This is a genomic window from Escherichia sp. R1 (assembly GCF_003000935.1).
GTDB classification, from domain to species: Bacteria; Pseudomonadota; Gammaproteobacteria; order Enterobacterales; family Enterobacteriaceae; genus Escherichia; species Escherichia coli.
In genome coordinates this window covers 1-47,695 of record NZ_PSRU01000024.1, presented here as the reverse complement: position 1 = coordinate 47,695, position 47,695 = coordinate 1, and the positions used below count along the sequence as shown (strand labels likewise).

Here is a 47,695-nt window from a genome sequence, read left to right as displayed (position 1 = left end):
CTAAATACTGCTCGTAGCCTCGCTAAATTGCTCACTTGTCGCCTCCTTTACGAATCTGTTCCGCCCACTCCTCAAGAGATTTCTCCGCATATTCACCGGACAGGCCATCAATCGGGTGCGGTTCATTAGCCAACTCTTCTTTCGCTGACAAAATCATGCGTGTAACGTCGAAAACTTCACGCAAAGACTTATTGATAAATCCGTGATTGAACGCAGCAGCAAGACGGCTTGCGGTGTAGTTAATCCCCTCGTTGCGTGCCTCCGCACGTATTTCAGCCAGGAAAGCATCGGTGGCTGGAATGGGCTTTTGTGGTGATATAGCAATGCGAATTGTCTCAAGGTCTGGAGCTGTTTCCGCTGTTGGCACCTTGATATAACCCGTCTGCACCCCATTCATGATGAACCTGCGACGGTCATCACATATCGCCTTAAGCCCTGCATTCTCCGCCGCCAGCGCCGCACGACTGGCCTCCAGTTCAGCAATGCGTTTGCTTTGTGCTTCCCGTTCATTCAGCAACGCCTGCACTACTTCTGGGTTGAAAGCTGCGATATAACGAGCGTTGTTCTCTGCGTTTTTCTGTCCGTCAAAGCCGGTCCATTTGATAACGTCTTCACATCGTTTATCACCGGGTGTATGCACCGCATATGTACCAGTACCCGACGAAATAAATGCGACCCATTCGCCCTGTGTTGCCTGTTTTGCTATCTCACGTAGTGCCTGATAGTTAATTGCTGTGCTGTTAGTCATTCCAGGCCTCCAGCTCGTTCTGAATCTCCTCGTCAACCTCGTCATTGGTGGCGTCTTCGTTCAGATGGTCGCGCGCCTCTTTGAGATACTGTTCACGGCGTTCGTGGTACCAGGCTGAGAACTCCGGCGACCATCCTCGATTAGCCCCCTGAAAATCTACCATCGCATTATCCTCGGCCATACGCTCGACCATGCAATCCGCGGTGTTCAGTGCAACCTCACGGATGTACCCCCGCAGGTCGCGCTTACGCCAATACGGGCTATATTTTGAGTCGCAGCGGCCTTTAAATTCGACGGTCCAGCGACGGATGCAGCGTGCGTTAAGTGATTTGCTCATAGTTATGCTTCCTTAATACGCTTAAACTCAATTACCCATACCCACGGGTTAGATAGCCAGTTCTCTTGCCCGTAAATACCGCGCCAGATATCACCAAAGCCAACGCGATAAACAGCTTCCGGCGGTGTAATCTTGTACGTCACCGGAGATGCGCCTTCTGCTTTAGCATCTGCCTCGCTCATGTCATGTAGCCGTTCCACACGCACGTCGGTTATTTCCAACAGAATACGGCTGGCCCAACGTGGCATGTGAATTGATGGGGTCCAACCCTCAGCTGGCTTGCTACTATCTGAGTAATCAGCCTTGTAATCACACAGTTCAGAAGCCAGAGAGACACCATCTTTGATTTCCTGAATGACATCGTTATCCAGCCAAAAAGCGTTGAATGTTTCACGTACCCATATGCGATCACCAACGTTACCGAACGGGCATAAACCATGTTCCGGTGCATCCATAACGTGGGTATAGACACCATTGCGTTTCTTTGTCGGTTTACGGATAACCAGGCAGTTATCGGCCCTGACATTTTTTACAGGTCGGCGAGTCTGCGTCTTCCTTCCTTCGAGGATGGCCCTAACCATATCGTCATTAAAAACAACACCACGTTCTTTCATTTAGAAGCCACCTTGTTCAATTTCCGGCGACAAGACACGCAATCATCAGGACTCTCAAAAGTGTCTGGCTCACGGTAATCACCAAAATACATCCAACGGCCGCAAATGCTGGTTACTTCACCTTCATTAAAATAATGATGTTTATTCGCCTTCATTGGCCTGACCCATCCGGCATTTTTCTTGCTCACTTCAACTCCTCCCGACGACGTTCCTGAAGCTCTAGCATTGCGGCTCGGAAATCCTGCCACCATTCCTCATCGGCTACTGGGGTGTTCCGCTCCAGCACCTTGTCCGCATCGGCGATCAGGTTTGCCAGACTCTTGTCTGAAATCTTCGTTACCGGAGTCGTTGGTTGCTCAACCTGCCCGATAGGTTTTATCGTGCTCAAAAGGAGGCGACGGCGGGAAAGTGGTGCCCCACAACGACGGCCATCTTCCTTGCGATATGTTTCTTTCGGACCAACACACCAGGTTGTCGGCGTCTCGCGCAACTTCACTTTTTTCTCACCATCATTGGTAATGATTATTCCGGTATGGGTTTTGATGCTCATGCCACAGCCCCTCTCAACGGCTTAACTTTGGCTAATAAGGTGTTAAACAACATGGAGTTAGGATTCATGCCAAATGGCAATTCCGGTTTAGCGGAGTAGTACAGGCAACCATTTATTTTCCTGGTTGTTATCTGTCCTTCGGCAACCATGCTTCTCAGTCTGCAACGCATAGAGTTCTGCGACACACCAATGTGCTCCGCGATTACGTCCACTTTTGAACATGGGTGATCGGTCAGGAAATTAATCACATCTTGGGGGTTAATAATTTTGCGTTTCATTGTCGAGGCGTCCTTATACATTTATATAAATATATAATTCTATATACGGCGGGAGACGTCCCGCCGTAGGCTTACTGTCAGGCTTTCAATAGCGATTCTTTTAGATATCGGGCATCAGCCAGGGCGTTTGGAGTAATCTTGCGAACCCATGCATTACGGGTTGGACTCCACTTAAAGGCGCGTGATTTAAGCAGCGAACGAATGTTTGCCTCTGGTTTGCCAGGGAAATAAAACAGGATGCGGTTATCCTCTGGATCTATCTCCATAGAAAAGCCGTCGTATTCTTCGCGCTGTGCTCCTGTTACAGACTTGACCGATTCAAGCTCCTTAATACGGCTCTGTAGTCGTTTGATTTCGGCGTTATTGTTGCTCAGTGCGTATGAAGGGAATCCGATGCGCCCACAGAAATCTCCGGCCAGTAACTCTTTGGCTTCGCTTTCTGTAAACCTGAGATCGATTAATGCAGAAAGCTGCTGTATTTGGTCTTTTTTGTATTTGCGAATGGCCTTATTTGCGGCCTTCATTTTGACGTGTGACTTCATGCAGCCTTGCAGCTTACGAAGCAACTTAAATAGCGCATCAGGATCATCAGACGAAATTCCATTACGACCAACACCTGCGGCTTTGCTCTCGTAGTGTGATGCTTTACTTTCGCATTCAACAAACGCTTTTCTGAATAACGCATCAGCTTTAGACAAACGGCGGCGATGGCCTTTCGCGCTATAATGGTCAACTAAAATCGGCTGGCCTAACGGGATCACATCCAACAGGTCATGCGCTCGCTTATGCGCTACCGCACCTTCTTTTCTGGCTTTTTCTGCACGAGCAATATATCGGGCAAGACGCGCGTTCTGGCGTTCCTGATAGGTGTTTACGTAATCATCTCCGCGCTGCTGCTGTTCAAGCCATGCTTTGCGCAGATCTTCTGTTACGTCCACCAGCTCCGCAGGGATACAACCAGTTTGGGCTTCATAAGAGTAACCATCCTCATAGATACGCCCATCGTCTTCAACAAAGAAAAAGGTTTCGTGCTCATCGCTTTTGACCATACGACCATTAACATGGCGTAATAGGTAGCCAGTATCAGTGCTTAACAGGCTGTTAGGGTTGTTGATCCAGTCAGAAATAATTACTTGTTTATTCATCAGATTTCTCCGGTTTAACCAGGGCGGGTATCGCTCGGTTTCGGGTATAACCATAGGAAATTTTTTCCCACCTGTAAAGCACTTTTTATATAAATCTATAATTATATATTTATAGATTTTCGATGTTCCCGATGTCTACACACCATCAAAACAGCTCAAAATGACACTTTTACTCTCTTCGCTTTTTCAAATAGTCGACAACATACGCCCTGGCTTTTGCCAGCTTCCGGCGATACTGTCTGAGGCTAAGAGAAAGGGCGTGGGCTTTATCAATATGCGGTGCATTTATGTCGAGGCCCCGAATCTCCCACGCCCCGTATTCAATTCGGACAACCAGCGCCGCAGTCTCATCAACTACCGTGAGGGCCGTCACCGCTCCCTCTATACTGGTTTCCAGTGAGTCATTTGGTGCGCCGCCCCCTCCGGTAAACTGGCAGCGCGTAACCATCATCATTTCTAACATCGACGCGAAACCGCTACGGGCGTTGCAGCCATTGCGCACCCACAGCGCCCATAGCTCAAACAAGCTATCCAGATCGCGTCTCACTGTTCAGATCTCCCGTATCGTGACGGGATAAAGCGCCTCTACCTGCTTTTTCTTCATGATGTAGACGTCTGTTCGCACACCTTTAGTGTCGACACAATCAATCGTCCCATCGTCATAAAACACCATGAAATCAAGTTTATAAACGACACCACCTGGCAGATGAAAAGGCACCTGCATAAGAAACGTCACAACGCGGCCAGCTTTTCTCAGTAGCTTCAGTTCGCAGTAGTAATCAGCCTCTTTTTTGCTATCAAAAGCGATATCATCGACAACCGTTTTTTTATTGCCGTATTTGCTTTTCCTTGTCGCTGGTTTGCGAAAGCCGGTATATCTCATTTGGTATCCCCTGGTACTTCACCAAGACTAAGATCAAACCCAATTTCGTCTTTAACTGACTGCGGCAACAGCTCCCACGTCTGCGCACACAAAAATTCATCTGTGCCATAACGCTCAACAAAGCGAGCACAATTACTCAGGGGAGGGTGACGAACGGCAATATGCGGAGGCACACGCCCACCACCAGGCACAACACCGCGATGATGTGGTGCGCACAACCCAAAGCTATGGAAGTGGCAATTCTCATCAACGCTGCCGTAATCAGGATCGTGATGTAGCTCCGTCCACAGCTCTGGATTCTCAATTTCACGGCCATCAATAATGCAAGCTATGCAACCCACGTGAGTGAGCACCGCTTGTATATAAAGTTTCTCTTTCTTCGTTGGTGTACGTCCGTTCATCAGCGCCCCTTACCATTGATAAAGAGGTTGAACTCGTTGATTAACTGGACATACATGCTTCTGGCCGCGTAGTTCTTTGCCAGCTCTTTACGGGATGAGATCCCGCAAAACTCACGCAGAATCACAGAGGCCTCAGAACTGTTTGAAACGTTCTTCCCTGTTTTACTGGTCAGAAAGCGCCAGAATTGGGGATTCTGGCAATGCATCGCAGCACCGCGAACATAACTACTCATTGATGGCCCCCGTCATTTCTGGTGCTTTTCACCGTGCGGCTTCTTAAAAACCTGCCATCACGAACAACAGACACTTCTCGTTTACCCAACCTCATTTCACGGCGGTAACATTCAGAAAATGCCTCGTCCGGCATCATATAAATGCGACGCTTCGCCTCCGTATCCAGAAGGGAACGGCTTGGGGTTACATATAAGAACGACTCATCAATAGGGACAAAACCACGAGCAAGAATTGCTGGCAGAATACCAGGAAGAACGCAGAAAACAGCTCCACGATGCAGCAACATCTGGTACTCCATGACCTCCGTAATCCCCGTAACGACTGTTACGGTGTCACGTCTGTTACGGCTGGCAACCAGTCGCTGCACACCTCCAATTTTCTGCTCTACAGATAGACGTTTGCTATCGTTATCAATATGATCGATAACAAATCCTTTAATCGTTTGATCAAGGTAGTGCACCACCTGCGATTGAATCTGGTGATTATCACCAAAGAAGGCCAGAATCATCATTCCTCAAGCCTCCCAAGTGCTGAACGCCGGGCGTTGCTAATCTCCTTATGAATCAGCTCGATATCGCTGGAATCTTTATTCTTAAGCTCCAGTACGGTAATCGCATCACGAACCTCTGAAACGGTTACGTGTGAGTGTTTCCAGCGAGCAATGAATCGCGGACCGCGTAGATTGCAACGCTCCGCAGGCATCCCCAGCTCAGAGAAAACCGCTTTCAGCCTTGATAAGCAGTTAACAGGGAGATTCCCTTTGATCTTGTTCTGCCGAACCGATGTGCCATCGCTACGCTGGCGCTGACGTTCGGCAAAATCTGCCGCCCATTGCTGGACGTTAATCCGGCCTTCCGAATACGCCACCAGCAGCGTCAGGTTATCCGCACGAGGGAATCTCTCGAAGCGATACCAGGCACCAATCAGTGATGACGTAAAGCCAAACTTTCTGGCAACACCAATTTGGCCTCCATTTTCGTCAACCCACTCCTGAAAGGTCATTTAACGAACTCCAGTTAAAACCACGATACGTGGTATTAAAACCACATATCGTGAGTTTTTTCAATGAGCGAAACAAAAAATAACCTTCTATTTGTGGTCCACCTCTCGTCTTACCATGTGAAAACCACTAAATGTGGTAATGTATAAATAACCCACCATTCACGATTGATGAGACATGAAAAGCAACGACGAGAACATCAAGAAAGAAATAGGTCTGCGCATTCAGACTCTACGGAAACAATCCGGCATGACTGCCGGAGATCTCCAGCAAGTCACTGGAATAGGCTTAAGCACCTTGCAGAACTATGAGGCCGGATTAAGACAACCATCTATACCTGCCATCAAGAAAATCGCGCACGCCCTGAAAGCATCAGCGCCTTATATCGCGTGCTTAACAGATAACCCGTTCCCACCCCAGAATACTAACGCTCCTGTTATTCCTGGGCTTGTAGCTATAAAAAATGACATAGCATCGCACGCCGGAGAAAAGCCAGTGCTGGCGATAGAACAGGAGATTCTACGAAGCAAGAACATCAACCCATCGTCTCTGTCAGTTCTCCAGAGCAACGATGAGTTAATGTCACCAACAATATCCCCAGGCTCCCAAGTCCTGATTAATACAGACGATACAGAGATTCATGAGGGGATCTATGCCCTTGAAGACAGAAATGGCCTGGTTGTTTTGAGGCACTGTAGAGTCATACCGGGTGACAATGCTGTTATGCTGTCAACCGAAAGGGATGCTGAAATGAACACTAAGCATCTGAATAACGAGGAATTTAAGCGTTATAAAGTTCTTGGCCGCGTAGTTAGTGTTGTCAACTGGTTATGATACACAGCACGGCGAAAGCCGTGCATTTCTACGCTCAAAAAAACCACATTTTGTGGTTTTGACAACATGTAAAAGTATAAAAGAGGCTACGCATGGAATTACATACAGCCAATAAAAACGAAACTCTGATCACTGCTGGAATCGAAATCCAAGCGTTGAACATAGCGATTGAGTGTATGTTATGCCAAATCATTGATAATGAGAAAGATATCGACTGGATAGAATCTATCCTTCATCTGGCATCAGAACAAAAAGTCTGCCTCAAAACGGCCTTACAATACGATGTGCCAGCGGTATCGAAGCTGTGCCAGCCATTGATGGCATATAACAGGGCTATTATTTCTGTATGCCTCATGATTCTTGATGAAACCCCCCCTCTTAGCGACCGCTCAGAAGCTGCTCTAACCCTCTCACGTAAACAGCGACAGCTAGCAAATCAACTGATATCAACGATAGCTGACCTCTGACTGCAAGCGGGCTAACGCCCGCTTATATGATTATAGATTTATATAATTATATAAAAAGCTTTTCATCAGCCAAAAAGTTGGTTATGCTTACCTCGTTCTATAAATATAGATTTATAGAATTATATAACCAAACACATGGAGTCTCGACAAATGACTATCTCTGTAGGTATTTTCAACGGAAAAGGCGGCGTAACCAAATCAACAATTGCCCGTGCTTTAGCAGTTGCTTATGCAAAGGCTGGCTGGAATGTATGCCTGATCGATATGGATGTGCTTAACGGAACGGTAACGCGTTGGGTACAACGCAGAATGGCCAACAATATCGAACCAGCAATCGCGGCGCAGCCGTGCGGCACACCATCACAAGTCCAGAAAATCATCGAATCAGAAGTATACGACCTGGTTATCGTCGATGGCGGTGCCTACGCATCTGAATCAGTACCGAAGCTATCTGAATTTCTGGATATGGTTATTTTGCCAACCCGATTCTCTACCGATGACCTGGAAACCACCGTTAACACTGCTCACGGCATCGTTAAAAAGGGTGTACCAATCAAGAAAATTTGCATGGTGTTTTCCGGCGCGGCTGAAAACGAAGCTGACTATATTGAAGCCCAAGAGTACCTGGCTAATACGCCATACTTTGTTGTCGATAAGTACATTCCCCACAAGCCAGCTCTGAGCAAAGCTCAGGATAAGGGCTTAAGCCTCATTGAGTGCTCATACGTTGCGCCACGCAAAAAGGCAGACGACGTTATTCAGGGGATTATCAACCAGCTTGAGGCTCTGACTACTGCCGCATAATATATAATTATAGTTTTATAGATTTATATAAGAGGGGATACACATGGCCGCACCATCAAAACCACCAAAGAAGAACAGCAAAGGCGTACCGCCATCGATCGAACAACCGCAGGTTTTCGACCCGACTGAAACGCCAACCAGAACCAAATCAGGTGGGGCACAAATGGCGTTTAACGTCGACCCTGAATTTAAACGCGAGTACAAAACGTTCGCCAGCTCAATGGATATGTCATTGAAAGAAGTGCTGACAAAGTCTTTTGAGTTACTCAAGGCTCAATACAACCAGAAGTAAGAGAAGGTGACGGCCTCCAGCGCCAACTGTTGGCCGTCGCGACACAACAAGGGGAATTTGTTATGTCCGAGCAACAATATACACGGTTACTGAAAACTCGTCTAACCGACCTCAAACGGCTGCAAGCTGGCTGCTTATTTGCCCTGCTATCCACCAGGCCAGAATGGGTACGTGAAGCAGTTCTGAAAGGCTTAATGCGCTCCAGCGTTTAAATTCAGCCATAAAAAAAGGCCCCCGAAGGGGCCTAATCGCTACTTGCTGCTAATGTTTATCGTCACATTCAGAGCGTTATCAGTAATCTTCCAACCCTCCCCATGTGGCGTAAACAAAGCCCCAGTAACAACGATAAAAATACACATACAGTATTTTTTCATTGTATGGCCCTTACAGGCCGTTTCACGGCATCCCCACCGACGAAAACAACGCGAGAGCAAGCACGGCTGCTTGTGCTTGCATGTACGGCAACGGAGAATCCTCCCCTAAAGTCGGTGCCCGGGTGCGAATCGGCGGGAAGGTCCACAGGTATTTTACGATTATTTTAAGATTAGTAATAGGAAAGAAATTAAACGAAAAAACTCGTTTATTTTCACAAAATCAGTAACCTACCCACAATCTGTGAGTTTGCAGGCACAACAAGAACCACAATTTTTTGAAGCATAATAGTGGACTATTATTACCTTTTGGGTAAAATTAACTTGCTGCTTGTGCTTGCGTGGTTGTTTATACAACAACGTAATGCTGAAAGGACCGCGAATCCGATCAGCACGAAAGAACCGTCCTCAATAGGGCGGTTTTTTTGTTTCTGCCTACCAATAAACCCACGCTATGTGGTTGTCTCTGTTAAAATCCCGCCGTATTGACATGAATGCGCCATTGGTGGACACTTTCCGAGCCGTAGCAAAATCTACGGTCGGGATTGGAACCCCGTGGACACAATGGCGCATACCGCGTTAGCGGTTTTTTTATGCGTAAAGCACTGCTACACCCAAATTATGGTGGGGCGTGCGGGGGAGTCGTAAGACTCGCCGGTTCGTCATTGTGTCCGGTAGTTCCAACCCTGCACGTCTCACCACCCAATGATTGGAACCTGACGGTGGTGAGTATCCTTAACCTTTAAGGGAATCATCACAATGACAAACCTACCCCATGACTATTACGTCAACCTCGTAAAGATCCTTCTCAAGAAAGCCTCATACGCCGATAAATTCCGCCTGGCTGAAATCATCGAGCGCGAAGCTATGCGCATCGCCAGCAACGATAACGCTGTTTCTGACGCAAAAATCTCCCTCGTAACCAAAGTAGTTATGGGAGGTGCAAAATGAAAACGCTTCCGACCGTTAACACCCTACAGCCTATCCTGCATAACCAGATCCCCGTTATCACTAGTGAACTTCTGGCGCAGTTATACGGAACAAAAATCAAAAACATTTCTGATAACTTTCTGAACAACACGACGCGATTCGTAGCCGGAAAGCATTACTTTAAAATTGAAAAAAACGAATTACGCGAGTTCAAGAACAGACCCGAAACAATCGGGTTAGTTGGTAAAAATGCCCGCTCCCTAATTCTCTGGACCGAACGCGGGGCTGCACGTCACGCTAAAATGCTCGAAACCGATCAGGCGTGGGATGTATTCGAACGGCTGGAAGACTGCTACTTCAACCAGAACGCGCAAACGGCCGCGACCGTAACCGTCTCGCCAAACAATGCTCGTGAGGTTGTCGATACGCTCAACGCCAAACCGATGTTTTACATTAAGGTGTGCAATAACGAGCCACTCACAACCTCAGCCGATGTTGCCCAAGCATTCAGCACCACAAACAATTCCATCGTTATGGCCATCGATGCGTTACGCATTCCTCGCACAGCTGCGGCGCGTCATTTCTTTAAAGAGCAACGACCGTTGGAAGGAAGCGACCGCGAAATAACAATCTATCGCATGACAAAAGACGGATTTACCTTGCTCATGGAGAGTATCGACGGTCCAGGCGTGAAAGATATCAAGCTGGCCTACATTGAAGCCTTTAACGCTATCAGCAGCGTGTTAAAAACACAGTACGAGCGTGATCTGGCTAAACGACTGTACCAGGAAAAAACGATTATCCGCGCGGCAACAGAGCATAATCGGCTATTAACGGAACCGAACTACAGGAAGGAACTAATAAAGGAGTTTGACAAGGCAACAGGGAAAACCAAAGCGGCGCTAAATCTGCCAGCAATGACTCAGGAAAATGTGATATCAGCCTTACTTCTTGATCTGCTCAGAAACGCCAGAGCACTTATCAGCTTTGACGAAAATCTGAACCCTCAGCTCAAACTACTACCACCGACAGGCAAAGTAGTCGACCAAGCTGATCACAACAGCATACTCAGCGTACTGGATGCAAACCTGCCAGCCAGGACACTACAGGAACTGATAAAAATATCTGCGGATAAACTGGCCGCAGGTGCAAAACCATAAAACAAAGCGCCCGATTTGGGCGCTTCTTCAATTCTTAATATTTCGGTGTAATCAGTAGCGATACATGCCCTGATTTGTCACGAGAAACGTAATACTCGCCTCTCTTAGTCTTGAACTCAGCTTTCTGCATATCAGATTTAACAATCTGCTCTAACTGCGCAATCACGGTGTCTCTTTCACTTGACGCATCCAAGACTTCAACTGCTACGGCCATAGAAAGCAAGGAATCAGAGTTAGGCTTGGATACTCGCCATAATAACTCAGAAATCTTTCCATCCTTATCAACTCTAGCCCGACCGTTAACAGATGAGTTGATGGCAAATTCAACGGTGTTGTTACCTTGTTTAACAGACTTAATTCTTATAGTGGAGGTGGCTTTTCCTGATGTAGCGATGCCTTCAAGGTCATCATTATATAACTGCTTAAACTTATCTACGGTCACACCATCAAAAGCAGCTCCGGTGGTAGCCGTAGTGCTGGAGTCTTCTGGGATCAAGGTCACAGCCGCAAGAGTATTAACAACTACAAAAGTAGCAATCCCGAGAAAGCCACTCACTAAAACAGCTTTGAACCTACTACCAGAAGACGAGGCACATTGTTTCCGATATGCGCCACGAACTACGAAGAAACACAAAATCAGGCTAATAATAAACGCCACCAGCATCCCCATAGAAATCTCCTTTTAGATATAAGGGTAAAGCAATATCGTATTAGATCTTCCTTTAGACACAACCCCCCCTCCCCCCATACAGGGTGCCCTTTACCGGAGTTCCGGCCCCTTCTCAAAAGCATCAAAAAAAGCTCGAGATCGAGTACCGGAACTCATGCCACCAGATAGCTCCACATCGTTTCCAATGCTTCGCCGCCGTGTGCGCCCTGTGGCCCACAATCATGCCATTGGTCGTCTGATATACCTTCTTCTGCTCATAGAGCACAGGCGAGTTGTCGCACTCCTGCCTTTCTCAGACTCGACTTAGTTTAGATCGCTGTTCCTGGCTTGCGTCAGCACACTTTCCCCTTGTACGCATACCCGCGCGCCACTTCGCCCAAAAACACCGAACCCAACGAAGTGGCAAAGACAACGACGCGAGCGTGAGTCTGAAATGGGCACCAGTAAAAAAGGGGTTGCAGGCGCAAAAAGATTTGATTATCTTTAGACGCAAGAAAGCCGCCCCAATCAAGAGGTGTCTTTTTAAATCCAGCCTACCAAGCAAGATTTAAATTTCAGACTGAAAACCGCCCGGCAAGGCGGTTTTTGTCTTTCTGGCGCTTACATTACACCACCATAAAACGATCCGTAAAGGATCATTTGATCCCTTGTTCCAATTATGACGACACTTTAACCTTTTCCCATACAAGGGTTTGCAGCCTTAACAGAATCGCATCTTTATCAAGGTGTGAAAGATCTTTAACCATATCGTCAAACGACAGAACGCGAATGGCCATCTCCATGCCCCTCGGCGGCTCCCCCTTCTCATATCGCTTATATGTAGCCAACGATATCCCAAATTCTTCGGCGGCTCGCTCCTGCGTCCAGTTCATCCCTCGACGCCATAATTTCAATTCATAACCCGTCATAGCATCCTCCGCGCACAATATTAACACTCGCAAAGTGTCAAAATGACACTTTGCGCACATCGTGTTTACTTAACGAGGAATAAAAATGGTTTATTGTTCGGCGGTGTAATCGGGGCTGGCTCGCTTTTGCTCATGCGATCAGTGTACCAGGCCAGCTCCTTGTCAAAGTAAGCCTGATTAAAATAGGCAATGAATGTAGTTTCAAATCCATAACGACCGCTAATACGCAGCATCTGGTTGCCGTTCTCTGTTTCCAGATATACCTGGGCACGTTCCTGATTCTCCTTCAGCCAGGTTAAAGCCTCATCGCACGAGGACACACGATACTCATCATCGTAGCCGTCATCGATGCGGCTTGAAGAAGAACGGCAAATCACGCCAACAGAACCAGCCAGGATAGTTTGAATTTTAAGGAAAGCGTTTTTACGGATTTTAATCATGCTCATCGGGTTATCTCCGGTTTAACCAGGGCGGGTATCGCTCGGTTTCGGGTATAACCATAGGAAATTTTTTCCCACCTGTAAAGCGCTTTTTATATAAATCTATAATTATATAATTCTATGAACACAAAAAAGCCCCTTTGCAACAGGGGCTTATCATTCGTTCTGGTCAGATGTTAAACGCTATTCGTTTTCCTGTGGGAAGCTCAACATCCAGGCTTAATTTGCCTCCCATAGCTTCAACGTAACGCTTTAATGTCGCCAGCTTTAAATCATTTCCGCGCTGCTCCAGCTTTGTTACTGCTGGCTGGCTTATACCCATCGCCTCAGCAACCTGTTTTTGTGATAACTGGAGTTCTTCACGCATCATCTGCAAGCCGACCTCAAGAATCATCTCATCTGCCATTTCTTTAATTCGCGCCTGGCTTTCAGGTGAACGGCTGGCAATCACCTCATCTAATGTTCTCATTACTTGCTCTCCAGTGTGTTCAGATGTGCTGCAAACTCATCCTCAGCTATACGCACCAGTTTTTTATAAAACCGCTTATCGTTACTTTTGTCTCCTGCACAAAGAACGATAGCCCGGCGAATCGGATCGAACGCATAAAAGGCTCTTATCGGACGGCCAGAAAACTGAACGCGAAGCTCTTTCATATTTTTGTACCGAGAACCTTTTACGGTATCGGCATATGGCCTGGGTAACTCAGGTCCGTAAACCTGTAGATTTTTCAAATCAGCCAAAACCTTTTCCTGAAGAGCGTCTTCTTGCTCATTTAGCCAGTCGTCAAATCGCTGGCTAAAAAGTACCGTCCACATGATCGATCCTATAACCTGTAGTTTATATCGCTAACTATATAACCCGTAGGTTATAATTTCAAGAAAAACGGGGCTATTTAACATAATGGACGTTATCGGCACCACCGGATCACCGTTCATTGTCGGATCTAAAAAATCCGCTCAAAAGATCATGTTTTCCTGGGCGTTTTCCACCGTTTTTTATGTTGCTTATTTGTTAATGAAATCTCGTTTTCAGTTTCGCCTCATTTTCGACGCGAAAGCCCTATTTTTGTGACTTTACTCCTGGCATATGGACTTCCCAGCGGCGAATCCCCATAGCTGCGCAAAAATCAGCCACATAATTCAATCCCGCCCATTCGCGGATACCACCACGGGCTTTTTCAATGAAAACGGCAATCCCTTTTTTATTGAGAGCAAAAAGCCGCCAGCTTTTTGTCACTTCGTCCTGGGTAGCCACAACACAAGTGAAAGCTCCCATGCGATACAGGTCCAAGAACTCTTTGCGTGTTTTGCGTACAAGTTCCATAACAAACCTCATATTTGCATGTTTCAAACATCTGTTTTGTTATCAATGAAGATTAACCCTAACCCAGCGAAGTAACACAGCAGCGCCCAGGCTGCATACGGAATGCTGGATCTGGATGTGGACTCCTTTAACATCTGCCAGTTGCGAACATTGCGACTATCTTTTAAGCCTAGTTTTTTGGCCAACTGCGAGCCACTCATTCCGGTCAGGCCAATGACTGCCCGAACTTCTCCACATGTAGGAGATTCCCATTCATCCGCTTTTTTTAAACAAGCCGGATTCAACATTTTTAAAACAGTATCTTTATCCATAACCATCTCCATTTATTATATCTACGATGGTAGGAAATCTTTTCCTATGTGGCAATAAAAATTTACTACATTGCGTATAAGACAAGTTTTCTATGTCTAATAGGAAATGATGTTTCTTACGTTTTATCGCGTTCTGATGGCTACAGTATGCGTATTTATCGACGTTTATTGATAAGGCTTGCCCCTTCTTCCTGCAAAGCCCGGCCGTAGGCCTTATTTCGGGCTTATATAAATTGATTTTGTATAGTTCGAAACGCGCCGTTTCGAAAAGGATGATCAGGCTGCTCCATGCCTCCGGCAAGTGCCGGAGGAGGTATATTTGAGCGTAGCGACTCGAACCGGCGCGAGCTTTAGCTCGCTGCAAGGGCGAACATATTCACAGGCAAAGCCTGCGTAAGTTAAATAAAGAAAGTTTTAATAAAAGAAAGTGATTTTGCATTTATTTGTTTAGTGCATCTATTATAAAAAACCATTTGCACATACATATCAAAACTGTGGATAATTTTATTAGCCGATGCCTGTAAAGGCGATATTTTTGCTGTGTTCAGGTTTAGAGAAAATTAATTTAGATTGTTTTTTGAACAGATATTTTATTGCGACGTCGATAATCCTCCGGTAAAACCGGATTCATCATTCAGGTGGGTTAATGTTGGAGTGATTTCCAGGTCTTTCTTAACCTGTTATAACGCTGCTCAACGAGGGATCGTAAATATGCAAGGTCAGCTCCAGGATACATGCCATCAGCAAATTCCTGGCTAACCTCTCTAGTGATTTGATGACGAAGTTCGGCCTCTCCCTTTTCCCGAACAAGACGCGCAGCTCTCTCCGCTGCTTTCTGTTTTGCCTTTATCTCTCTGGCCGTCTTCCTCTGACGCCATACATTCTCCATCTGCTCCTGAATAACAATACGCTTATAATCAGCCTCCGTTATCGCTTTTTTAAGCCGTTCGCTATTCTTCGCATTGAAGTAATTAAGTTTCTGGCTAACCGCACGTCTCCATGCTTGTTCAGTAATACCAACGGTTTCCAGCAGTTGATCACGAATCTCTATTTTCGCTGGCCAATACTGTTTATTCACCCGATCCCAGCGACGTTCATAATCAATAAACCCTAACGCTTTCAGTTGCGACAACGCCCTTGTACAGCGCGTTATAGACTTGTTCCCAGCTTCGGATACGGTAGACAGGCCGCAAAAATCAGCCAACGCCTCAGCACTAGCCAGAACCCGCTTAGAAATGATGTTTACATGGTGCAAAATCGCAGCGATCACAGCATTAATCGCCCGACGACGATGCTCGTTTATCCGGCGCTTCCGCTCTGACGGTTGATTAACGTAGAACGCAACCTCACACGTAAGATCACGCCCATTAATGCGCTGTAAAGCATCAGATAACACCAGCGGCAGCTTGTGCGTATGGTGCTTTGGAGGCTGGAACTCCGGCGACAAATTACAAACGTAAGCTGAACGTAGAGACGGCATTGGTCTATCCATATGTTCGCTCTTGCGTCCACGGAAAACCAACGTATAATGGGAGTTGTCGAGGCGCCCATGGTTAGTTGTTGGTTTTCCGTGGATGTCGCAAGAAGCCCGCAGATTTATCTGCGGGCTTTTTGTTTCCATATCTGGTCACTTTCCAACCAGACACCCACAATCATAACCACGTTACGTGGTTTTAAGAGAACTCTACCACAACACTTTCGGTCATGCACGAAGTCTCTCACTGATCGAACGATAATCCACCAGTAAAAGGATCTAAATTGGATCTCGTTTTGCGAGCATCATACTACTGGCCTAACTCCAGTCAATGATTCCCAGCCAGAAACCTGCGGTAAACTCATCGTTCAGCAATATGCTGTCCGGCTTCAAAGATAAGGTGACATCATCCCTTAACAGCGCGGCCAGTTCAGTTAAAGGGCTGTTCTGATTTAATGCTGGCCACTCATACCTGGTAATAAGTGGTCAGTCTTAACACTCACCATTTGATTGCACCCGTGTTGACGATTTGTTACTGGATATCAGACACGCTGGATAGCCAGTAGAAACATACCATTAAAATTATTACAATAATTGGTCACATGATTATCTTATGCTGAATAATAAAGATATGAATATTAATGAACTTAAAGACTGTATTCACTATGAAGTAATCGGTAGCGAGCGTCCTTTCTCCTGGCGAAAGGCAATTGTTCGCGCAATAAAACATAGAAGGGTTCGTTATTTATTTTGGTGGCGCATAGCCAAATACCTTTTTGATAAAGGCGGATACTGTCGGAAGATTGCGGGAAAAATAGAACGTTTCATTCTTGATAAATATAATGTAACAGTCCCTTTAACTGTAAATATAGGGAAAGGCTTTGATATTTCTTATCTCAACAGTGTTGTTATCGGTCACAAAGTAACAATCGGTGAAAATTGTTCAATTAAGCCCGGAGTAACTATTGGACTTCGCGGGGAATTTAATGATATGGATATTGTTATAGGGCATAATGTGACCATTGGTTGTAATGCCACCATTCTTGGTGGCAAAGTGCGTATAGGAAACAATGTCACAATAGGTGCTCATGCATTGGTATTGCATGATATTCCTGATGATTCAACATTCATCACTAAATTTCAGTCTGAAGTTATCTGCTCGTCCTCCCGAACATAACCCTGATTCATCAGCTCTGGCCATACGATATCCGGAGCTGTACTGGTGTCAATTCTACTCACTAATACTCTGTATTTTCTCCAGGAATCCAGTTGTGAATTTTCCTCGTTTGTTGCTATTTCAAGATTAACTGCATCCTGCAGAATTGCGATGTTATCTGTTGCTTCCTGGATCAACCTTGCCTTTTTCTCTTCCGCTTCCCGTATCCGAAACAGTTTTTCTGCTTCCTCATCATTCACCCAGGATACGCCGTCCCACTTCTGATACTCCCCTGCTGGCGACAACCAGGTGACATTCTCTGGTAGCGGTCCGAGTTCAGAAATAAACAATGCGTCCCCCGACGCCACGTCATAGACCGTTTTACCACGATGGTCTTCAACAATATTCCACGATTCATTTTCACTGTTAAAAACTGCCACAAAGCCAGCAGGAATTTCCGGTGGGGCGATATCTGTAGAATTAGCTGGCAGCCCTGTATGAGGTGGAATATATGCGTCACCTTCACCAATAAACTCATTAGTTCCGGCCAGCAGGTTATAAATTTTTACGGTACGTGATTGTTCACTCATTCTGAATGCCATTATGCAAGCCTCACAATATAATTAAATGCGATGTTTTTAACGGTGTTTTCCGCGTTACCAGCAGCGTTAACGGTGATGGTGTGTCCATGTGAACCAATCTTAACAGAGTGCGTATGAGCGCCAATACCAACAGTGTGTGCATGTGCCCCAGCACTTGTAGCGGTACCTGATACTGAGTGGGTATGTGCGCCAGAAGAAGGCACAGTTCCATTCCCCACCACCGTGCCACTTGATGAACCATCCAGCCAGTCGAAATTCATACCGCCACTGTTTGGTCTCCTTAATGGAACGGTATGAGTATGTGCGCCAGCACTATTTGCAGTACCAGATACATTGTGGGTATGTGCACCTGTGTTATTCGTTGATTTAGTACCGTAATCAAACGACGATGTGGTTTTCGTACCCAAATCCGTACTGGATGCGCTGGCACTGTGGGTGTGCGATTTAATGCCATCCTGTTCCTGAGACAATACGGCCCGACCACTGGCGGGTTTGCCCTTGATTGTCCAGCCGCGCATATCTGGAATAACACCAGAAGGATAGGCAATAGCCAGTTTCGGATATGCTGCCTTATCAAACGTCTGCCCCTGCATGATTGCATAACCTGCAGGTGGCGTATCTGATGGCCACGGCAGCGGAACACCTGGCGGAAACGCTTCAATATTTGCCGAGCCGTCAAATTTTACGCCGTTAATTGTCCTTGCCGTTTTCAGCTTTGTTGCTGTAGCAGCATTGCCGGATAGTTCGCCTGAAAGACCACCGCTGAATGTCTGTTTCGCCATCCATGTCTGAGCTTCGTCGATAATTGGCACACGTCTTGTCGTGATCGTGCGGCTTCCCGGATTTCCTGAAATGCGAACCATAAAAAAGCGGTAGTTGGCTTTACTTACAGTGCTGCGCCATACATGCATTGAGCGTCCCGAACCAGAATCATCACTCGGACCGACTGAGATGTTTATCAGGTTGCCATCAATGACGCCCCAGTCCATACCGTTGGGAATATTGGTCATGTTATCAAGCCGAACGGTTATCAGACTGCCCGGCACAAAATCGTAGGTCTGCCAGTCCAGGCTGGTGAGCTTTGCCACAGCACCGCCGATACCCAGATTCAGGGGAAGTGAATACGAGGTGTAGACTTCCCGCCATTCGCTCCATGAGCTGGCGGTAAAGACGCGCTCAAAGGTGCGGCCTTTAAGGGTTGTACCTGTTCCGGCAGTTGTATAACGCTGCCATACATTAACACCATCAAACCGCCTCAACACTTCCAGAATGCCGAGTACAGTCACGCCGTTTCCGTCCAGTACTGGACCGTTGGTCGCTTTACCTGTAACGCTGTAAATACCTGGTGAGGTTACATCATTCAAATCACCTTCGTAATAACGACTCTCTGACTGATGACCGACTCTTAACCACGGTTCCCACTGCGGATTTGATGCATCCCAGCTTGCCGCAAGACAGCGGACATACATATTTCCACGGCGAGTGGTATAACGTTGCGTTCTTCCATAATTTCCGCCTTCGAGGATCTCAAGCATCCCCTGAGCAAAGCCGCCTTCCTCTGGATAATTGCGTTCATATGAAGCTATAGCTGAGCTACTGTTACGCCATAAACCAAGATGCTCGGCGGCTCCAAGCGTATTCAGGTCTATAGTCGTACTCAAAGGGCGGGTAGCAGATTGAGTGTGACGCCATACGCCCCACGGACCATCAGTGCCATTCCACTTATTGGCGAGTTTACGCATGTATACATTGCCGTCTCTCGTGGTAAAGCGTTGCGTACCTGCAAAATGGCCGGCAGCAAAAACCTCAAGCACACCGACAGCATTATCTTCCGGGAAATTTTTCTCCAGTGTTGCGTTGGTGGATGTTGCTTTAGACCAGATACCTGAATAAGCCTTAACAGGACCAAACGTATTCAGATCAGCATCAAGCGGCATTTCGCCATTGTTTTTCATAAACGTCAGGCTGGTAACGCCAACATTGTCCAGAAAAGCTGATTTATCCTGGATATCTGCACCGTTCTGATTTTTCGCCAGACGTGAATTTGCGTTGTCATTTGCTGCCTTGACCGCTTTTGGCGTTGCCGCCTGCGTTTCAGACGTACTGTTAGTGGCACTACTGAGCTGAACTATCCCTTTTTGTGCCGTGGTGGCATTCTGGGCGGTATATTTTCCGTCAGCCAGGTCATATGCAGCCTTAACAGCCTTAGGCGTCGCTGCGAGCTTTTCAGACGTGCTATTGGTGGCATTACTGAGTTGAACAATGCCTTTTGATGTTAAAGTTGCATCAGGATGATTACGTGATTGCTCATGTTTTACAATAGCTTGCTTAAGCCGCTTTGCTGAAACAGCCAGGGAATCATCTGTACCTGCATCAATTTCTTGTTCATTAGCAAATCTTGCTACTCCAACAACAGTTTCGGTTGCGGGAGGGTTAATAAACTCAACATCACCAAATGTAATGTTTTTAGTATCAAGATTTTTAATTGCTATATCACTTGATATTAAAGCAATTGTAGAAGATGCTTTATTTATTATTACTTGTTCTTGCGAGTATACAGCAAACAATGTTCCTTTATTTGTATACAAACCTATTGTATGGACAACATACTCATCTTTACTATCATCCTTCGCAGTTACATGAATGGTATCAGGAGAAACGACTTTGCCTCCTATTGTGGTAAGTCGCTTTATTTCATCTGTTATTTTTGTTTGTGTGGTTGATGTGGCATAATATCTACTACCTAAACCAACAGAAACGATCTCAACTTTATTTGTTCCAGTCTTGTTGGCATTAACCAGCGCCTTACGCCCGGCGTCAGTCATCGTAAATAATAATTTACTCACGCTTAATTCCTTGGATTAACAAATCGCAAATTAGCACTCACCAATTAATCGTACATAAGACACAGGCTGGAAAGCACCGACAATACCAACACCACCTGAAACATTGGTTGCTTGCGAAAATGTAAATAGTGTTCTTGCCGACTTTGCACTCTTGATACTTCTTAACGTATCCTCCAACATCTCTTTCGAAGGAACAGCACCATCAAAAGAGTTAATCGAAGCAACAATTGAGGCTGTATATGGTTCGCCAGGTGGTGATGTTTCAAACCATTCTGTTATGTTTACCTCTCCACCCAAGCTATTTACTACATCTTCAACCGCTGCCCTTGTACCCTTTATTCGCTTTGTTCGTATTATTGATTTAAAAACAGAACGCTTTAACAATACAGGCCAACTATCCCTCCATGTATCAGCATTCCATTGCCAAGCTAAATGATCGAGAACAACTGAGTCCAGGTTATCAACAACGCTATATATTTCTGTCTTATATATTAAATTGTTAATTGCTTGTAGTTCATCATCAATAGCTTTCGACATAGCTATCACGTTGGGATCGCTAGCTAAGTTAGGAGGTAAAACATCCAACAAGCTAACATTAAAGATATCAGCCATCCTCTAACCCCGCATACTGGCAATTTATATTTCTCTCTCTGGCGACCTGTGTCTCTCCAATCACAGTAAAAACAGGACTTGATATTTCTAATCTTTTAGCCCCAGCATTTTTTAAACGTTGAATAATTTCATCTGGATTTATATCTCTTCCCATAACCGAACGTTGCCATTGTTTATACTCATCAATAGCTTTCTCAACCTCACTTTGAATTAAAGTTGTTCTGTTTTTGTCCGATGAGTTAATCCAGTATTTAATTATTATATCGTATTCAATGCTCTCTGGTTTCTTAACAAGAACTTTATCTGTGAATGGTCGAATATTAGTTGCAGAGAGAACGCTATTTATCTGCTCTAATAGTTCATTAGAAGGTATATCTCCGTTCTCTAACAAAGAACGGATTTCTACAATTCCGGGCGATGGTGTATATACATTCACATCTTTTATATTCTGATTGGCTGTTCTTGTCCAATATTTATAAGAATCCTCCGGCCCTGCTGTAGACAGTTTTTCCGGCGACAGTTTTATTCTTTCAGCATAATTATCATCTGACTCCGTATCAGCACCAGAATTAGATGTTGTTACATTCCTTACGCTGGAAACATACGGCAACGGAGTCACCAACTCATTTATTTGCCCTGGTAAAAAGCCATTCCCAGATAAACCAGGTATAACAGCATATCCTGAGACTGTACCAACTGTTTTCCCAGCAGGTATTTCCAACAAAATATCTGTTTGGAAAATAACACCATTTCCAGTTGAAACTTGAGTGCCAGCAGGTATTGTATATATCCCCGATAATTTTGTTGACAGATTAAACTCAAATGTAGTCAAGGCAGATTGAGCTTCCAGCCTAGGCGTATCCGTCAGATAGCCTATATGGTCGAGATATTCACCTTCACCATATGTAAGAAGGTTTTGTTTTGCAGAAAAATCGATAGCTTTTCTTTGCTGTATAATAATCTCACACAATGATAAGATGAATAATCTACGTGGATCAGCAGGTGCTAATGTTTCACCTGTTATACTCTCAAAAGCCCTGATTGAACGAGTTGTTATATCAGTCGGGTTAGAATCTGCGAAAGTAATATCTGGCAAACCACCACGCGGCAACGTCATTCTCTAACTCCTATCACAAGTTTTGGCCTAATAAAACCATCAGAAACGTCCGTTCTTTCAAAAGTAACAGAATGGATAATCGCTCTAGGCTCAAACTCACTAATTTTTTGAATTATTTCTCGTGTTGCTGTAGCAATAAAAATTGGACTAGGGCTATCAACAAGACTTGAATTAATTCCTAATTTTCTGGCATATGGTACAGTGCCAATTTGAGTATTAATAATAGTAGAGACATTTTGCAAAACTTCTTCTACAACTGTTTTGGGCGACCAATCAATCGAGTAAGAAGGTGATGATATGGTAAACGTATTATTCATAATAATTTACCTAACGCACTTCTAGTTTTTGACTCTATATTGCCAGCAATATCAACTAATGCTTCTTTCAGAGAGGTCTGTCCGACTTCCTGTAATTTAATGCCGACGATAATCACTCGTGGATTCCCAGTTGGACCGAAATAAGTCCATGATTCCTCTATATCTGTAATTATAAAATTACCAAAATACTGAATACCAATTACAACAGGATTTACTTCCTGAATTGATTGCATTGTCCTAAGTAATGAAAGCGCAGCCAATGGAACAATGCCAAGTGTTGTATCCAACCGCATATTAAAACTAACTTCATCCAGATCTGGACCTATATCCTCCAGAACAGGTTTAAGCCCAATAACATCATGGCGCGCTACACGACGCTTTGACGTCCTTTTAAAATTGTTGAACGTATTCACCACTATTGATGAGGCAACAAAAGGCATTGTACCAAGCATACCCACAATCATGCCTGAGCCTCCGTTGTCGGAGCGTATTCCCCCTGAGCTGTGTGATGGTGGCCTTTAGATTTAATCCCATCAACATCTATATCACCACCAACAACCTTAACATTCCCAGAAATTGTAGCTGCAACACCTCCAGCAGAAGATCCTTTCATTCCACCTTTGAAGGTTAGTAATCCTTCAACTGTAGCATTTCCGGTAATGATGGTTTCTGGAGCATCAATAGTTACGGTTCCTGTAGCCTTAATGGTTACATCTCCGACAGCATCAACAAGGAGTAAATTAGATTCTCTGTCTATCTCAATACGAGTTCCGTTATTAAATCTAATGACGCGTTTATTAACAGTATTAGATGGCGGCTTCTGTGTTTCATCATAAAAACTACCAAGAATAAAACCTTGTTGCGGCCCCGCGGGATGAAAGATACACAAAACTTGCTCACCAATATCTGGCATCCAGTAATCAGCATTCTTATCTGTATTTTTCACAATAACTGATAACTTTGCCGAAGTGACGTTATCCTGATCATCGAAAGTAACTCTTGCTGTAACATCACCATCATCAATATCAGAAACAACGCCAACTCTTATAGTCTGACGTAATAATGTTTCTAAATCATTCATAATTAATACCCATTAATTACTCTTCGGACATCAATCGAGGTGGTATAACCACTAGTCCCAATTGAATGCACAGCTTTCGATATAAGATATTTTCCAGAAAATGAACCGAATCCCTCCAGATTTATAGTTACACCAGCTACCAATCTGGTGTCTCCAACCAATACTAAAGATCCGGTATTTTGATATCTATTTTTAAGCCGCAAAGCAGCCTTTGCCTTACGTTTTGCTTCATCTAAATTAGCTACCAGTTTTCTTATCTTAAGATTCGACCCTTCTTCTACGGATGGATCTACCCAAGTATACGAAAGCGACTTTCTTTTTTTAGGTACGCGATATTTGCACGTGCAACTTTTATACAAATCTGTAGATTGTGTGCTAAAGCTATATCTGATTATCTCATCAATACCTAACGTAAGCGTAGCGATAGGATCTTTTTGCTCAAACATCTCTTGAGCAAATATTATTAATTGGCTATCAGTGACCTTTAACGACAACCCTTCATCCTGGCAAAGTCGATGGAGAAATTTTAAATCGCTTTCCTCCATTTGATCTTCACGCGCATAATATGGATTACTATCACCATCAATAAGAAACAACAGTTCAAGGTTAGCTAATTTAGCTATAGAAGTTGCTATATCTTTAAGAGTTGTTTTTTCCCATGCATTACTTTTTAAATCACGTCTAATGCCTGATGAAACAGGAACAGAAACAGCAGTTACCTCAACCACAGAAGGTGGTCCAGAGCAAGTTATGCCATCTACCTGGAATTTCCCGCACTCAAGGACGATTTGATTTATAGGCTTAAAGCTCAAATCAATAAAATCACCCTTTTTAGGTGTCCAGTCTCCAGACCATTTCCCATCATCATTTTTTAATATAATAGAAATATCATCGACCTGACCATCTTCATTATCTGTATAAGACATTGACAAAACATCAGGTGACATATGAGCGGTAATATTTACATTCTGATATATAACATCAAAAAGCGTTTTACGTAACACTATTGCGTCTCCACGGAGGAAAATTGTTTACTGATATTGGCATAACCGGAGCATCAGGAACTTTAAGAATAATTCCCGCAGAAAAAAGCACCGTAAAGCGGTGCTCAGTATTAGCATCAATAAGAAGATAAGACAGGTACTCATTACCATACAACTTTAAAGCGATACTATCCCATGAGTCCCCTTGAACCGTTCTATAATCATCCAAAACTTAATCTCCGTTGTTGGAACATATGAGCACTCAATTTCTTCTCAAAATCAGAATATCCCGCATCTAATGCTCTTTTAGCTGCCGCCTCAGTTTCCTTTGGTGAACCAGCCGGAAGATTGATTACAGGTGAATAGGTTATTCCACCAGTCACAGCGTTAACGTTCTGGCGAGGTCCAGAAGTCCCGGCGGCAGATATCCCGTGAGGTGATAAATTTGATTGCCCGAACTTGCTTGCTATTGCATTCTGTAAGCTGTTATTCCTGCTAACACCTGATGCCAGAGTAGTCATTATTGCACCACCTGACTTTGTTAGCTGTGAGAATGGACCTTTTTTCGCGTCAGAGAACGGTAAATACTCACGTACAGAAGAAAAAACGCCTTTCACTTCATTAATTAAAGCATTTGCTTTTGATTTTATCCCAGTGATTAACGTCTCAATTATTTTTGCGCCTGACTCACTCCAGTTTATTCCAGATAAATAAGTCGTTACAGATTGGAATGCTCTTATAAAGAGTCCAACTGGTGAAAAACGCATAAAAACAGATACCAGTGTATCTATGATTTTCTTTCCTGTTTCGCTCCAGTTAATGCCAGAAAGGTAATTTGTTGTAATTTTAAATGCTTTAATTAAGAACGGAAGCGGAGACATCCATTTAAAAGCACTAATTAATGTACTGTAAATTCTTACACCTGCCGAACTCCAGTTTATGTTGGAAAGATAATCCCATGCTTTACCAAACATAGATATAATCCATCCATTGAGGTCAAAGTTTAAGATAAAGTTTTTTATAGCCTCAAATGATTTAACTGTATATTCCTTAACAGAAGGCCAAACTCTGACAGCATAATCTCTGATCTTATCCCAATTCTGATAGAGCAATATTCCTGCGGCAACCAGCGCAGATATAGCCATCTGAATCCACCCGAAGGGTGTTAGCTTTGTCGCTACAGATAAAGCCAGCATAGCTACCCTACACGCTATAACCACACTTTTCATGGTTAGAAACGCACCTGCCGCCATCACTATCTGAGACACAAAATTGGGGTTGTTAGCTACAAATTCACTAATTTTTGTAATCAGCGGAACCAAAACACTAAGCGCGGCATTCAAAGCAGGTTGCAAGGCCTGACCAAAACTTAATGATGCATTGCTAGCCTGAATACGTAATTGTTTCAATCGCTCCGCATTATCTTTCGTTATGTTGGCAAAATCGCGGTCAATAACAGCACTTCCAGCTCCAAGAGATGTTGCTTTGATTCTCTGGTATTCCTTCCAGTTTTGAATCATCGGACGAACAAAGTTCTGAACCTGCATATCGCCAAATAGTTCACCAAGTAACTTCTGATCTCCGTTCTTAGTCATTTTCATGACAGAATGCATTGCAGCTTCGAATGGATTCTTCCCTTTTTTCTGCGCTGTTGTAACAATTTTATATAAATCTACACCGAAATTTTTCTTTGCTTTTTTTAGTGTTTCAGGGGAAAGTATTTTTGCCAAAAAGTTGTTCATATTATTAGCAGCCTCATCCGAAGTTGCAGCCCCCTTGCGAGCTATCTGCAAAGCTGCACCCATCGTCGCGGCTGCTTCTTTACCTCCCATTTTTAATGCCTGGAACTGAGCACCAAGCACAGGAAGATTTTTGGCCATATCTTTAAATTCAAAGTTCCCCTCTTTCCCTGCCTGAACCAGAATCCCCATTGCAGACTTCATTTGAGATGGATCAATCTTCAATGAGTCACTTAATGTAAATGATGCTTTCGAGACATCGAGGATATCAGAGCCAGTAGCTGTAGCTGTTCGCCCAATAGTTAGTAGATTCGCCTGAGCCTCTTTATAATCCTGCCCAGCAGCGACGAGAAAACCCTGAGCGGCCTGAATATCAGATGCAAACTGGTTGGTAGCCGTTCCGGTAACAAGCATCGCCTGCCCCATCGCCTGAACTTCTTCCGGCTTCATATCTGCCGTAAGACCAATCATTTTGTTTTCACGATTGAAATTTGCTGCATTGTTAGCAGCAGCAAATGCACCAGCCGCTACAGCACCAGTTTGTAATCCTGACCTTACAAGTTGACTCTTTGCCTCACCAAGATGCTCTCGCTTCAATTCACGCTGCCTTTCCAACGCGCGGTTTAACTCCTCCTGAGCACGTTTTACTGCAAGAACATTTTTCCGTGCTTCAGCCAACGCATTTTTATAGCTGTTAATTTTATCAATACGTTGTTTTTCTAATGCCCGGTTAAGTTCCTCCTGCTGTTTTTTCACTTGCTGAACATTTGCTCTGGCTAAAGCCAAAGCCGTTCTGTAGCGGTTAACCTGCTCAACGCTACGGGCCTGAGCCTCACGATTACGATCAATGCTGGCTTTAAGCTCTTTCTCTCTTGAGGCCAAAGCTCTGGCAGATGTATCAGCTCCCTGATAGGCAGACTTTAAAGCGGCCAGTTCTTCACGCTGAGAACGTAGTGATGCTCGTAAATTCGATGAATGTGTTTTTGCCTTCTCAAAGTCACGAAGCATCGCTCTGGTTGGATTGGCCGTGTTTTTTATTTGCTTCTGTAACTCTTCAACGCGAGCGGCAGCTTTATGATATTCGAGGGCAGTCTGTCCAACCTTTACTTTTACAGATTGTAGCTTTTGAATTTCCCCATGTTCTTTCGTTAATCCAGCAAGCTCGGCATTTAATTTAGCAACAGCCTGATTAGCTGTAGTAAAACTTTTGGGGAGAGAGGCGGCAACTTTGCCGCCAATTTCAAAAGCCAGCTTAAAGTTCTTATTGCTGGCCATTAGTATTAATCCTCATTAAACACGTCAATCCATGCGACGATTCGCCTCAACCGAAGCGAAAGCCAGTAGGATATAGGTGTTGATTGAGATGATTGAGATAGAGAACTCGCGGCCCTCATTATTTGCTTATCAATAGGTTTTTGCTCATCAAAACCTACGAGAGCAAAAAATTCTGTACCTTTTGACAAACTTTAACAAAGTCTTTCGCTGGTAATCCATTCAGATACTCTATTGGACGACCAATACAGCGAGCAGCCAAGGCTGCATGGACTTTATTATCAAGTGATGTTTGAACTGAAACATGCCCTTGAGATTGCAGTAAGTCCGATACCTCTAAAATATCACTGCCTTTTAGGTTGTCTAAATCAAGGTTGAGTTCAGTCACTGGCTCAAAGTCTTCAAAACGATATTCTTTACTTAATTTAACGGTTTCCATTTTTTCACCTTATAAACCTAAATCATCACGAACAGTTTTTAATATATCTTCGCCATCAAAGATACAAATAAAGTTCAACTTATCAATTTCTAAGACTTCTTTCCCATCAATAAATAATTTGATATAGAGAACTTCGAATTCATTTTCTGAATCAGTGGCCTTTGCTACCTGTAGCGAACCTAAATCCAGTTTTTTAGGGTTTAGCTTCATTGAAGCCCGAATAGGAACCGTTTTATATTTTCCTGTTCCTGCATCATAAACCTGCTGGCTACCGCGAAAATCTACCTGATGCGATGAGGATAGAAATAATTTTGTACCAGCAGAGGTCAGAGTTCGCCATTTAAGAGAGACAGTCATTGGTTTGAAATGCCCCAGCGTTCCGCTCTCAAGCTCTCCAGCGATACCTGCACCACTAACAGTTTCTGTCATCATCTCAATTGATGGCAGCTTTGCGTCAGCAACACCGATAATACGGTTTCCTTCACCGTATACTGTAAAGTTAATAAGTCTCTCAGGAATTTGATTGCTCAAAGCAACCTCCTATTATTTATTCAGAAAACAAGTTCAGCAGATAATCAGGATTATATTCCATGACGAACTCTATATCTCTGGCAGGTGAGAATGGTGTCATTTTCACATGGAATTTAACAATCCCGTCCATCAATGACGTAATCGTGTTTTCAGACTGATCAAAGGTAACAACACCACCTGCAATATCCTGATTACCAGTGAGGCCGTTAAGCCAAATATTCGCACTAGTAACAATCGATTCAATTAATCGACGGTTTGCAGGATTGTCTATTTTTGACCAATGCGAAAGAATTAACGTATTACCCACCCAGTTAAACATACGTCGGCAAACACGAAATGCGTCTTTGGGGTCTGTAGATGTTGGATAAATAGCATTACGGTTTCCCCATGATTTCCAACCATCAAAATTAAGGCTTGTTACAATCCCCTGTCCATTTAAGTAGTTTGCCTGGCTAATGTTAAGCCATACCTCACTGCCATCTTTACGTACAGCACCGTCCATCTGTAGTTTTATATTTGACGGAGAACGTGATGGAATATCACCATACTGACTATCCAGCAAGCATGTTGCTGCCGCTAAATGGGTTGAGTGATGGTAAATATTGTCACCAAGTTTCACCATCGGCCAGCACACTGTCTGGTTAGCTGCCATATGATTATTGTTCTGCTTCCATTCAGGAACAGCAGAATAATCACTGATAGTAGATTTATCAGTCGGCGCATCGGTGATAGCTTCTGCTTTGAACAATTCACTAATCAGCGCAGCTTTAGCCGCCATTAGCTGGCCAACTTCACTATCAGAACTAAATCCAGGCGCAATCACTTGTCCTGGAACTAGTTTGAAGCGGGGATAAACATCCGACAGTAACTCAAGCCCCGTATTCGCTTTAGTGTTGGAATCCACGCCACCAATAATATCGTTTTTAGTTACAGCCCCGGGATCAAGATACGTATAACTAACCTTAAGAGTGGCGTCTTTTTCAGTAACTTTTCCTCCGCTAATAGCGGTAATGACCGTATAGCCATTATCATCCAGCGCCAGTACATAATCTGTATCAACCGTTAACCCTGGAGAATCACCATCTGCTTTTTTCACAACAACAGATTTATATAAGACACCATCGTTAGAGAGCGTACCTTTCCCGCCAGAAAGTTTTACTACCTCATCAGTTACGTCTTTCTTATGCTTTGCTGGATCAAGCACATTGATAAATACAACTGGCGCAACACCATATATTCCAAATGCGACTTTAATTACTTCGCTTAAAGTATATTTCTCGAAGTTTGTGCTATATCCTATTTTAGATACGGCCTCTGCGTATGTATAAGCAATGATAGGTTTATTTACCGCTGAGGCTGGATCTTCTAACTGATTAACAGGAGCTGTACCAAATGCGACAATCAACCCAGCACTAACTTGTACTGGAGGAGTTATAGATGTAGCCAGCTCAGATATATAAATACCGTGGCGATATCCCATTATTTAATCTCCATGATAGAAGAAGAAACTCTAGAGTACATTACATACTCGACACTGGTTTTATCAGAAAGTCTTTTTTCTGCATCTGAAAAATCACTGGTTGCCACAAACAAACACTTTGCACCAGGAATATGTGATATTAATTTTTCACACTCTGGAGATAAGCCATTCTTAAATAGTTTATGCTTCAAAATTGAGAGTTGAGGGATTGTTGGCCCTATATATACAAATGTTTGAGCAACATCTTCCTTCTTTTCTATATCTTCTTTACTACTTTTCTTATTAGCCATTTAGATAAACTCCTGAGACTGAATATTCTGAGGCTTTAATACTAGCCACGTTCCAGTTGCTTCCGTTATCCAATATGGATATGGTTGATCATCAAACATTCGCCATCTGATATCACCCTGAAAGAGAAATTTCTCTTCAAGTAAAGGCTTCTCCTGAAAATGAAACATCATCCTTTCAAGAAGAGCCATTACCCATTCATATCCAGTATGGTCCTCACAAAAACCACCTAGAAGAAACTTAACCTTAACTTCATCCGTTTCAGGCTGCATTCCTCCTTCCGTGGGCCTGATAATCACATGAGGAAATTCTGGCGGTTTATCTGGAGATGGTTGTGATTTAGGAGGCAAGTACCCTTTAAATATTGTTGGAACAAACAATTTAATATCGCTGTCTGTTTCATCATAAGGAGGCCCCTGCACTAATAAATCATGGAAAACCTCATGTTCCAACCGATTTTTTATTGCATCTATCAAAAGATTAATCAAATCGGCATTCCTCTGTTAGTATTAACAGTGAGAGTTATTTCCAATACACCAACATTATCTGATACTTCATCAACAATATAATTTTTACCGTTGATTTTCATTGACTGGTCTTTGACAGGGAGAACAGGAAAATCTTTTCTTGAAACAAATAATATTATTTGCCCCTGATTTATTCCCTCTGCAAACTCAGCATATGAGCGTTTATTCCGCTCATGAATAAGGTCTGTATCAATAACGGCAAGGATATCCTTGCCGTCTATGTTATATGTATCGGCAAACTCTTTTTCATTGAGGAATATTGCAGAAATATCTTGCGCTATAACCTCTTTGAAGGAGTTCATTACTTCTTATTACCTTTTTTTTGCGTTGATTTTTTCGCATTACTGGTATCAGAAGTAGCTACAGATTCAGATGAATCATCAGCAACCATTTCCTCATTGCCGCCATCATCCTCAAACTCAACCTCGAATACACAGCTACCCGCCTCCGTTCGCGTAATCAACCCCGCGTCCACAGCATCATTAACAGCAGATGCGTATCCATGCTCAAAAGCTAACTTAGCAGCATCATAGCCCCCAGCCGATGCCAAATCACCATCCTCTTCGGTGGCAATAGCATGTCCTGACGCAATCAGTTCGGCAATTCTGGAGTTATCCATTAGCCCATTAAGCAAACGGCCCGCTTTTAGCGAGCCGTGGCTTATCGTATCAATGTTTTTAATCAGTCTGGCCATTTAAACCACCTTAGCCACCAGATAGGCATCAGCCACACCAGGATTAGGCAGTGGAGATGACTTCATGGCAACATAACGGCCAGCCGGCTTACGAGTTACCCAGGTGTCTGGAACTCGTGGTGACTCAACAATCGTTAGAGTCTTTTCGGCGTCATCTACAAGCTCTACAGCACCATACAGCATCGTTCCTCGACCAGGAGAGCCAAAGAGGATCTTATCTTCCGGTACTAATGGTTCAGGTTTTCCTGTTTTATCATTGCGAATAAGTTCGTCGTAACCATAAAAATCGACACCTTCAAGATTGCCATAATGAGTTACGCCTTCTTCTAACTCTTTAGGCTCAATATACCCAAGCTCTTTTCGGCGATTATCAAGATATTTAGTTACTGCTTCATTTTTAACGAAGGCATCAACAACTTTTGCGCCCATTACGGCAACACGAGGTGTAAAACCTGAAGTTAGTGATACCCGACGTTTCCAGTTGCGAACATTGACTAACGGATCTGATTTTGCTGCACTCCATAAATCATCACCTGTCAGTTCAAGATATGGTTTATCTCCTTCCTCTTCAGGCCAAAAATAAACTGTGTCATCCACTCCTTCACCAACAATATCAACCTGCCCCGTAAACAAGACTTGTGCACACATCCATTCTTCACGGCGGTTAACCATTTCATCAAGCTCAAGCAAATCTTTACCTAATTGCTCGGCGGCTCGTTCTGCTGGCGATTTTGCGTTGTAAATATTCTCACCCGGAAGCCTGTTTAAAAGCAGCTCGGCTGTTGTTACCAAATCAGGTGCAACAAGTGGTGGCTCCAGAGTTCTCGTTACAAAGCCGCGTCGCTCAACGGTTTTTGAGCCAAAACCTTTACCAACAAACGGAGCCATAGTACGGCCACCGCGAACAAAATCCAGATCAACTTTCTTTGTATTAAAGGTCTGAACACCAGGAAAAAAGGTACGAAGAAGAAAACGACGAGCCTTGAAATTCTGAATAACAGGCTCAAGCATCGTACGTCGTTCAAAAACATCAATATTCGGCATAAAAATACGACCTCTTTATATTATGCAGATGGATTTTGTTGTGCGGTATTAAGGAATATTCCAACCTTCCGGCAAGCCAGATATACATCGGCAACTTTTGCTGATTCAGGAAGGATAACCGCATGTGCATTGAACATTCCGGTCAGCCATGCTGTTCCGACTTGCGCTGAATCAGTCGCATCAATATTGTGTTGAGCGATACAATACGGTTCTTTTGCCTCCCCTTCACCAGAGAGATTTATTGGCGCCACAGTGACAACATTTGTTGTCTGATCAATACTGACAAAAGCAAGTAACTCACCCCGTTTTACTTTACCGCTGGCAAGTTTAATACTTGTTGGAATTGCTGGCATACCACCAGAAATAATCAGATTATCTGGTTCAAATGAAAAAGACTCTCGCATAAACTCACCTTAATTTTTATCGCGGTTTTTAAATACTGACCCAATAACATTTTTTACTGCTTCAGCCTGTTTGTTGCCGTTGTTTTCTGGTTGATTAACATCAACTGAATCATTCACCTCACTTGCGTCTTCTTGCCGTTGATTAAGAAAGTTTTTGTTACGCGCTCGCTCTGCATTCATAATTTCCAAAGCAAGTTCAGCCGCAGAAACTCCTGTTTTGAATTTTGCATTCTTAACCAGGTCGTCATGACCAGGAATCACGCTATTCTCGATTGTTTCAATGCGCTCGCGTTCTGATTTAACGCCCTCGTCTTTACCAGCATTAAAAACCTGATTGTATAATTCTGGATATTTATTTTTTAATTCATCAAGAGTCACAATATCGTCCTCATTTTGTTCATTTGATTCAGTAGATAACTCATTTTTATTTTGCGGCAACTTTGCGAGTGAATCAGGTAATTTTGAAAACCTTGATGCTTCAAAAGTTATTCCATTAAGCGAAAGCATCCCTTCCTTTATAGAAGCGGATAAGCGTATTGGTTTTTCAACTTCGTCAGCAAATCCAAGCTCTACAGCCTCTTCTGCATTTAGCCATGTTTCCTGATCCATTAGTTCAATTAATTTATCCTCAGAAAGCCCTGTTTTCTCCTTATATGCAGATAAAATACTATTGCGTATCTTATCCATCATCTCAGCAATATCACGCAATTCATCCGCATCGCCAGCAGCAAATGTCCACGGATTATGGATCATCATCATAGCATTAGATGGGATAATAGTTTTATCACCCGCCATTGCAATAATAGTTGCAGCCGATGCAGCAATCCCGTCGATATAAACCGTAATATTCGCCTTATGACGCTTTAATGATGAAAGAATAGCTTGAGCAGTAAAAACAGAACCACCATAACTATTAATTTTTACGTTGATAGTATTTGATGAAATATCCTTTAATTTATTAACTATGTCAGAAGAAGAAACCTCATCAAATTCACCAATATACCCGTAAATTAAAAGTTCAGCCGGAGAGTCATCTTCACCCGTGCTATTTTTTATTTCCCACCAATTAGGCATCATCAGTCTCCATATTTTGTTCATTTACCTCAGAAACAGGAGGTGTAATAAGCCCCAACTCACGGCGAGCATTCTCTTCTCTGCCACAGATTTGTGCGGTTTCTTCCCAGTTAAGACCTGACATTTCAGCCGCTTCTTTTTCACGGGTAGAGAATGTTTCCTCAACACGCAGTTTTGCAGCTTTGACTTCTTTAAGGGGATCTAATTGGCCTTGTGATGGGCCATACCATTGAGCGCCACTCCATGCAGCGCGATATTCAGGCCCATAAAAAAAACCAGGGGCAATAACACGACCTTTAGCAACGGCTTCGGCCAACCATTCCTCATAGATCGGTTGGCAAAATGACTGAACCATCCAGTCACGTCGCATACGGAACATTTTCCAGGCTTCAAGTAATGCGGCCCTGCTTGCGCTATAACTTGCTGTAAAATGCTTTACCAAGAGTTCGTAAGGGAGTTCTAAAGCAGCCCCAATTTGACGGCATATGGCGACAACAAAACCATCAAATGCCGTATTTGGTCGCCCGGGATTTGCTGTATCTATCGACTCACCTTCACCCAAACTTACTATGGAGCCATTCCCCATTTCTTGGGTGTTATCATCATGGTTATCGATCTGCTCGTACTGAGGGATACCCGATTCACCGACTGGCCCATCAGGAGCGTCTGTTTTAATAAAGACAGTAAACATCCCTGACACAACCGCAGCAACCAATTCAGCATCGGTGTATCGTCCTAACTGCTTCAATGCTTCAATTACAGGAGCAAGGACAGGAACGCCACGGCGTTGCCCAGGCCTTTCAAAATCCTGCATGACATGCAGAATATTTCTTCTTCCTGTTTTACTCCCATATGCGGGAATACGTTCCCACTTGCGGGTTACAAAACCAGAAGTCCCGGCTGGGTGATGTTTTGCAACCCAGTACGCCACAGGCTCGCTAAATTCACCAACCTCTACGCCACCGTAAAGATTTGGTATAAAACGATCCTCTGGATTGCAAACACGATCACCTTCAATTAAATAGACGCACAAATCATATATAACACCCTTACGCTTAATAACTGGTAGCGCAGCAAATATATCGCCAGATGTTAACGCAGATATTTGGACCAATGATTGCAATTGTCCAAAAGTACACATTCTTGATGCATCACAATTTGGAGAATCAGCCCATAATCTAAACTCACGCTCAACATGCTTTTCCCATGCTCGCGCTTCTTCCTGCGTCATCCCCAAGAAATCGGCATCAATGTTCGCATTTAGTTTTAAACCGGAACCAACAACGTTTGTCCTGATAGTTTTTATTGCGCCAACAGATAGCGGGTTTCCCATGAAGAGATCACGAGAACGCTCACGCAATTTATCTATATTTTTAACAATATCATCATCAGGAGAACCAGCTTTACTAAACCAACCCCTTAATGATTTTTTATGAGTGCTTGCACCATGACGTGAATATCCAAGGTTATTAATACCTTCAAGTGCTTCTAACCGTTTTCTTGCCAAAGCTCGATTTAATGCCCTCTGAGGTGAAAACGGCGCAATAACTCGATCAAGAATATTCATAAATCTCTTATCACCACTCGTTTAATTCGTGGGCCTCGGCGTACACCTGCTGATAATCTTTCTACTTCATTACGCCAGTAATCCATCTCTTTTCTGACTTCTGATAAATCCGCACGAGTTAACTGCCGCGTACCAAATTTATATGACTGACCGCCAATAGCAATAGCGCGATATGCTTCCCGCCAGACAGATAACATCTCTCTGGCTTCAGTCAGAGAAAATGCTTCATTGTTCATTTATATTTCCTCTATATGGTTACGCCTTTACTTATAACTCTACGGCGTCTTCTACGTATACCTGACGAGTTCTGCACATACACATTACCTCGCATTTCCTGTTCGGCAAGCCAGTTAAAATTAGGGTTCAGAATTTCCATCGCGGCAGTTGCATAGTTACGGCAATCAAGAGGCTCGTTACGCTCGTAGACTTTCACCCACTTTTCTTTTGTCTGCCCATTTTTATATTCAAATATTTTTTTCTCTGATAATAATCCTTTAAAGTATTCGGTATCATATCCTCTGTCAGAATCTAATGGGAAATGCATATAACCAGGACCAGGATCATGTAGTTTAATTCTTGCCATGATGGTCCCTTTACCATCATCAACCCCCAAATTAAACAACATAGCACCCACACGGTTATTATTACTTGGCTTTCCTATAAATGGTAAACCTACCCCACCACGCCCCCTGATAGAGTATATTCGCCTTGATTCTCTCGGCTTAGTAAAGCGATATACCTCTGTCGTAAAATGCCCACCAGAGTCAATACAAACGGAAGAAATCTGTAATTTTCGACCGTCACGGAATGACCAGCTACGGAGTAAGTATTCATCAAGTTGTTTCCAGACAACATCTTGTGCGGGATCACCTGGGAATATTTTATATTCTATCCCCCATGACTCCTTACCTTTTCCCCAACCGACCAATTCACAAACTAAATACGTGTCCTGTACGTCAACACCAGCACTTAACAATAAAACATCATCTGGTAAAAACTCTTCAAACCTTATTCTGCGTTGCAACAAGTATTCAGGATCGATATCGTCTTTAGCATCCTCTTTCCATGGCTCACCCAGCTTAAGGTTAATAAACTCCATTAATCCATTTTTATCGCGGTTTCTGGTTGCTTCCGTAAATTCTTCAACCAGCTCTGACAATGCAACCCACGGGGAGTAAAGACTGTTAATATGAAAACCAACAATACCTTTAACTCCAGTATGTTCAGCTATCCATACCCCCTTCGCCAACCAATCAACGTCTGGTTTACCAGATCCGCGCATAATCCCGCCGCACTCACAGCACTCATATCTGGCCGTTTCCGGTAACGCCTCACCTGAATCGCTCTTATCCCATCTGACTTGCGACCATTTCATCACCTGCATGGTGCCACAACATGGGCAAGGAACATGGTAGTAACGCTGATCGGAGAGCTTAAACCACTTGTGGATTTTGCTTGTTTCCTCCAAAACAGGAGTAGAAACAAAAACTTTCTTACGATTATGAAAGTTGGTAGTACGCTGAATACCTAGTTTTAGTGGGTCGCCCTCCTGCGTCACACCGTAACGATCAATCTCATCAGCTAACAGTATTCGAATTGGCCTGGATGCAAGACCTGCTGGGGAATTAGCACCAACAAGTGCTATATATCCACCAGCGTAATGCTTCATACGTATAGTCGTGCTGGACTTTTTGGCTGCACCGCGCCCCTCTTTCCCTTCATGCAGCTTGTGTTTCAAACCAGGGGAATATTTGAACGTCGGATCAATACGCTCTTTTGAAAAAGCCTCAGCCGCCTCTACCGTTGGATAAATCATCAACTGAGGAGATGGCTCCTGATCTGCAAAGTAACCCATAACATTTAGCTGTAATTCGGATTTACCAATTTGCGAGCTACATTGCATCACTACTGTTTCTGTATCAGCGTCACCAATAACATCCATTGGTTCACGCAAATATGGCACTCGGCTTGTACGCCACGGCCCTGGCTCTGGAGACGTTCCCGGCGCTACATGACGATACTTATCAGCCCATTCGGAAACAGTTAGCCGTGATTTAGGGCGAAGCGCACGGAAAAAAGCGGTGCTCCATACTGTTTCGCCCATGAGGTTTATTCTTCCTGCTTAATAAATCGGGATTCCTGGAGCGCCTGAAGCGCAAAATTAATCTCGTCTTCAATAATGCGCTCGATCTCCCTGGCTGTTTTGCCTTCACAACGGGGAGCTGCTCTTGGAGCAATACTAAATAAGCGGCTACGCAATTCATTAGCTGCCAGAAATGCATCATCCCTGACCGCATCTTTAGCGATGAGAGAGCCTTCCTTTTCTTCAAATTCAAGGCGTTTCAGCTTTGCCTGATAAATTTTTTCTGCGGTCTTAGCCTTGTTGAATTGCACCGCAACACCGGAAGTACCACCAGCTAATCCGGCATCATCAGCGGGTAACTCTGGTTGTTCCGAAGATATCCCATGCCCTCTTTTTCCATTTTCAGCAGATACCTCACGACCAACCTGTCGGCTCGCTTCATAAGCCGCACTGGCTTTATCAAAATCCAGCTTGCCGCTTTTCAGCACTGGAATGCGACCGGAACGACAGAGCTTCGTAACCATTGCCGGAGAAATACCTTTCCGGCGGGCAAACTCTGACTTACTGACGATGGCCATTACTTGCAACCATTAGCAAGATACTGAACAAATCCCTCATGCGTTTCATGCGCGTCGTGGTACTGACGATAAACATCCAGCAACAATGCAATTTCCATATCCGTCGCGGGAATACGTTCTTTATCAATAGCCAGGTACTTAATTTGAACAACAGGGGAAGAATTATCGTCTTCTTCCTGCGGCTGTTCATCGCTTAACATTTCGTCAAGCTCTGCATCATTAAACCCAAGCAGATCAATATCAAAATCATCATCCATTAACTCTTTGACTTCTTCGGCCAGAAGCTGCATATCCCAGCCAGCATTTAAGGCCAGCTTGTTATCTGCAATCCTGTAAGCCTTCTTCTGTTTTTCAGAAAGGTTACTCAACCGAATCGCCGGAACTTTATCCATTTCCAGAATTTCGGCTGCTGCAAGCCGCCCATGCCCCGCAATCAGTTCATTCTTTTCATCGATCAGCACAGGATTAGTGAAACCGAACTCACGGATACTGTTCACCAACTGTTCAACTTGCTCATCTGAATGAGTCCGTGAATTTTTGGCATATCTGAGCAACTTACCGACTGGTAAATATTCGATTTTTAGAGCCATTTTTTAACCGCCATAACACAACAGGTTAAAGAAAACTGTTTAACTTATTGATACTAAAAGAGAAAAATGACGATCTTTTTACTCATAAAAAATCACACAAACCAGCATAATTATCTGATTTTATTAAGTTTTTATAAGTAAAAAGGATCTTGCGATGGTGTTTTGGTTAAAAGATTGGATGTATTTGCATGATTTATAACGATTTTTATCAGAACAACATCACATTGGTTAAAGATCTGCGCGTATCTTGATGATCTAAAAGAAAATTTTCCACTTTCTTCTTACCAGCACAAATACAGAAAAAATCACGTTTTCCCGATATTTTTCAATGAGATGAGTAAATTTCTTTTACCGCAACTTTTAACCTAACTTTTTTCACGTTTAGCTAGCCGAATATCGGGGTTCGAATGACCCGCATCCAACGCTTTTGGCCAGAAGGACCCAATTCTGCCGGACGATGAAACGATGCTCGTGCTCCCCCACAGACAGCCAGCGAGCGACGCTACAGAACACAGTGAATACACCCTGCATAACAACACCATCAACCACACGATGATTAACGAGAGAACGTCTTAGAAAGGATGTCATCAATAGCCTTTGTGACTTCATCAGCAAACGCATCCTCACCAGCACGCAGCGCCACGCCATGCCAATCAAGACGCTGCGAATAGTTAGGTTGCTGGATGAACGTAAGGATCAACGTAGGACGCCGCCCAACGCGCTGCCAGACGCCTGGTTGAAGCGGGTTACTTGTACCAGGTCGAACAACAAAAAACTCCGTAGGCTTGCCCTGACGGCGATTTTGATGCGCATCTCGCTGAACTCTTAGGCCAGATAAGACCTGCTGTAATTGCCCCCGCGAAATATTCCCGTATTTGTCCAGCTTTGCGCCGGGACCAGGAGCAAGCTGCCAGCCGTTAGGCAAATATCCACCAGCCCTTAGCGCCCCTTCTGAGCGTTTGTACTGTCGTTGGCCGCCTTCGATTTGCGGAGTCAACGTTACAGGGGCTGGCGTTCCACCCCATTCACGAGCATACACAATGGCTGTAGGATCACTCTTCTTTGCGGCCAAAACGTAAGTAGAGTTCTGAATCCACGGCGTGGGCCTGTCAAATACCCGATTAATTTCATTCTTAATCGCAGCCTGAGAAGCCTTTGCCGTTCTGGTTGCCGCAAGCGCCATTGCGAACGGCAATTCGCGTTCTTCAAGGCGCTGGAGTTGTCGTTGAATATCCTGAGAAGAAAAATCCATCTTTATCTCAATTCTGTCAGCCACCAGCGCCTCCTACACACTACTTAATCAACGGCCGGAAAGCCGCCAGCACATCATCAGATCGTCCGATTGTTGAACCACCAGGCAACGGCAACTCAAACTCAAAACGAACAGCTTTCTCCAGACTCGCCCAACTAAGGGAATCATCGTTAATGACGTGCAAATACCAGCTCTTACAGTTGAATATTGACCGCTTAATCCTGAAACCATGTACACGACACAACTGCTTCACTTCCTCATCAGAGTGAAACTTCTGGTAAAACCAGTGCCCCTTCCGGTACAACGCGGTAAAACCGTCATGATCAATAAAATAAAGCCGGCTTTTGGAACTCGCCGCTTGTGTTTGCTTCAGGACTGTTTCCAGTTCTCCACGGCTACGGCCAGAAAAGAATATTGACCCACCAGCTTTACACAGGCCTTTCAGAACCGTCAGAACGGACCATTCAGCCTCGACACTATCGACCGAGTTCAAAACGCTATCGCAAATCACGTAGTCGTAACGCCCTCGCGTTTTTAAGTCGTCCACCAGCGTATCAATCATCCGGTTTGTTGCGGCCCTATCCAGAGTGTTTCCAGCGCCCTTACGGCGGAAAAGCTCGAGATCATGCAGGTTATATCCCTTTGCCCTGAGCATTCGCGCGTAGTCTCCCTGCCCCGAACCAAAATCAATTCCTCTTGGCGTCTTGGCAATGATCGGGAGGATCAACGACTCATACAGATTTGATTTCAGGCTGCCACCATTACGCAACCGCATAAGCTGCGCATACGTCTGGATGTATGTTGTTTTCTCCAGATGAGAATACTCAAATACACCATAAGTTTTATTCAGATAACTTTGGTATTTTTCCTTCTCAACATCAGGGATCACAAACACCGTTAGCGGTGTGCGCGTCATTTTCGCTGCTAATGCATACTGAGCACAGTGAATAACCTCACCAGACTGAGTAGCAACACAACCACCCCACGGACCATACTTGATAACCAGTTCCGCTATGTTCTTTCGAACATATGCCATTTTCGCGCGCATATTGCCTGAGATCTGGCTTGCCGATACCTGAACAAAACCATGCTTATCTTCCAGACCGGACACCCTGCAACGCTCATCTCCGCTATCAAAATCCGTTCCGTTATGCAGTTGGTTAAACCGTACTTCGTCGTATACCGTCGTTTCACAGGGCAACACATACACCGCAGCACGCGTTATTCCCAACTTACGTAGCGCCTTCGTCCTTTGGTGTCCCGCCACCAGCAAATCGCCGCGCACTATCAATGGCTTCACAAGCCCCAGCTCCCTGACGCTTTCCGCCAGCCTCGCAAGATCATCCTCACCGATAAAACGCGGGTTATATTCCGCGCCGCGTAGGTGCGTTATGTCGTAATTGAGGTGAAGCATCAGCACACCTCCCCAGCCAGCAATGCGGATACAAATCCGATATAGCTGCCATTATCATCAACATAACGAGACACCGCGCAGTCAAAACGATCCGCTTCCTCATCCGTTGCCGGGATTTTATGACCTCCAAATGACAGGTACTGAACTTTTACGCCTGATTTGGCCTCATCCTTCTCAAATGGGATATCCATACCCTCTGTGTCATCGTAGACTGCCGCACTCAATAAGTTATCCAGTTCGCGCTGAGTAAAACCAATTGAGTCCAGAGCAAAATCATCGGCCGCAAGATCTGCAAGCTCCGCGCTTAACAACTCTTCATCCCAACCAGCATTCAGCGGAATACGGTTGTCGGCCAGACGATACGCCTTCTTCTGATTCTCCGTTAGCCCAGCCAGAACAATGCAGGGAACATCATCCATCCCCAACTGAGTGGCCGCAGCAATTCGACCATGACCAGCAATTACAACGTTGTTCTCGTCTATCAGGATCGGATTAGTCCATCCGTACTCCTGTATGCTGGCAACAATCTGATCTACCTGCTCCACGGAGTGTGTGCGAGCGTTCTTTTCATAACCAATCAACACAGAAAGTGGTAAAGAAACCACATTAAGATGTTTTGTCATGCCGTTTATCCGCTAAAATCCCCTCGCTTGTGCAAGCAAGTGGGCCTCGGTTTGTATCCACGGCACCCTGTGGGTATGAATGACTGTCGTCAGGTCGCAACTGACGGCGGTCGCCCACCTTCCAGTAATAAAAAAGCCACCAGCATTAACTCCACAGCGAGCAGGAGTTAATGAGGCAGCTTTGGTTTGCGCATTATCGCAGCCCCTGATTAGCACAAGAGCTGCTGTAATGCGTTACGCAGGGATCAAACAGATGTGGCCGTTATTTACCTCAATACGGGAATATTCCGGCTTACCATCCACGATTCCGGTAATGACAAGTTCGCCATCAGGCGACCATTCTTCTTTGTCGTCTTCAAGTACCGCGCCTTCTGGCAAATCAATACAGGCAAAAACAGGGCAGCCAGGATGACGTTTATCCTCCATCGCAATCAGCATCGACTCACCGAACCACTCTGTGGTAGCACGGCCATCAGCCGCCTGATAGTGAATCAGATACTGGTTTTCGCCATTTGCATACTGAGCACGGGCTTGAACTTCTCCCCACTCTTCACTGATACGCATTGTTACCAGTTGGGATAATTCAAACTTAAACGGAACAGACTCTGCACCAATGGCAATCGGTTTATCTTCTTTCTTTTCCATAACATCACCTGAAAATAAAAAGCCCCGCGACACCGCGAGGCTGTAAGAGTTACTTTCGATATAAATCAAGGCGCATTTGCTCCCGCTTAAGCCGAAAAGCCCTCTGCGCCACTAAGATGCGCCACAGGACACCAGCGATAACCACCAGCGAGATACAAAAACACACGGCCACAACTATCAGAAAAATGCCAACACCATTCATGAAACTATCCATTCTTCAATGAATATCTCCAGTAATGTCAAGAGATACGCCATCCCCAGCGCGGTTCCTACCGATATAGCTAAGACAAACCTCAAAGATAACGAGGTGTCTTTCGCTTTTCTCCAGACGTAAGCGCCAGCCAGAAATACCAACAAATCTCTTATTGGAAGCGGAAACCAGAACAAATCACTCGGCATAAGCACGATCATCTTCCGCTGCTGATTTACACGCCGCAGTTACTGATATATTGATAACCGGTGCGCTAATCGTGATGGACGACTCTGTCGGTTGACGCGATATAACTGAACGATGGTTATCAATGAAGTCCACAATCTCATTCAGGCATTCTTTAGCTGCCTCATCGTGACTTTTTCCGTATGCTTCACGGAGGACTTTCATCCTCATCATTGCTCCGTCACATATAGTCGAAAGCGCGTAAAGCACATCACTAACCGCCATTTCTTTTTTGGTGCTTGTCGAAGGCATCCCATGTTCTCCTTTGTCTGGATGTAAAAAAGCCCCGGCAATTGCCGAGGCTCGTTGTTCGTTATCGTTACGGTTTAATGCTCGCGTCGTCCGGCGACAACTTCGGATTTGTATTTCAGGTCGCCCAGCAAGAATTGCAGTTTAAGCATCTTTGCCGCCGTGTAGTTCCCTGATTCCACAACCTCTTTCATGAGGTCATAAACGGCCGCTACATCATCAGCCAGGAACTCTTTGCGTTGCTGCTCAGTCGCACGTTTGAAGGAAATACGCATCACTCATCATCTCCTGCCGCACATACAACCTCACAAAAAAAATCAGCAGAATGTTTCTCCTTGAACGAATGACGCTCAAAACCGCACTCAATATCAGGCGCAAAAACATCCACCACATACGGTCTTTCAGAATGTTTGTTTTCCCAACGATAAACCGTAGTGACGTTGAAATGTTTTAACGCTTCACGGAACTCAACGCTGCCCGTCAGGTTTTTTGAGGTCAGGTATTGCAGGAGGTTTTTTACTACTTCACGGTCTTGTACTTTCATCGGGTTATCTCCGGTTTAACCAGGGCGGGTATCGCTCGGTTTCGGGTATAACCATAGGAAATTTTTTCCCATCTGTAAAGCACTTTTTATATAAATCTATAATTATATAATTCTATGACACTTGCCAGAGAGCATCATGCAACTGGATACCTCCGTTGCACTGGTTGCCCCAGCCATGCCAGCCATCAGGTAAATCACCGCGAGCAAACAGCTCAATACGAGGAACATCGCCTAACAGCTTTACCAGCTTGTCACGGACCACATCAGGCTTCCGAGAATGCTCCAGACGAGGCGATGTAAACGACTGAATGATCCCCGCATCAAGACGTGTCGGTAGTTTGCCTTTCACTGCAAACAAGCAATCTTCACTGTTTGCACGAGTCATATGCCCCATCCCCATCACCAGCTTATCTGGTTGTCGGCTACCACATTTGTTCCATGTGAAGCCCTTCATGGTCATCAGCCTGAATCCCCATGCTTTCACCACCAGCAACGCTTCTTCTGGCTGAGTCGGAACCCACCACATGGCCAACAAACACGATTCAGGATTAGCAAGCTGCCAGACAGGAATACGAGCAATATCCTCAGCTTTCATCGTTGGATACTTAAAACCAGCGCCACGATTCCCATCCTTACACTTGTCTTTGTATTCCCAGGGGGGATCTGCATAAATCAGATTAAACAATGCAATTGCCTCCATGTTAGTTGTGTCTCCGGCGCTTATCTCCGGCAGTCATAACGCTGGCCAGCTCTACAGCAAACACAACGAAAAGGGCGCTAACCAGACTGATTAATGCCCTTGCCTGTTGTGTGCCGGATATCGCCCGACAACGCTGTTTTGGTAACACGGCTACAGTTCCGTGCCGCTCCAGCTTTTACCCCTTTGCGGATAACAGGCCCTGCCTGTAACTTAGCCCCACGTTCGCCCGAAATGCGCACCAGGCACGCATAAAGATGAGCACGAAGAAGTAACTCCACCGCGCTTATCTTTATGTGTGAGAGTGAATTGGTGGCCCCTACCGGATTTGAACCGATGACCGTGCGATTATGAGTCGCCTGCTCTAACCACTGAGCTAAGGGGCCATATTTGATTTGTTTGTCTGGTGTGGCGCCGCGCACGAAAATCCCAGCCAATAAATTCAGGATTTTTGGGCGCGGCGGCATATCAGACAAACATGGTTGATGCGTGCGCCCATGAGAAAAGCGCATAGAATGTTGTAACTATATATTTATATAATTATAGAAATATATATTACTTTGGACAGTTGATTTCCCATGCCATGTTATGAGCCAGAATATCTTTCTTTGTCTGGCGGTCCATAACATCGATGTCGTGATCAGTCAGGTAGATGGGCTTTACCCAATCACAGGCGGTATCAACCACCACCGGGACGCTTCCACGACTCCCGCAGCTCGCGATCAACATCGTCATCAGCCATATGGTTAACACTCTGCTGTACATTCCCCACCTCTTTTGTCACTTCTATACGCCGCTCCGCAGTGGCTTTTACGGCGGCTGCATTCTCATTAATGCGCTGCTTTTCAGCTTCATCTTCGGCCTTTTCTCGCCCTTTCATACGACCAAAACCAAACGCGCCGAATGCAACCAATATAATTGTGCCAATAAATGACAACACGGCCTTCAAACCAGTCATACCACCACTCGCTCTTTCATCCAGCCGTAGACAAACGACTCATTAGCCTCGCGCTTCTCCGCCAACTCCAGATAGCGTTCGCCCTGCGTACAGTTCAGCGACGTCAGCATCACCCGTTCGCCGTCTTTTCCCCGATTCCCAAGATAAGCACGTAGCGCATTAATGGTACGTGGACCGATTCGTCCGTCTGCATCCAAATCGGGATACAGCTTCCCGCGCAGGTTGAACACATTCAGCCAGCGTTGAAGCATTTTTGACGCCACTATTGGCCCCATGTTCACCCCCGTGTCACACAGCTCTGCGGCAATATCAGAGGATAATGCGGCCACCTGATCAAAGCGTGGTCCGTACCAGTAATCAGCCTCAAGGATTTCCAGTGCCTGTTCGCGGGTTAAATCGCGCATATCGCCACGGTATCCATGAGCACGGGCAGAGTTCTGAGTAATGCCCCACTTTGTTGGGCCTCCCTTGTCGTCAGGGTGATCCACATAGCCGCCCTCTTTTCCAAGAACGCTGTTAAAAATCTCATCTTTGGTCATGATTAAACCCTAATGCGTCAACTATCCGCGCCAGATTGCCCCTGAAATACAGAACAACGATGCAGATAATCAGATTTCCAATAACCACCAGCCAGTGGGATTCTTGATAAAGACCGAACACATAACGGAAGGGAACATTGGCGTATACAATGACGTAGATATAAGCCAGAAAGGAAACAAATGGACGATGCCTGGAGTCTTTCCGTCGATAAAGCATCAGCGCCATTACTATTACTGTGCAAAGCACCGCATTAATCAGTGCTGACGGGTCACTGCTTACCATTTGAACCCCCTCCACGTAAGCGGGAAAGCATTCCAAAGATGCTACCGAGATCCTGGCTGTTTACGAACGTGAGGATTTTAATGGTCAATGCAGCCACAATAACCGCACCAAGCGCATCCAGAGGACGATCGTTGTAGCTGGTCCATTTGGCAAGAAATGAGCCAACTAACGGCGCTCCAATCACTCCAACAATGAACGATGTAAAGAAATAGCCAATCAGCTTGAGACGGCTAATATTCACCGCTGTAGCAACATAGAAAACAGCGCCAGCAAATGCCCCGAATACAACGCCGTAATCAATACCAGTTGCAATACCAAAAACGCTGGCACCCATCAGGCCACCAGCAGCAACGGCCGTACCGGAAATTGGTTCTGCTGACATTGAAATCCTCGTTAAAAAAAAAGCCCCGCCGAAAAAGGCAGGGCTTCATAAAGCAACAAATTACGCGGTAATCGCTTAACGCAGTTTTACTACGTTAAATGAAACACTACACCCAGTTACCACCTAAAACAAGGTTTCCCCATAAAAAAACCTTCATATCGTGGTTAATCGATCAATAAAAAAGCAATGTTCAACTTTTTACCAACTGAACATCCCGACCAGGACTTCCATAATATTCGCCGATATTCCACTGCTTAAGTTGAGTAATCTTCTCCAACTTAACTCCCACAGAATCCAATTTCTGCCATGTTTTCGGTTGTATGTGCCTCATTACCCGCTCTGAATATCTAAATACTGCTCGTAGCCTCGCTAAATTGCTCACTTGTCGCCTCCTTTACGAATCTGTTCCGCCCACTCCTCAAGAGATTTCTCCGCATATTCACCGGACAGGCCATCAATCGGGTGCGGTTCATT

64 protein-coding genes, 1 tRNA gene and 3 pseudogenes are annotated in these 47,695 nt (G+C 44.6%); 9 read left to right on the top strand and 59 right to left on the bottom strand.

The genetic code is table 11. From position 1 onward, the window contains the following. Positions 1–31: 31 nt before the first annotated feature. The 13 genes from C4F37_RS23575 to C4F37_RS23515 form a co-directional block, all read right to left on the bottom strand. Positions 32–748: an ead/Ea22-like family protein gene (locus C4F37_RS23575; RefSeq protein WP_023908961.1), complete on the bottom strand. Its 717-nt coding sequence runs from the start codon at positions 746–748 to the stop codon at positions 32–34. Further along, positions 741–1,085 carry a hypothetical protein gene (locus tag C4F37_RS23570; protein ID WP_001705006.1) on the bottom strand — a complete coding sequence of 115 codons (345 nt, stop codon included), beginning with the start codon at positions 1,083–1,085 and terminating at the stop codon, positions 741–743. The genes C4F37_RS23575 and C4F37_RS23570 overlap by 8 nt, the downstream gene beginning before the upstream one ends. Positions 1,086–1,087: 2 nt before the next feature. Then, entirely contained in the window at positions 1,088–1,699 is a 612-nt protein-coding gene (locus C4F37_RS23565; RefSeq protein ID WP_032154033.1) for a phage family protein, read from the bottom strand. After that, positions 1,696–1,854: a hypothetical protein gene (locus C4F37_RS23560; RefSeq protein ID WP_001706266.1), complete on the bottom strand. Its 159-nt coding sequence runs from the start codon at positions 1,852–1,854 to the stop codon at positions 1,696–1,698. The genes C4F37_RS23565 and C4F37_RS23560 overlap by 4 nt, the downstream gene beginning before the upstream one ends. A gap of 29 nt (positions 1,855–1,883) precedes the next feature. Then, positions 1,884–2,249, bottom strand: a complete 366-nt coding sequence (locus C4F37_RS23555) for a hypothetical protein (RefSeq protein WP_001521425.1) — start codon at positions 2,247–2,249, stop codon at positions 1,884–1,886. Next, on the bottom strand, positions 2,246–2,527 hold the full coding sequence (locus tag C4F37_RS23550) for a hypothetical protein (protein ID WP_000823235.1): 282 nt from the start codon (positions 2,525–2,527) through the stop codon (positions 2,246–2,248). Before C4F37_RS23550 ends, C4F37_RS23555 begins: the two co-directional genes overlap by 4 nt. A 77-nt stretch (positions 2,528–2,604) precedes the next feature. After that, positions 2,605–3,672, bottom strand: coding sequence for a DUF3560 domain-containing protein (locus tag C4F37_RS23545; RefSeq protein ID WP_016240767.1), 1,068 nt, complete (start codon positions 3,670–3,672; stop codon positions 2,605–2,607). Between the two features lie 169 nt (positions 3,673–3,841). After that, positions 3,842–4,219 carry a hypothetical protein gene (locus C4F37_RS23540; protein ID WP_001250512.1) on the bottom strand — a complete coding sequence of 126 codons (378 nt, stop codon included), beginning with the start codon at positions 4,217–4,219 and terminating at the stop codon, positions 3,842–3,844. Positions 4,220–4,222: 3 nt separating this feature from the next. Further along, positions 4,223–4,555: a DUF1064 domain-containing protein gene (locus tag C4F37_RS23535; protein WP_001270825.1), complete on the bottom strand. Its 333-nt coding sequence runs from the start codon at positions 4,553–4,555 to the stop codon at positions 4,223–4,225. Then, positions 4,552–4,956, bottom strand: coding sequence for a Ref family recombination enhancement nuclease (locus C4F37_RS23530; RefSeq protein WP_001014473.1), 405 nt, complete (start codon positions 4,954–4,956; stop codon positions 4,552–4,554). Before C4F37_RS23530 ends, C4F37_RS23535 begins: the two co-directional genes overlap by 4 nt. Next, positions 4,956–5,189, bottom strand: coding sequence for a hypothetical protein (locus C4F37_RS23525; RefSeq protein ID WP_000100624.1), 234 nt, complete (start codon positions 5,187–5,189; stop codon positions 4,956–4,958). The genes C4F37_RS23530 and C4F37_RS23525 overlap by 1 nt, the downstream gene beginning before the upstream one ends. Continuing rightward, positions 5,186–5,701 (bottom strand): hypothetical protein, encoded by a 516-nt coding sequence (locus tag C4F37_RS23520; RefSeq protein ID WP_001523092.1) that lies wholly within the window; start codon positions 5,699–5,701, stop codon positions 5,186–5,188. The genes C4F37_RS23525 and C4F37_RS23520 overlap by 4 nt, the downstream gene beginning before the upstream one ends. Then, positions 5,698–6,192: a hypothetical protein gene (locus tag C4F37_RS23515; protein WP_001523091.1), complete on the bottom strand. Its 495-nt coding sequence runs from the start codon at positions 6,190–6,192 to the stop codon at positions 5,698–5,700. The genes C4F37_RS23520 and C4F37_RS23515 overlap by 4 nt, the downstream gene beginning before the upstream one ends. A gap of 175 nt (positions 6,193–6,367) precedes the next feature. Between C4F37_RS23515 and C4F37_RS23510 the strand changes: the two genes are divergently transcribed. The 7 genes and pseudogenes from C4F37_RS23510 (at position 6,368) to C4F37_RS27980 (ending at position 11,048) form a co-directional block, all read left to right on the top strand. After that, on the top strand, positions 6,368–7,024 hold the full coding sequence (locus C4F37_RS23510) for an XRE family transcriptional regulator (protein WP_000839976.1): 657 nt from the start codon (positions 6,368–6,370) through the stop codon (positions 7,022–7,024). A 92-nt stretch (positions 7,025–7,116) separates the two neighbouring features. After that, positions 7,117–7,491 carry a hypothetical protein gene (locus tag C4F37_RS23505; protein WP_004105266.1) on the top strand — a complete coding sequence of 125 codons (375 nt, stop codon included), beginning with the start codon at positions 7,117–7,119 and terminating at the stop codon, positions 7,489–7,491. 150 nt (positions 7,492–7,641) lie between these two features. Beyond that, positions 7,642–8,295, top strand: coding sequence for a ParA family protein (locus C4F37_RS23500; protein WP_000156167.1), 654 nt, complete (start codon positions 7,642–7,644; stop codon positions 8,293–8,295). A 43-nt stretch (positions 8,296–8,338) separates the two neighbouring features. Continuing rightward, positions 8,339–8,587, top strand: a complete 249-nt coding sequence (locus C4F37_RS23495) for a hypothetical protein (protein ID WP_000730008.1) — start codon at positions 8,339–8,341, stop codon at positions 8,585–8,587. Between the two features lie 1,130 nt (positions 8,588–9,717). Beyond that, positions 9,718–9,909 carry a hypothetical protein gene (locus tag C4F37_RS23490; protein WP_000183351.1) on the top strand — a complete coding sequence of 64 codons (192 nt, stop codon included), beginning with the start codon at positions 9,718–9,720 and terminating at the stop codon, positions 9,907–9,909. Further along, positions 9,906–10,253 (top strand): annotated as a pseudogene (locus C4F37_RS27985) (ORF6N domain-containing protein); the annotation flags it as partial. The gene C4F37_RS23490 and the pseudogene C4F37_RS27985, both read left to right, overlap by 4 nt. A gap of 78 nt (positions 10,254–10,331) precedes the next feature. Continuing rightward, on the top strand, positions 10,332–11,048 hold the full coding sequence (locus C4F37_RS27980) for a Rha family transcriptional regulator (RefSeq protein ID WP_261630863.1): 717 nt from the start codon (positions 10,332–10,334) through the stop codon (positions 11,046–11,048). A gap of 34 nt (positions 11,049–11,082) precedes the next feature. On the opposite strand, the gene C4F37_RS23480 is transcribed toward C4F37_RS27980, so the two are convergent. The 8 genes from C4F37_RS23480 to repA all read right to left on the bottom strand — a co-directional run bounded on the left by C4F37_RS23480 (position 11,083) and on the right by repA (position 16,322). Then, on the bottom strand, positions 11,083–11,718 hold the full coding sequence (locus C4F37_RS23480; protein ID WP_032154031.1) for a hypothetical protein: 636 nt from the start codon (positions 11,716–11,718) through the stop codon (positions 11,083–11,085). A gap of 656 nt (positions 11,719–12,374) precedes the next feature. Then, a complete protein-coding gene (locus tag C4F37_RS23475) occupies positions 12,375–12,626 on the bottom strand; it encodes a helix-turn-helix domain-containing protein (protein WP_032154030.1) in 252 nt (83 codons plus the stop codon). Positions 12,627–12,691: 65 nt separating this feature from the next. Continuing rightward, complete coding sequence (locus C4F37_RS23470; protein WP_032154029.1) at positions 12,692–13,072, bottom strand: hypothetical protein; 381 nt, start codon at positions 13,070–13,072, stop codon at positions 12,692–12,694. Between the two features lie 163 nt (positions 13,073–13,235). Then, complete coding sequence (locus C4F37_RS23465; RefSeq protein ID WP_001259436.1) at positions 13,236–13,535, bottom strand: helix-turn-helix domain-containing protein; 300 nt, start codon at positions 13,533–13,535, stop codon at positions 13,236–13,238. Beyond that, complete coding sequence (locus C4F37_RS23460; RefSeq protein ID WP_025667955.1) at positions 13,535–13,882, bottom strand: type II toxin-antitoxin system RelE/ParE family toxin; 348 nt, start codon at positions 13,880–13,882, stop codon at positions 13,535–13,537. Before C4F37_RS23460 ends, C4F37_RS23465 begins: the two co-directional genes overlap by 1 nt. 244 nt (positions 13,883–14,126) lie before the next feature. Beyond that, positions 14,127–14,390, bottom strand: a complete 264-nt coding sequence (locus C4F37_RS23455; protein ID WP_000424604.1) for a hypothetical protein — start codon at positions 14,388–14,390, stop codon at positions 14,127–14,129. 23 nt (positions 14,391–14,413) lie between these two features. Beyond that, entirely contained in the window at positions 14,414–14,701 is a 288-nt protein-coding gene (locus C4F37_RS23450) for a hypothetical protein (RefSeq protein ID WP_000356589.1), read from the bottom strand. A gap of 643 nt (positions 14,702–15,344) precedes the next feature. Beyond that, complete coding sequence (gene repA / locus C4F37_RS23445) at positions 15,345–16,322, bottom strand: plasmid replication initiator RepA (RefSeq protein ID WP_001420765.1); 978 nt, start codon at positions 16,320–16,322, stop codon at positions 15,345–15,347. Positions 16,323–16,533: 211 nt separating this feature from the next. Between repA and C4F37_RS27975 the strand changes: the two are divergent. Together C4F37_RS27975 and C4F37_RS23440 are read left to right on the top strand one after the other, a co-directional pair. Further along, positions 16,534–16,626: pseudogene (locus C4F37_RS27975) on the top strand (hypothetical protein); the annotation flags it as partial. A 180-nt stretch (positions 16,627–16,806) separates the two neighbouring features. Beyond that, positions 16,807–17,352: a transferase gene (locus tag C4F37_RS23440; protein ID WP_001704996.1), complete on the top strand. Its 546-nt coding sequence runs from the start codon at positions 16,807–16,809 to the stop codon at positions 17,350–17,352. Here C4F37_RS23440 and C4F37_RS23435 read toward each other — a convergent pair. The 38 genes and pseudogenes from C4F37_RS23435 to C4F37_RS27970 form a co-directional block, all read right to left on the bottom strand. Beyond that, positions 17,316–17,933, bottom strand: coding sequence for a tail fiber assembly protein (locus C4F37_RS23435; protein ID WP_001523080.1), 618 nt, complete (start codon positions 17,931–17,933; stop codon positions 17,316–17,318). The genes C4F37_RS23440 and C4F37_RS23435 overlap by 37 nt on opposite strands. Then, positions 17,933–20,779 carry a phage tail protein gene (locus C4F37_RS23430; RefSeq protein ID WP_032154028.1) on the bottom strand — a complete coding sequence of 949 codons (2,847 nt, stop codon included), beginning with the start codon at positions 20,777–20,779 and terminating at the stop codon, positions 17,933–17,935. The genes C4F37_RS23435 and C4F37_RS23430 overlap by 1 nt, the downstream gene beginning before the upstream one ends. Positions 20,780–20,809: 30 nt before the next feature. After that, complete coding sequence (locus tag C4F37_RS23425) at positions 20,810–21,391, bottom strand: phage tail protein I (RefSeq protein ID WP_023908964.1); 582 nt, start codon at positions 21,389–21,391, stop codon at positions 20,810–20,812. After that, the gene (locus C4F37_RS23420) at positions 21,384–22,508 is read right to left on the bottom strand and encodes a baseplate assembly protein (protein ID WP_001705026.1); all 1,125 of its coding nucleotides are present in this window, start codon (positions 22,506–22,508) and stop codon (positions 21,384–21,386) included. The genes C4F37_RS23425 and C4F37_RS23420 overlap by 8 nt, the downstream gene beginning before the upstream one ends. Beyond that, positions 22,505–22,825 (bottom strand): hypothetical protein, encoded by a 321-nt coding sequence (locus tag C4F37_RS23415; RefSeq protein WP_001523074.1) that lies wholly within the window; start codon positions 22,823–22,825, stop codon positions 22,505–22,507. Before C4F37_RS23415 ends, C4F37_RS23420 begins: the two co-directional genes overlap by 4 nt. Further along, the gene (locus tag C4F37_RS23410) at positions 22,822–23,289 is read right to left on the bottom strand and encodes a phage tail protein (RefSeq protein ID WP_000635200.1); all 468 of its coding nucleotides are present in this window, start codon (positions 23,287–23,289) and stop codon (positions 22,822–22,824) included. The genes C4F37_RS23415 and C4F37_RS23410 overlap by 4 nt, the downstream gene beginning before the upstream one ends. Next, on the bottom strand, positions 23,286–23,906 hold the full coding sequence (locus tag C4F37_RS23405; protein WP_001523073.1) for a phage baseplate assembly protein V: 621 nt from the start codon (positions 23,904–23,906) through the stop codon (positions 23,286–23,288). Before C4F37_RS23405 ends, C4F37_RS23410 begins: the two co-directional genes overlap by 4 nt. 2 nt (positions 23,907–23,908) lie before the next feature. Next, entirely contained in the window at positions 23,909–24,910 is a 1,002-nt protein-coding gene (locus C4F37_RS23400) for a phage late control D family protein (RefSeq protein ID WP_001705025.1), read from the bottom strand. A 200-nt stretch (positions 24,911–25,110) separates the two neighbouring features. Then, complete coding sequence (locus tag C4F37_RS23390) at positions 25,111–27,903, bottom strand: phage tail tape measure protein (protein ID WP_001523070.1); 2,793 nt, start codon at positions 27,901–27,903, stop codon at positions 25,111–25,113. Positions 27,904–28,057: 154 nt separating this feature from the next. Beyond that, positions 28,058–28,339 carry a phage tail assembly protein gene (locus tag C4F37_RS23385; protein WP_000450805.1) on the bottom strand — a complete coding sequence of 94 codons (282 nt, stop codon included), beginning with the start codon at positions 28,337–28,339 and terminating at the stop codon, positions 28,058–28,060. A gap of 9 nt (positions 28,340–28,348) precedes the next feature. After that, a complete protein-coding gene (locus C4F37_RS23380; protein WP_001706256.1) occupies positions 28,349–28,870 on the bottom strand; it encodes a phage major tail tube protein in 522 nt (173 codons plus the stop codon). A 16-nt stretch (positions 28,871–28,886) separates the two neighbouring features. Further along, positions 28,887–30,350 (bottom strand): phage tail sheath family protein, encoded by a 1,464-nt coding sequence (locus tag C4F37_RS23375; RefSeq protein ID WP_001706255.1) that lies wholly within the window; start codon positions 30,348–30,350, stop codon positions 28,887–28,889. Then, on the bottom strand, positions 30,350–30,640 hold the full coding sequence (locus tag C4F37_RS23370) for a hypothetical protein (RefSeq protein ID WP_001523067.1): 291 nt from the start codon (positions 30,638–30,640) through the stop codon (positions 30,350–30,352). Before C4F37_RS23370 ends, C4F37_RS23375 begins: the two co-directional genes overlap by 1 nt. After that, a complete protein-coding gene (locus C4F37_RS23365; protein ID WP_000609134.1) occupies positions 30,641–31,126 on the bottom strand; it encodes a hypothetical protein in 486 nt (161 codons plus the stop codon). Further along, positions 31,123–31,467: a hypothetical protein gene (locus C4F37_RS23360; protein ID WP_001083980.1), complete on the bottom strand. Its 345-nt coding sequence runs from the start codon at positions 31,465–31,467 to the stop codon at positions 31,123–31,125. The genes C4F37_RS23365 and C4F37_RS23360 overlap by 4 nt, the downstream gene beginning before the upstream one ends. Further along, complete coding sequence (locus tag C4F37_RS23355) at positions 31,467–31,859, bottom strand: hypothetical protein (protein ID WP_001523066.1); 393 nt, start codon at positions 31,857–31,859, stop codon at positions 31,467–31,469. The genes C4F37_RS23360 and C4F37_RS23355 overlap by 1 nt, the downstream gene beginning before the upstream one ends. Next, a complete protein-coding gene (locus C4F37_RS23350; RefSeq protein WP_089502727.1) occupies positions 31,860–32,903 on the bottom strand; it encodes a major capsid protein in 1,044 nt (347 codons plus the stop codon). Between the two features lie 20 nt (positions 32,904–32,923). Beyond that, on the bottom strand, positions 32,924–33,307 hold the full coding sequence (locus C4F37_RS23345) for a hypothetical protein (protein ID WP_001523063.1): 384 nt from the start codon (positions 33,305–33,307) through the stop codon (positions 32,924–32,926). 9 nt (positions 33,308–33,316) lie between these two features. Beyond that, positions 33,317–34,381, bottom strand: a complete 1,065-nt coding sequence (locus tag C4F37_RS23340; protein ID WP_171274535.1) for a head maturation protease, ClpP-related — start codon at positions 34,379–34,381, stop codon at positions 33,317–33,319. Then, positions 34,374–35,948: a phage portal protein gene (locus C4F37_RS23335; protein WP_001022885.1), complete on the bottom strand. Its 1,575-nt coding sequence runs from the start codon at positions 35,946–35,948 to the stop codon at positions 34,374–34,376. The genes C4F37_RS23340 and C4F37_RS23335 overlap by 8 nt, the downstream gene beginning before the upstream one ends. Beyond that, on the bottom strand, positions 35,945–36,184 hold the full coding sequence (locus C4F37_RS23330; RefSeq protein ID WP_001523057.1) for a DUF6148 family protein: 240 nt from the start codon (positions 36,182–36,184) through the stop codon (positions 35,945–35,947). Before C4F37_RS23330 ends, C4F37_RS23335 begins: the two co-directional genes overlap by 4 nt. A gap of 11 nt (positions 36,185–36,195) precedes the next feature. Beyond that, the gene (locus tag C4F37_RS23325; RefSeq protein WP_001406385.1) at positions 36,196–38,052 is read right to left on the bottom strand and encodes a phage terminase large subunit family protein; all 1,857 of its coding nucleotides are present in this window, start codon (positions 38,050–38,052) and stop codon (positions 36,196–36,198) included. 5 nt (positions 38,053–38,057) lie between these two features. Next, positions 38,058–38,609 (bottom strand): hypothetical protein, encoded by a 552-nt coding sequence (locus C4F37_RS23320; protein WP_001019009.1) that lies wholly within the window; start codon positions 38,607–38,609, stop codon positions 38,058–38,060. After that, positions 38,609–39,199, bottom strand: coding sequence for a ParB/Srx family N-terminal domain-containing protein (locus tag C4F37_RS23315; protein ID WP_001185429.1), 591 nt, complete (start codon positions 39,197–39,199; stop codon positions 38,609–38,611). Before C4F37_RS23315 ends, C4F37_RS23320 begins: the two co-directional genes overlap by 1 nt. A gap of 556 nt (positions 39,200–39,755) precedes the next feature. Next, entirely contained in the window at positions 39,756–40,475 is a 720-nt protein-coding gene (locus C4F37_RS23310; RefSeq protein ID WP_000775053.1) for a hypothetical protein, read from the bottom strand. A 16-nt stretch (positions 40,476–40,491) separates the two neighbouring features. Next, positions 40,492–41,865: a methyltransferase domain-containing protein gene (locus C4F37_RS23305; RefSeq protein WP_016238701.1), complete on the bottom strand. Its 1,374-nt coding sequence runs from the start codon at positions 41,863–41,865 to the stop codon at positions 40,492–40,494. Continuing rightward, positions 41,865–42,488 carry a ParB/Srx family N-terminal domain-containing protein gene (locus C4F37_RS23300; protein WP_001523051.1) on the bottom strand — a complete coding sequence of 208 codons (624 nt, stop codon included), beginning with the start codon at positions 42,486–42,488 and terminating at the stop codon, positions 41,865–41,867. Before C4F37_RS23300 ends, C4F37_RS23305 begins: the two co-directional genes overlap by 1 nt. A 234-nt stretch (positions 42,489–42,722) precedes the next feature. Further along, on the bottom strand, positions 42,723–43,133 hold the full coding sequence (locus C4F37_RS23295; protein WP_001523049.1) for a hypothetical protein: 411 nt from the start codon (positions 43,131–43,133) through the stop codon (positions 42,723–42,725). 388 nt (positions 43,134–43,521) lie between these two features. Next, positions 43,522–43,821, bottom strand: a complete 300-nt coding sequence (locus C4F37_RS23285) for a hypothetical protein (protein WP_001141358.1) — start codon at positions 43,819–43,821, stop codon at positions 43,522–43,524. Positions 43,822–43,895: 74 nt separating this feature from the next. Beyond that, a complete protein-coding gene (locus tag C4F37_RS23280; RefSeq protein WP_001222808.1) occupies positions 43,896–44,093 on the bottom strand; it encodes a hypothetical protein in 198 nt (65 codons plus the stop codon). After that, entirely contained in the window at positions 44,093–44,362 is a 270-nt protein-coding gene (locus tag C4F37_RS23275; RefSeq protein ID WP_000867916.1) for a hypothetical protein, read from the bottom strand. Before C4F37_RS23275 ends, C4F37_RS23280 begins: the two co-directional genes overlap by 1 nt. 112 nt (positions 44,363–44,474) lie before the next feature. Beyond that, positions 44,475–45,062, bottom strand: coding sequence for an MT-A70 family methyltransferase (locus tag C4F37_RS23270; RefSeq protein WP_000387270.1), 588 nt, complete (start codon positions 45,060–45,062; stop codon positions 44,475–44,477). Positions 45,063–45,369: 307 nt separating this feature from the next. Next, a tRNA-Ile gene (locus tag C4F37_RS23265) sits at positions 45,370–45,445 on the bottom strand. 293 nt (positions 45,446–45,738) lie between these two features. Then, positions 45,739–46,017 (bottom strand): hypothetical protein, encoded by a 279-nt coding sequence (locus tag C4F37_RS23260; protein WP_000147212.1) that lies wholly within the window; start codon positions 46,015–46,017, stop codon positions 45,739–45,741. After that, on the bottom strand, positions 46,014–46,559 hold the full coding sequence (locus tag C4F37_RS23255; RefSeq protein WP_032154025.1) for a glycoside hydrolase family 108 protein: 546 nt from the start codon (positions 46,557–46,559) through the stop codon (positions 46,014–46,016). Before C4F37_RS23255 ends, C4F37_RS23260 begins: the two co-directional genes overlap by 4 nt. Then, positions 46,543–46,839, bottom strand: a complete 297-nt coding sequence (locus tag C4F37_RS23250; RefSeq protein WP_000254764.1) for a phage holin family protein — start codon at positions 46,837–46,839, stop codon at positions 46,543–46,545. The genes C4F37_RS23255 and C4F37_RS23250 overlap by 17 nt, the downstream gene beginning before the upstream one ends. Continuing rightward, positions 46,826–47,221, bottom strand: coding sequence for a phage holin family protein (locus tag C4F37_RS23245; RefSeq protein WP_001271967.1), 396 nt, complete (start codon positions 47,219–47,221; stop codon positions 46,826–46,828). Before C4F37_RS23245 ends, C4F37_RS23250 begins: the two co-directional genes overlap by 14 nt. Positions 47,222–47,599: 378 nt before the next feature. Then, a pseudogene (locus C4F37_RS27970) lies at positions 47,600–47,695 on the bottom strand (ead/Ea22-like family protein); the annotation flags it as partial.

What these genes read in the sequence shown, in the direction of transcription:
- C4F37_RS23575 (WP_023908961.1), bottom strand. Translation starts at nt 748, where the DNA reads ATGACTAACAGCACAGCAATTAACTATCAGGCACTACGTGAGATAGCA.
- C4F37_RS23570 (WP_001705006.1), bottom strand. Translation starts at nt 1,085, where the DNA reads ATGAGCAAATCACTTAACGCACGCTGCATCCGTCGCTGGACCGTCGAA.
- C4F37_RS23565 (WP_032154033.1), bottom strand. Translation starts at nt 1,699, where the DNA reads ATGAAAGAACGTGGTGTTGTTTTTAATGACGATATGGTTAGGGCCATC.
- C4F37_RS23560 (WP_001706266.1), bottom strand. Translation starts at nt 1,854, where the DNA reads ATGAAGGCGAATAAACATCATTATTTTAATGAAGGTGAAGTAACCAGC.
- C4F37_RS23555 (WP_001521425.1), bottom strand. Translation starts at nt 2,249, where the DNA reads ATGAGCATCAAAACCCATACCGGAATAATCATTACCAATGATGGTGAG.
- C4F37_RS23550 (WP_000823235.1), bottom strand. Translation starts at nt 2,527, where the DNA reads ATGAAACGCAAAATTATTAACCCCCAAGATGTGATTAATTTCCTGACC.
- C4F37_RS23545 (WP_016240767.1), bottom strand. Translation starts at nt 3,672, where the DNA reads ATGAATAAACAAGTAATTATTTCTGACTGGATCAACAACCCTAACAGC.
- C4F37_RS23535 (WP_001270825.1), bottom strand. Translation starts at nt 4,555, where the DNA reads ATGAGATATACCGGCTTTCGCAAACCAGCGACAAGGAAAAGCAAATAC.
- C4F37_RS23530 (WP_001014473.1), bottom strand. Translation starts at nt 4,956, where the DNA reads ATGAACGGACGTACACCAACGAAGAAAGAGAAACTTTATATACAAGCG.
- C4F37_RS23525 (WP_000100624.1), bottom strand. Translation starts at nt 5,189, where the DNA reads ATGAGTAGTTATGTTCGCGGTGCTGCGATGCATTGCCAGAATCCCCAA.
- C4F37_RS23520 (WP_001523092.1), bottom strand. Translation starts at nt 5,701, where the DNA reads ATGATGATTCTGGCCTTCTTTGGTGATAATCACCAGATTCAATCGCAG.
- C4F37_RS23515 (WP_001523091.1), bottom strand. Translation starts at nt 6,192, where the DNA reads ATGACCTTTCAGGAGTGGGTTGACGAAAATGGAGGCCAAATTGGTGTT.
- C4F37_RS23510 (WP_000839976.1), top strand. Translation starts at nt 6,368, where the DNA reads ATGAAAAGCAACGACGAGAACATCAAGAAAGAAATAGGTCTGCGCATT.
- C4F37_RS23505 (WP_004105266.1), top strand. Translation starts at nt 7,117, where the DNA reads ATGGAATTACATACAGCCAATAAAAACGAAACTCTGATCACTGCTGGA.
- C4F37_RS23500 (WP_000156167.1), top strand. Translation starts at nt 7,642, where the DNA reads ATGACTATCTCTGTAGGTATTTTCAACGGAAAAGGCGGCGTAACCAAA.
- C4F37_RS23495 (WP_000730008.1), top strand. Translation starts at nt 8,339, where the DNA reads ATGGCCGCACCATCAAAACCACCAAAGAAGAACAGCAAAGGCGTACCG.
- C4F37_RS23490 (WP_000183351.1), top strand. Translation starts at nt 9,718, where the DNA reads ATGACAAACCTACCCCATGACTATTACGTCAACCTCGTAAAGATCCTT.
- C4F37_RS27980 (WP_261630863.1), top strand. Translation starts at nt 10,332, where the DNA reads ATGTTTTACATTAAGGTGTGCAATAACGAGCCACTCACAACCTCAGCC.
- C4F37_RS23480 (WP_032154031.1), bottom strand. Translation starts at nt 11,718, where the DNA reads ATGGGGATGCTGGTGGCGTTTATTATTAGCCTGATTTTGTGTTTCTTC.
- C4F37_RS23475 (WP_032154030.1), bottom strand. Translation starts at nt 12,626, where the DNA reads ATGACGGGTTATGAATTGAAATTATGGCGTCGAGGGATGAACTGGACG.
- C4F37_RS23470 (WP_032154029.1), bottom strand. Translation starts at nt 13,072, where the DNA reads ATGAGCATGATTAAAATCCGTAAAAACGCTTTCCTTAAAATTCAAACT.
- C4F37_RS23465 (WP_001259436.1), bottom strand. Translation starts at nt 13,535, where the DNA reads ATGAGAACATTAGATGAGGTGATTGCCAGCCGTTCACCTGAAAGCCAG.
- C4F37_RS23460 (WP_025667955.1), bottom strand. Translation starts at nt 13,882, where the DNA reads ATGTGGACGGTACTTTTTAGCCAGCGATTTGACGACTGGCTAAATGAG.
- C4F37_RS23455 (WP_000424604.1), bottom strand. Translation starts at nt 14,390, where the DNA reads ATGGAACTTGTACGCAAAACACGCAAAGAGTTCTTGGACCTGTATCGC.
- C4F37_RS23450 (WP_000356589.1), bottom strand. Translation starts at nt 14,701, where the DNA reads ATGGATAAAGATACTGTTTTAAAAATGTTGAATCCGGCTTGTTTAAAA.
- repA (WP_001420765.1), bottom strand. Translation starts at nt 16,322, where the DNA reads ATGGAAACAAAAAGCCCGCAGATAAATCTGCGGGCTTCTTGCGACATC.
- C4F37_RS23440 (WP_001704996.1), top strand. Translation starts at nt 16,807, where the DNA reads ATGAATATTAATGAACTTAAAGACTGTATTCACTATGAAGTAATCGGT.
- C4F37_RS23435 (WP_001523080.1), bottom strand. Translation starts at nt 17,933, where the DNA reads ATGGCATTCAGAATGAGTGAACAATCACGTACCGTAAAAATTTATAAC.
- C4F37_RS23425 (WP_023908964.1), bottom strand. Translation starts at nt 21,391, where the DNA reads ATGGCTGATATCTTTAATGTTAGCTTGTTGGATGTTTTACCTCCTAAC.
- C4F37_RS23420 (WP_001705026.1), bottom strand. Translation starts at nt 22,508, where the DNA reads ATGACGTTGCCGCGTGGTGGTTTGCCAGATATTACTTTCGCAGATTCT.
- C4F37_RS23415 (WP_001523074.1), bottom strand. Translation starts at nt 22,825, where the DNA reads ATGAATAATACGTTTACCATATCATCACCTTCTTACTCGATTGATTGG.
- C4F37_RS23410 (WP_000635200.1), bottom strand. Translation starts at nt 23,289, where the DNA reads ATGATTGTGGGTATGCTTGGTACAATGCCTTTTGTTGCCTCATCAATA.
- C4F37_RS23405 (WP_001523073.1), bottom strand. Translation starts at nt 23,906, where the DNA reads ATGAATGATTTAGAAACATTATTACGTCAGACTATAAGAGTTGGCGTT.
- C4F37_RS23390 (WP_001523070.1), bottom strand. Translation starts at nt 27,903, where the DNA reads ATGGCCAGCAATAAGAACTTTAAGCTGGCTTTTGAAATTGGCGGCAAA.
- C4F37_RS23385 (WP_000450805.1), bottom strand. Translation starts at nt 28,339, where the DNA reads ATGGAAACCGTTAAATTAAGTAAAGAATATCGTTTTGAAGACTTTGAG.
- C4F37_RS23375 (WP_001706255.1), bottom strand. Translation starts at nt 30,350, where the DNA reads ATGGGATATCGCCACGGTATTTATATATCTGAGCTGGCTACATCTATA.
- C4F37_RS23370 (WP_001523067.1), bottom strand. Translation starts at nt 30,640, where the DNA reads ATGGCTAATAAGAAAAGTAGTAAAGAAGATATAGAAAAGAAGGAAGAT.
- C4F37_RS23360 (WP_001083980.1), bottom strand. Translation starts at nt 31,467, where the DNA reads ATGAACTCCTTCAAAGAGGTTATAGCGCAAGATATTTCTGCAATATTC.
- C4F37_RS23355 (WP_001523066.1), bottom strand. Translation starts at nt 31,859, where the DNA reads ATGGCCAGACTGATTAAAAACATTGATACGATAAGCCACGGCTCGCTA.
- C4F37_RS23350 (WP_089502727.1), bottom strand. Translation starts at nt 32,903, where the DNA reads ATGCCGAATATTGATGTTTTTGAACGACGTACGATGCTTGAGCCTGTT.
- C4F37_RS23345 (WP_001523063.1), bottom strand. Translation starts at nt 33,307, where the DNA reads ATGCGAGAGTCTTTTTCATTTGAACCAGATAATCTGATTATTTCTGGT.
- C4F37_RS23340 (WP_171274535.1), bottom strand. Translation starts at nt 34,381, where the DNA reads ATGCCTAATTGGTGGGAAATAAAAAATAGCACGGGTGAAGATGACTCT.
- C4F37_RS23335 (WP_001022885.1), bottom strand. Translation starts at nt 35,948, where the DNA reads ATGAATATTCTTGATCGAGTTATTGCGCCGTTTTCACCTCAGAGGGCA.
- C4F37_RS23330 (WP_001523057.1), bottom strand. Translation starts at nt 36,184, where the DNA reads ATGAACAATGAAGCATTTTCTCTGACTGAAGCCAGAGAGATGTTATCT.
- C4F37_RS23325 (WP_001406385.1), bottom strand. Translation starts at nt 38,052, where the DNA reads ATGGGCGAAACAGTATGGAGCACCGCTTTTTTCCGTGCGCTTCGCCCT.
- C4F37_RS23320 (WP_001019009.1), bottom strand. Translation starts at nt 38,609, where the DNA reads ATGGCCATCGTCAGTAAGTCAGAGTTTGCCCGCCGGAAAGGTATTTCT.
- C4F37_RS23315 (WP_001185429.1), bottom strand. Translation starts at nt 39,199, where the DNA reads ATGGCTCTAAAAATCGAATATTTACCAGTCGGTAAGTTGCTCAGATAT.
- C4F37_RS23305 (WP_016238701.1), bottom strand. Translation starts at nt 41,865, where the DNA reads ATGCTTCACCTCAATTACGACATAACGCACCTACGCGGCGCGGAATAT.
- C4F37_RS23300 (WP_001523051.1), bottom strand. Translation starts at nt 42,488, where the DNA reads ATGACAAAACATCTTAATGTGGTTTCTTTACCACTTTCTGTGTTGATT.
- C4F37_RS23295 (WP_001523049.1), bottom strand. Translation starts at nt 43,133, where the DNA reads ATGGAAAAGAAAGAAGATAAACCGATTGCCATTGGTGCAGAGTCTGTT.
- C4F37_RS23285 (WP_001141358.1), bottom strand. Translation starts at nt 43,821, where the DNA reads ATGCCTTCGACAAGCACCAAAAAAGAAATGGCGGTTAGTGATGTGCTT.
- C4F37_RS23280 (WP_001222808.1), bottom strand. Translation starts at nt 44,093, where the DNA reads ATGCGTATTTCCTTCAAACGTGCGACTGAGCAGCAACGCAAAGAGTTC.
- C4F37_RS23275 (WP_000867916.1), bottom strand. Translation starts at nt 44,362, where the DNA reads ATGAAAGTACAAGACCGTGAAGTAGTAAAAAACCTCCTGCAATACCTG.
- C4F37_RS23270 (WP_000387270.1), bottom strand. Translation starts at nt 45,062, where the DNA reads ATGGAGGCAATTGCATTGTTTAATCTGATTTATGCAGATCCCCCCTGG.
- C4F37_RS23260 (WP_000147212.1), bottom strand. Translation starts at nt 46,017, where the DNA reads ATGACTGGTTTGAAGGCCGTGTTGTCATTTATTGGCACAATTATATTG.
- C4F37_RS23250 (WP_000254764.1), bottom strand. Translation starts at nt 46,839, where the DNA reads ATGGTAAGCAGTGACCCGTCAGCACTGATTAATGCGGTGCTTTGCACA.
- C4F37_RS23245 (WP_001271967.1), bottom strand. Translation starts at nt 47,221, where the DNA reads ATGTCAGCAGAACCAATTTCCGGTACGGCCGTTGCTGCTGGTGGCCTG.